Source organism: Kitasatospora sp. NPDC029312 (genome assembly GCF_055569215.1).
The window spans coordinates 77,123-133,590 of the sequence record NZ_JBVHXY010000019.1; the positions used below are offsets into that span (position 1 = coordinate 77,123).

At 73.6% G+C, this 56,468-nt stretch carries 49 protein-coding genes and 1 tRNA gene (1 of these 50 cut by a window edge); 20 read left to right on the top strand and 30 right to left on the bottom strand.

What is annotated here, in order from left to right; translation table 11 throughout:
* Positions 1–107 precede the first annotated feature (107 nt).
* The 7 genes from ACZ4WV_RS17805 to ACZ4WV_RS17835 all read right to left on the bottom strand — a co-directional run bounded on the left by ACZ4WV_RS17805 (position 108) and on the right by ACZ4WV_RS17835 (position 7,618).
* Complete coding sequence (locus tag ACZ4WV_RS17805; RefSeq protein WP_465747626.1) at positions 108–1,418, bottom strand: amidohydrolase family protein; 1,311 nt, start codon at positions 1,416–1,418, stop codon at positions 108–110.
* A gap of 115 nt (positions 1,419–1,533) precedes the next feature.
* Positions 1,534–2,793 carry an MFS transporter gene (locus ACZ4WV_RS17810; RefSeq protein ID WP_465747628.1) on the bottom strand — a complete coding sequence of 420 codons (1,260 nt, stop codon included), beginning with the start codon at positions 2,791–2,793 and terminating at the stop codon, positions 1,534–1,536.
* Positions 2,794–2,910: 117 nt separating this feature from the next.
* On the bottom strand, positions 2,911–4,542 hold the full coding sequence (locus tag ACZ4WV_RS17815) for an FAD-dependent monooxygenase (protein WP_465747630.1): 1,632 nt from the start codon (positions 4,540–4,542) through the stop codon (positions 2,911–2,913).
* 108 nt (positions 4,543–4,650) lie between these two features.
* Positions 4,651–5,043 carry a carboxymuconolactone decarboxylase family protein gene (locus tag ACZ4WV_RS17820; protein ID WP_465747632.1) on the bottom strand — a complete coding sequence of 131 codons (393 nt, stop codon included), beginning with the start codon at positions 5,041–5,043 and terminating at the stop codon, positions 4,651–4,653.
* A gap of 30 nt (positions 5,044–5,073) precedes the next feature.
* On the bottom strand, positions 5,074–5,760 hold the full coding sequence (locus ACZ4WV_RS17825) for an HAD family hydrolase (protein ID WP_465747634.1): 687 nt from the start codon (positions 5,758–5,760) through the stop codon (positions 5,074–5,076).
* Positions 5,757–6,479 carry an AAA family ATPase gene (locus ACZ4WV_RS17830; RefSeq protein WP_465747636.1) on the bottom strand — a complete coding sequence of 241 codons (723 nt, stop codon included), beginning with the start codon at positions 6,477–6,479 and terminating at the stop codon, positions 5,757–5,759. Before ACZ4WV_RS17830 ends, ACZ4WV_RS17825 begins: the two co-directional genes overlap by 4 nt.
* Before the next feature lie 269 nt (positions 6,480–6,748).
* Entirely contained in the window at positions 6,749–7,618 is an 870-nt protein-coding gene (locus ACZ4WV_RS17835; protein WP_465747638.1) for a helix-turn-helix transcriptional regulator, read from the bottom strand.
* Positions 7,619–8,142: 524 nt separating this feature from the next.
* Here ACZ4WV_RS17835 and ACZ4WV_RS17840 point away from each other — a divergent pair.
* From ACZ4WV_RS17840 to ACZ4WV_RS17855, 4 genes are all read left to right on the top strand, one after another.
* On the top strand, positions 8,143–8,313 hold the full coding sequence (locus ACZ4WV_RS17840) for a hydrophobic protein (protein WP_465747640.1): 171 nt from the start codon (positions 8,143–8,145) through the stop codon (positions 8,311–8,313).
* Positions 8,314–8,468: 155 nt separating this feature from the next.
* Positions 8,469–9,491, top strand: a complete 1,023-nt coding sequence (locus tag ACZ4WV_RS17845; RefSeq protein ID WP_465747642.1) for a YihY/virulence factor BrkB family protein — start codon at positions 8,469–8,471, stop codon at positions 9,489–9,491.
* 309 nt (positions 9,492–9,800) lie between these two features.
* On the top strand, positions 9,801–9,941 hold the full coding sequence (locus ACZ4WV_RS17850) for a hypothetical protein (RefSeq protein ID WP_465747644.1): 141 nt from the start codon (positions 9,801–9,803) through the stop codon (positions 9,939–9,941).
* Between the two features lie 64 nt (positions 9,942–10,005).
* On the top strand, positions 10,006–10,548 hold the full coding sequence (locus tag ACZ4WV_RS17855) for a GNAT family N-acetyltransferase (RefSeq protein WP_465747646.1): 543 nt from the start codon (positions 10,006–10,008) through the stop codon (positions 10,546–10,548).
* A gap of 97 nt (positions 10,549–10,645) precedes the next feature.
* Here ACZ4WV_RS17855 and ACZ4WV_RS17860 read toward each other — a convergent pair whose 3' ends face one another.
* Both ACZ4WV_RS17860 and ACZ4WV_RS17865 read right to left on the bottom strand, forming a co-directional pair.
* Entirely contained in the window at positions 10,646–11,005 is a 360-nt protein-coding gene (locus ACZ4WV_RS17860) for a nuclear transport factor 2 family protein (RefSeq protein ID WP_465747648.1), read from the bottom strand.
* Positions 11,006–11,082: 77 nt separating this feature from the next.
* A complete protein-coding gene (locus tag ACZ4WV_RS17865; RefSeq protein ID WP_465747650.1) occupies positions 11,083–11,697 on the bottom strand; it encodes a TMEM175 family protein in 615 nt (204 codons plus the stop codon).
* A 246-nt stretch (positions 11,698–11,943) separates the two neighbouring features.
* On the opposite strand from ACZ4WV_RS17865, the gene ACZ4WV_RS17870 reads away from it, so the two are divergent.
* Positions 11,944–13,164 (top strand): baeRF2 domain-containing protein, encoded by a 1,221-nt coding sequence (locus ACZ4WV_RS17870; RefSeq protein WP_465747652.1) that lies wholly within the window; start codon positions 11,944–11,946, stop codon positions 13,162–13,164.
* A gap of 39 nt (positions 13,165–13,203) precedes the next feature.
* Here the strand turns inward: ACZ4WV_RS17870 and ACZ4WV_RS17875 are convergent, their stop codons facing one another.
* Positions 13,204–13,485 (bottom strand): LysR substrate-binding domain-containing protein, encoded by a 282-nt coding sequence (locus tag ACZ4WV_RS17875; protein WP_465747654.1) that lies wholly within the window; start codon positions 13,483–13,485, stop codon positions 13,204–13,206.
* Positions 13,486–13,549: 64 nt separating this feature from the next.
* Between ACZ4WV_RS17875 and ACZ4WV_RS17880 the strand changes: the two genes are divergently transcribed.
* Entirely contained in the window at positions 13,550–14,026 is a 477-nt protein-coding gene (locus tag ACZ4WV_RS17880; RefSeq protein WP_465747655.1) for an ester cyclase, read from the top strand.
* 94 nt (positions 14,027–14,120) lie between these two features.
* On the opposite strand, the gene ACZ4WV_RS17885 is transcribed toward ACZ4WV_RS17880, so the two are convergent.
* Both ACZ4WV_RS17885 and ACZ4WV_RS17890 read right to left on the bottom strand, forming a co-directional pair.
* Positions 14,121–14,864, bottom strand: coding sequence for a G1 family glutamic endopeptidase (locus ACZ4WV_RS17885; RefSeq protein ID WP_465747657.1), 744 nt, complete (start codon positions 14,862–14,864; stop codon positions 14,121–14,123).
* Between the two features lie 230 nt (positions 14,865–15,094).
* Positions 15,095–15,163: transfer RNA gene (locus ACZ4WV_RS17890), tRNA-Glu, on the bottom strand.
* Positions 15,164–15,403: 240 nt separating this feature from the next.
* Between ACZ4WV_RS17890 and ACZ4WV_RS17895 the strand changes: the two genes are divergently transcribed.
* Together ACZ4WV_RS17895 and ACZ4WV_RS17900 are read left to right on the top strand one after the other, a co-directional pair.
* Complete coding sequence (locus ACZ4WV_RS17895; protein WP_465747723.1) at positions 15,404–16,414, top strand: AraC family transcriptional regulator; 1,011 nt, start codon at positions 15,404–15,406, stop codon at positions 16,412–16,414.
* 457 nt (positions 16,415–16,871) lie between these two features.
* Complete coding sequence (locus ACZ4WV_RS17900; protein WP_465747659.1) at positions 16,872–18,107, top strand: GNAT family N-acetyltransferase; 1,236 nt, start codon at positions 16,872–16,874, stop codon at positions 18,105–18,107.
* 48 nt (positions 18,108–18,155) lie between these two features.
* On the opposite strand, the gene infA is transcribed toward ACZ4WV_RS17900, so the two are convergent.
* Together infA and ACZ4WV_RS17910 are read right to left on the bottom strand one after the other, a co-directional pair.
* Entirely contained in the window at positions 18,156–18,380 is a 225-nt protein-coding gene (gene infA, locus ACZ4WV_RS17905) for a translation initiation factor IF-1 (RefSeq protein ID WP_465747661.1), read from the bottom strand.
* Positions 18,381–18,489: 109 nt separating this feature from the next.
* Positions 18,490–19,287 carry a GNAT family N-acetyltransferase gene (locus ACZ4WV_RS17910; RefSeq protein WP_465747663.1) on the bottom strand — a complete coding sequence of 266 codons (798 nt, stop codon included), beginning with the start codon at positions 19,285–19,287 and terminating at the stop codon, positions 18,490–18,492.
* A 285-nt stretch (positions 19,288–19,572) separates the two neighbouring features.
* Here ACZ4WV_RS17910 and ACZ4WV_RS17915 point away from each other — a divergent pair, with 285 nt between their 5' ends.
* The 4 genes from ACZ4WV_RS17915 to ACZ4WV_RS17930 all read left to right on the top strand — a co-directional run bounded on the left by ACZ4WV_RS17915 (position 19,573) and on the right by ACZ4WV_RS17930 (position 24,490).
* Positions 19,573–20,652 carry a methyltransferase gene (locus ACZ4WV_RS17915; protein WP_465747665.1) on the top strand — a complete coding sequence of 360 codons (1,080 nt, stop codon included), beginning with the start codon at positions 19,573–19,575 and terminating at the stop codon, positions 20,650–20,652.
* 87 nt (positions 20,653–20,739) lie between these two features.
* Positions 20,740–22,356, top strand: coding sequence for an HAL/PAL/TAL family ammonia-lyase (locus ACZ4WV_RS17920; protein WP_465747667.1), 1,617 nt, complete (start codon positions 20,740–20,742; stop codon positions 22,354–22,356).
* A complete protein-coding gene (locus ACZ4WV_RS17925) occupies positions 22,349–23,524 on the top strand; it encodes an acyl-CoA dehydrogenase family protein (RefSeq protein ID WP_465747669.1) in 1,176 nt (391 codons plus the stop codon). The genes ACZ4WV_RS17920 and ACZ4WV_RS17925 overlap by 8 nt, the downstream gene beginning before the upstream one ends.
* A gap of 99 nt (positions 23,525–23,623) precedes the next feature.
* Positions 23,624–24,490, top strand: a complete 867-nt coding sequence (locus tag ACZ4WV_RS17930; protein ID WP_465747671.1) for a menaquinone biosynthetic enzyme MqnA/MqnD family protein — start codon at positions 23,624–23,626, stop codon at positions 24,488–24,490.
* Between the two features lie 78 nt (positions 24,491–24,568).
* On the opposite strand, the gene ACZ4WV_RS17935 is transcribed toward ACZ4WV_RS17930, so the two are convergent.
* From ACZ4WV_RS17935 to ACZ4WV_RS17945, 3 genes are all read right to left on the bottom strand, one after another.
* Positions 24,569–25,828, bottom strand: a complete 1,260-nt coding sequence (locus tag ACZ4WV_RS17935; protein WP_465747673.1) for a sugar ABC transporter permease — start codon at positions 25,826–25,828, stop codon at positions 24,569–24,571.
* Complete coding sequence (locus tag ACZ4WV_RS17940; RefSeq protein WP_465747675.1) at positions 25,825–26,613, bottom strand: ATP-binding cassette domain-containing protein; 789 nt, start codon at positions 26,611–26,613, stop codon at positions 25,825–25,827. Before ACZ4WV_RS17940 ends, ACZ4WV_RS17935 begins: the two co-directional genes overlap by 4 nt.
* Before the next feature lie 168 nt (positions 26,614–26,781).
* Positions 26,782–27,876: a sugar ABC transporter substrate-binding protein gene (locus ACZ4WV_RS17945; protein ID WP_465747677.1), complete on the bottom strand. Its 1,095-nt coding sequence runs from the start codon at positions 27,874–27,876 to the stop codon at positions 26,782–26,784.
* Between the two features lie 640 nt (positions 27,877–28,516).
* Here ACZ4WV_RS17945 and ACZ4WV_RS17950 point away from each other — a divergent pair.
* Both ACZ4WV_RS17950 and ACZ4WV_RS17955 read left to right on the top strand, forming a co-directional pair.
* Positions 28,517–29,362 carry an SDR family NAD(P)-dependent oxidoreductase gene (locus ACZ4WV_RS17950; protein WP_465747679.1) on the top strand — a complete coding sequence of 282 codons (846 nt, stop codon included), beginning with the start codon at positions 28,517–28,519 and terminating at the stop codon, positions 29,360–29,362.
* A gap of 269 nt (positions 29,363–29,631) precedes the next feature.
* On the top strand, positions 29,632–31,968 hold the full coding sequence (locus tag ACZ4WV_RS17955) for an Orn/Lys/Arg family decarboxylase (RefSeq protein ID WP_465747681.1): 2,337 nt from the start codon (positions 29,632–29,634) through the stop codon (positions 31,966–31,968).
* 313 nt (positions 31,969–32,281) lie between these two features.
* Here the strand turns inward: ACZ4WV_RS17955 and ACZ4WV_RS17960 are convergent, their stop codons facing one another.
* From ACZ4WV_RS17960 to ACZ4WV_RS17985, 6 genes are all read right to left on the bottom strand, one after another.
* Entirely contained in the window at positions 32,282–35,290 is a 3,009-nt protein-coding gene (locus tag ACZ4WV_RS17960) for an ATP-binding protein (RefSeq protein ID WP_465747683.1), read from the bottom strand.
* Between the two features lie 137 nt (positions 35,291–35,427).
* The gene (locus ACZ4WV_RS17965; RefSeq protein WP_465747685.1) at positions 35,428–36,000 is read right to left on the bottom strand and encodes a restriction endonuclease; all 573 of its coding nucleotides are present in this window, start codon (positions 35,998–36,000) and stop codon (positions 35,428–35,430) included.
* A 282-nt stretch (positions 36,001–36,282) separates the two neighbouring features.
* On the bottom strand, positions 36,283–36,654 hold the full coding sequence (locus tag ACZ4WV_RS17970; protein ID WP_465747687.1) for a fic family toxin-antitoxin system, toxin component: 372 nt from the start codon (positions 36,652–36,654) through the stop codon (positions 36,283–36,285).
* A gap of 158 nt (positions 36,655–36,812) precedes the next feature.
* Positions 36,813–38,609 carry an acyl-CoA dehydrogenase gene (locus ACZ4WV_RS17975; RefSeq protein WP_465747689.1) on the bottom strand — a complete coding sequence of 599 codons (1,797 nt, stop codon included), beginning with the start codon at positions 38,607–38,609 and terminating at the stop codon, positions 36,813–36,815.
* A gap of 218 nt (positions 38,610–38,827) precedes the next feature.
* Positions 38,828–40,240: a sensor histidine kinase gene (locus ACZ4WV_RS17980; RefSeq protein WP_465747691.1), complete on the bottom strand. Its 1,413-nt coding sequence runs from the start codon at positions 40,238–40,240 to the stop codon at positions 38,828–38,830.
* A complete protein-coding gene (locus ACZ4WV_RS17985; protein WP_465747693.1) occupies positions 40,233–40,910 on the bottom strand; it encodes a response regulator transcription factor in 678 nt (225 codons plus the stop codon). The genes ACZ4WV_RS17980 and ACZ4WV_RS17985 overlap by 8 nt, the downstream gene beginning before the upstream one ends.
* Before the next feature lie 139 nt (positions 40,911–41,049).
* Between ACZ4WV_RS17985 and ACZ4WV_RS17990 the strand changes: the two genes are divergently transcribed.
* The 3 genes from ACZ4WV_RS17990 (at position 41,050) to ACZ4WV_RS18000 (ending at position 43,423) form a co-directional block, all read left to right on the top strand.
* The gene (locus ACZ4WV_RS17990; protein ID WP_465747695.1) at positions 41,050–41,637 is read left to right on the top strand and encodes a hypothetical protein; all 588 of its coding nucleotides are present in this window, start codon (positions 41,050–41,052) and stop codon (positions 41,635–41,637) included.
* Positions 41,638–41,726: 89 nt separating this feature from the next.
* Positions 41,727–42,518 (top strand): COG4705 family protein, encoded by a 792-nt coding sequence (locus ACZ4WV_RS17995; RefSeq protein ID WP_465747725.1) that lies wholly within the window; start codon positions 41,727–41,729, stop codon positions 42,516–42,518.
* Positions 42,519–42,679: 161 nt separating this feature from the next.
* Complete coding sequence (locus tag ACZ4WV_RS18000) at positions 42,680–43,423, top strand: phosphatase PAP2 family protein (protein WP_465747697.1); 744 nt, start codon at positions 42,680–42,682, stop codon at positions 43,421–43,423.
* A 156-nt stretch (positions 43,424–43,579) separates the two neighbouring features.
* Here the strand turns inward: ACZ4WV_RS18000 and ACZ4WV_RS18005 are convergent, their stop codons facing one another.
* From ACZ4WV_RS18005 to ACZ4WV_RS18015, 3 genes are all read right to left on the bottom strand, one after another.
* Entirely contained in the window at positions 43,580–44,530 is a 951-nt protein-coding gene (locus ACZ4WV_RS18005) for a DUF4232 domain-containing protein (protein ID WP_465747699.1), read from the bottom strand.
* 482 nt (positions 44,531–45,012) lie between these two features.
* Positions 45,013–45,294, bottom strand: a complete 282-nt coding sequence (locus ACZ4WV_RS18010; RefSeq protein WP_465747701.1) for a DUF6296 family protein — start codon at positions 45,292–45,294, stop codon at positions 45,013–45,015.
* A gap of 220 nt (positions 45,295–45,514) precedes the next feature.
* The gene (locus ACZ4WV_RS18015) at positions 45,515–46,672 is read right to left on the bottom strand and encodes a baeRF2 domain-containing protein (protein WP_465747703.1); all 1,158 of its coding nucleotides are present in this window, start codon (positions 46,670–46,672) and stop codon (positions 45,515–45,517) included.
* 237 nt (positions 46,673–46,909) lie between these two features.
* Between ACZ4WV_RS18015 and ACZ4WV_RS18020 the strand changes: the two genes are divergently transcribed.
* On the top strand, positions 46,910–47,311 hold the full coding sequence (locus ACZ4WV_RS18020; protein WP_465747705.1) for a PDC sensor domain-containing protein: 402 nt from the start codon (positions 46,910–46,912) through the stop codon (positions 47,309–47,311).
* A 113-nt stretch (positions 47,312–47,424) separates the two neighbouring features.
* Here ACZ4WV_RS18020 and ACZ4WV_RS18025 read toward each other — a convergent pair whose 3' ends face one another.
* Together ACZ4WV_RS18025 and ACZ4WV_RS18030 are read right to left on the bottom strand one after the other, a co-directional pair.
* Positions 47,425–48,213, bottom strand: coding sequence for a hypothetical protein (locus ACZ4WV_RS18025; RefSeq protein ID WP_465747707.1), 789 nt, complete (start codon positions 48,211–48,213; stop codon positions 47,425–47,427).
* A gap of 190 nt (positions 48,214–48,403) precedes the next feature.
* On the bottom strand, positions 48,404–51,205 hold the full coding sequence (locus ACZ4WV_RS18030) for an SdrD B-like domain-containing protein (protein WP_465747709.1): 2,802 nt from the start codon (positions 51,203–51,205) through the stop codon (positions 48,404–48,406).
* Positions 51,206–51,698: 493 nt separating this feature from the next.
* On the opposite strand from ACZ4WV_RS18030, the gene ACZ4WV_RS18035 reads away from it, so the two are divergent.
* Positions 51,699–52,403, top strand: a complete 705-nt coding sequence (locus ACZ4WV_RS18035) for a TetR/AcrR family transcriptional regulator (RefSeq protein ID WP_465747711.1) — start codon at positions 51,699–51,701, stop codon at positions 52,401–52,403.
* A 147-nt stretch (positions 52,404–52,550) separates the two neighbouring features.
* On the opposite strand, the gene ACZ4WV_RS18040 is transcribed toward ACZ4WV_RS18035, so the two are convergent.
* Both ACZ4WV_RS18040 and ACZ4WV_RS18045 read right to left on the bottom strand, forming a co-directional pair.
* A complete protein-coding gene (locus tag ACZ4WV_RS18040; RefSeq protein ID WP_465747713.1) occupies positions 52,551–54,188 on the bottom strand; it encodes an amidohydrolase in 1,638 nt (545 codons plus the stop codon).
* Positions 54,189–54,297: 109 nt separating this feature from the next.
* Complete coding sequence (locus ACZ4WV_RS18045) at positions 54,298–55,776, bottom strand: APC family permease (protein ID WP_465747715.1); 1,479 nt, start codon at positions 55,774–55,776, stop codon at positions 54,298–54,300.
* A gap of 193 nt (positions 55,777–55,969) precedes the next feature.
* On the opposite strand from ACZ4WV_RS18045, the gene ACZ4WV_RS18050 reads away from it, so the two are divergent.
* Positions 55,970–56,468 carry the 5' portion of a cellulase family glycosylhydrolase gene (locus ACZ4WV_RS18050; RefSeq protein WP_465747717.1) on the top strand. It continues 1,538 nt past the right edge of the window, so only the first 499 of its 2,037 coding nucleotides appear in the window; the start codon lies at positions 55,970–55,972; the stop codon falls past the right edge of the window.

A 56,468-nucleotide genomic window follows, 5' to 3' on the forward strand; every position in this document is an offset into this window, starting at 1 on the left:
TCTTCCCCTGCGGGGCACGGGTGGGTTGAGGTGAGTCGAGGTGTGTTTTTGTCGTTTTCTGGTGGTGGTCGGTTTCCCCCTGCTGGGCGGTTCGCCCCCGCGGTCGGTCACTGCCCCGTGCCCCGCAGGTGGGCGGCGGAGTCGACGGCCAGTTCGCGGGCGCGGCCGGTGTCGGCCAGCAGGCGGCCGCCTCGCTTGACGGCCCGGCCGGCAACCAGGACGGTGTCCACGTTGCCTGGGTGGGCGGCCAGCACCAGCGACTCGGCGACGGTGGTGACCGGCGCCAGGTCGATGTCGCCGGTGCGCACCAGCACGAGGTCGGCGGCCTTGCCCGGCTCCAGGGAGCCCGTCCGGTCGCCGAGGTGGACGGCGCGGGCGCCCTCGACGGTCGCCATCCGCAGCACGGCCTGGGCCGGCAGCACCGGCTCGCCGTCCGGCGTCTCGGCGCGGTCGGCGGCCAGGGCGAAGCGCATCTGGGTGAAGAGGTCGCCGCTGGATTCCAGCTCGGTGTCGATGCCGAGGCCGGGGTTGATGCCCGCGGTGCGCAGCCGGCGGACCGCCACGTTGCCGCCCAGGCCGGGCATCGTCAGCTCGATCTGCGGGCAGATCGACACGGTGGTCCCGGAGTCGGCGAGCAGCTTGAGCGCGTCGGCCTCGGCGCCGTTGACGTGCGCCAGGTTGAGGTCCGGGCCGAGCAGGCCGGCTTGGTGGAGCAGTCGGATGCCCTGGTGCTCGGGGCCGGGGCGGCCGGTGGACAGGTGGGTGGTGATCGGGATGCCGAGCTCGCGGGCGAGGGCGAAGTCCTTGACCGCGTTGTCGATGCCGGAGTAATCCGGGCCCTTGGCGGCCATCGCCAGGGTGACCAGGCCGTCGTCCGAGGGCAGCAGTTGCTCGCGGACGCGGCGGATGTCGACCGGGTGGGTGGCGGCGAAGTCGAGCTTCGACCCGATCGGCCAGGCGTGGCCGAACACCGCGCGCACGCCCGCGTCCTGGAGCGCCCGGACGGCGGCGTCGGCGTGCTCGGGCGAGTTCATCGCGTGCGCCCAGTCGAGCACGGTGGTGATGCCCGCGTTGAGCGCGGTGAGCGCGCCGAGGTAGGTGCCGGCGTAGACGTCCTCCGGGCGGACCCGGTCGCCGAGGCCGACCAGGGTCCGGCCCACGTATTCCATGATCGAAGCCTCGGAGTCGGACTGCCGGAGGCTGGACTGCCAGGTGTGCCGGTGGGCGTCCACCTGGCCGGGCAGGACGAAGGTGCCGGAGGCGTCGATCACCTCGGCGTCGGCGGCCGGCGGGAGGTCGGCGCCGACGGCGGTGATCCGGCCGTCCTCGATGAGGACGTCGCCCGTCGGGAATTCGCGGTTCTGGGCGTCCATGGTGACGATCCAGCCGCCACGGACCAGGATCCGCTGAGTGGTCAAGGCAGTTCTCCCATTTTCTACGGTGACGGACCGGGGCCGGGCCGTCGTGGTTCGGTTTCGGTGGTCGTGAAGCGGCTTGGGACGGCCTGGAGTGGCCTCGGCAGCGAAGTGGGCGTCAGGCCGGATCGGCCGTCCCGGCGCCGGCCCGGGCGTCGAGCGCCCACACCAGCAGCGCCAGCAGGGCCAGCCCCGCACCCACCGCGCACACCGCGCCCCAGCCGCCCGCCGCGTAGGCCGCCCCCGAGGCGGCGGACCCGGCGAAGCCGCCGACGAAGTAGGTGGTGGTGTAGGCCGTGGTGATCCGGCTGCGCGCGTCGGCCCGCAGTCGGTAGATCACGCTGAGGTTGGTGACCTGGATGCCCTGGACGCCCAGGTCGAGCAGGACCACTCCGAGCAGCAGGGTCACCAGCCAGTGGCCGCCGCCGAGCGCCAGCAGGCCCCAGCTGACCAGCACGACGGCCAGCAGCACGCCGGAGGACTGCCGGTCCAGCCGCCGGTCGGCGAACCGGCCTGCTATCCGGGCCGCGTACGCCCCGACCGCGCCGACCAGACCGACCAGGCCGATCAGCGCCGCGTCGAAGTGGTAGGGCGAGCGGGCCAGCAGGAAGGCGACGGAGGCCCAGAAGGCGTTGAAGCCGGCGAAGGTGACGAAACCCAGCAGGCAGCGCCGCCGCATGACGGGCTCCTCGCGGAGGATGGTCAGCACCGAGCCGAGCAGTGCCGGGTAGCGGAGCCGGGCGGCCGGTTCGACCTTCGGCAGACGCAGGCGCAGGACGGCGGCCAGTGCCAGGGTGAGCACCGCGGCGGCGGCGAACACCGCCCGCCAGCCGGCCCAGCTGCCGAGCAGCCCGCTGCCGGTCCGGGCGAACAGGATGCCGAGCAGCAGCCCGCTCATCACCCGCCCGGAGACCTTCCCCCGCTCCTCCGCAGCGGCCAGGGTGGCGGCGAAGGCCACCAGCATCGGCCCGACGACGGTGCACATGGACAGCACGGCCATGGCGGCGAGCAGCACCGCGAAGTTCGGCGCGGCCGCGGCGGCGGCGCAGGCCACGGCCGTCACGGTGAGCATCACCACGACGATCCGGCGGCGTTCGGTGACGTCCCCGAGCGGGACCAGCAGGGCGAGGCCGGCCGCGTACCCGAGCTGGCCGACGGTGGTGACCAGGGAGGCCGACCCGCTGCCGAGCCGGAAGGAGTCGGCGATCCCGTTGAGCAGCGGCTGCACGTAGTACAGGTTGGCGACGGCCAGACCGCAGGCCCAGGCGAACAGGGTCACCAGGCGGGGGTCGATGCCCGCGCCGGGGGCGGCGGCGCCGGTCGGGCCGGTGGGGGCCGACGCCGGCTCCGTGTCGGGGGCCGGGGTTCGGGGGGTCATGGCTGTCCTTCCGTCAGGACACGGGGGCGGGAGCTCGGGCCGGGCGCTGGGCTCGGCGGGCGGAGACGAGGGCGGGCGAAGACGAGGGCGGGCGCGGGGGCCGCCGCGGGCTGGCGGTCAGCGAGCGGCGGCGGTGGCGGTGACCGGCTCCGCGGGCCGGGCGGCGCGCAGGAAGGCGAGCACCTGGTCGGGGTGGTCCGCCGCGGCCAGCAGCGCGAGGTGGCCGTCCGGGCGGACCACCGCGAAGGCGGGGTGGCGACCGAAGGTGCGGTCGAGGATCCGGGCCGGCCCGCCGACGACCAGCGAGAGGTCGAGGACGGTGGTCGACGGTTCGAGCTGGTCGCGCAACTGCCGGGCCCGCCGCGCCCATTCGCCCTTCGGGCGGCGTCCTGGCCAGAGCAGCACGGTGTGGTGGGCGGGGTCGAGGGCCGGCATGCCGGAGTCCAGCTCCGGCGGGACGAACAGCGGGACGCGCTGGCCCGGTTCGATCGGCCGCGGGTGGCGGAACAGGATCGGCTCGGTGGCGAGCCGGCCGTAGCTGACGTCGATCTGGCTGAGCAGCGGCACCACCATCCGGCTGACCAGACCGGTCCGGCAGGCGAGGGAGAAGAGCGTGTCGCGCACGGCGATCCGCCCGGCGCTGCGCTGGAGGGCGAACCGGGCCTGGGCGGCGGAGGTGCGGGAGAGGCGGGTCGCGCCGGCCTGCCGCTCGGGGGCGTAGCTGTCCAGGATCGACTCCCGCAGGGTGCCGTTGGCCGCCCCGGCCAGTTTCCAGCCGAGGTTGGCGACGTCCATCAGGCCGACGTTCAGCCCCTGGCCGCCGGCCGGGCTCACCACGTGCGCGGCGTCGCCGACGAGGAAGCACCGGCCCTTGCTGAAGGTCTCGGCGATGCCGAGCCGGGGCCGGAAGGCCCGGGTCCAGTCCGGGGTGCCGACCCGGATGTCGCGCCGGGAGCGGGAGCTGAGGATGTGCTGGATCAGCTCGCGGGAGGGATTGCCGTCCTCCGCGCGCCGGTGCGGGGTGGTGGCGGCGAAGCGGTAGCTGCCGTTGCTCAGCGGCACGATCGCGGCGACGCCGTCCCGGCAGTAGTAGTACTGGCCGAGCGGGGGCACGTCGCCGGAGAGCGGGACGTCGCCGATCGCGTAGGTGACGTCGATCTCCTCGCCGTCGAAGCGGATCCCGAGTTCGGTCCGTACGGTACTGGCGGGCCCGTCCGCGCCGACCAGCCAGCGCGGCTCGACGGTCTCGCTGGTGCCGTCGCGGTGCTTGAGCAGGGCCCGGGGTTCGGCCCCGGAGCCGTCCAGCGAGACCAGCTCGACCCCGCGCTCGACGACCCCGCCCAGTTCGGCCAGGCGCCCGCGCAGGATGCGCTCGGTGTCGCGCTGGGGCAGCGCCAGGATGAACGGGTACGGCGAGTCGGTGAGGGTGCTGAGGTCGGCTGTGCCGAGCAGCCGGCCCTCGGAGTAGTAGCTCAGGCCGCTGGTGCGCCGGCCTTCCCGGACCAGGGCGTCGGCGACGCCGATCCGCCGGAGCATCTCCAGGTTGCGGGGCCAGACCAGGACGGCCTTGGAGTGCGGGTCGGAGGTGTCGATCCGCTCCTGCCGGTCGATCAGCCGGACGGCCACGTTCTGCTGGAGGAGTTCGCAGGCCAGCGCCATGCCGATGGGTCCGGCGCCCACGATCAGCACCTGCGGGGCGGCGGCGCGGCCGGCTCCCGGCTGGGCCGGGGGGTGCTCGTCGGCGGGCATCTGTGGTCCTTTCGTCTCGGGCGTGTCTCGTTGGGCGGGCCTCGTCCGGCGTGCCTCGTTGGGCGCGCCTCGTTGGGCGTGTCGTGAGGGCGGCCCAGGATCTGCGGGTCAGCTGTCCTGGAAGGTCTCGACGGCGCTTCGCGCGGCCGCCATCGCGTTGATGGCCCGGGGCACGCCGGCGTACAGCGCGACCTGGCTGAGCGTCTCGGCGACCTCCTCGGCGGTGGCGCCGTTGCGCAGCGCCCCGCCGACGTGGAAGCCGAGTTGGCCCTCGCAGCCGCCGAGGGCGGCCAGGACCGCGATCGTCACCAGCTGGCGGGTGCGCAGGTCGAGGCCGGGGCGGCCGACCACCTCGGCCAGCCCGAAGGCGACGGTCTCGGCGAGGGCCGGGGCGGTCGCCTCCAGCGCCTGCCAGGGCGCGGCGGCGGTGTCACCGGCGAGGCGGCGGAAGACCTCGGCGGCCTCCTCGCGCCGCGAGGCCGCGGACTCGTGGTCATTCATCTCTGTTCTCCGGGACGGTAGTCGGGGGCCTCAGGCCGGGAGCGGGGCCGGGGTGTCGGCCCAGCAGGGCCAGCCCCGGCTGCGGGCCCGGTCCACCAGCGCAGGGTCGGCGTTGGCGACCACGACGGGGTGTCCGACCGACTCCAGCAGGGGCAGGTCGGAGATGTGGTCGCCGTACGCCCAGGAGCGGGCGAGGTCGAGCCCGTGCGTCCGGGCGGTTCCGGCGAGCGCCTCGGCCTTGTACCGGCCGATCATCGGGTGCGGGAGCTCCCCGGTGTGGATGCCCTCGGTGACCGTGGGGCGGGCGCAGAGGACCAGGTCGGCACCGAGGTGGCGGGCGATCGGGTCGAGGCAGGGCGGGAAGGAGCCCGAGACCAGTACGGTCAGGTGCCCCTGCCTCCGATGGCCCCGGAAGGCGGCGAGGGCCCGCGGGTGGAAGAGCGAGCCGCCGGCGAGCTCCCGCGCGAACCACTCCCGGCCCAGCGCGGCCAGTTCGGTCTCCGGACGCCCCGCGTAGTTGCGGTAGTAGAGGAGGTTGGCCTCCTCGCGCCGGCCGTTGGCACGGGCCTCGGCGAGCCGGGCCATCGCCTCGTCGAAGGCCGAATCGGGCAGGCCGCGGGCGGCGAGGTCGAACCGGAGGAAGCCCAGCATGCTGACGGCGGTGATCAGGGTCTCGTCGACGTCGAAGAAGGCCGCCGGGCGTCCGCCCGTGCTCACTTCGCCCCTCGCGCCCCGGCGGGGACGCGCTCGGTCTCCAGCCGCAGGTCCTGCCCGCCGTAGTCGGCCTTGGCCCGTCGGATCGCCTCGTCGACGGGCATCAGCGCGGGCAGGTCGAACAGCTTGACGATCTGCTGCAGCCGCTCGGCGATCGTGCCGCCGACCACGTGGTACGGCATGCCCATCTCCTCGAAGCTGCTCAGCAGCAGTTCGTCGCACATCCGCCGGAACCGGTCGTTCATCGGGCGGTGGCCGTCGGCCGTGATCGGCAGTTCGTTGCGCAGGTGCACGAAGGTGTCGTAGGTCTTGGCGACGTGCTGCTTGAAGGCGCTGCCGTACTGGGCCATCACCTGCTCGAAGAAGTCCAACTCGGCGGTCCGGGGTACGTCCTGGCCCTCCGCGAGGTGCGCGGAGGCGGTCGGGTTGATGCCGGCGCGCACCCGCAGGGTGCCGTAGATCCACTCCTGCAGCGAGGAGCCGTCGGAGACGAAGCCGTCACCGAGGAGGTTCTCGTGCACCGCGCGTTCGACGTGGCGGCGCATCACGAGCTGGAGGAACTCCGGCGGCGTGCACTCGGCGAGCGCCTTGCCCGGCAGGGCTTCGGGGAGGATCTCCCGCATGGTCTTGGCCAGCGTCCGCGGCATGCCGGTCAGGTGCGACAGCGCCATCACCGTGAACGTCTTGCCGGACGAGTACGTACCCGAGACTGCCAGCTTCACTTCTGCGCCCCCTTGTTACCGGTCTGCCGGTTCGTCGGACGGCGAATCCCGGGAGCCGGCCCGCTCTCCCTGCGGCCGCTCGCCTTCGCCGTGGACGACGCTAGATCGCTTCAGTGCCGGGTGGCAGTGTCGGATCATGGTGGTGGTGGGAACACCAGGAACCGGATGGCGGACGACGCGACGGGGGCGGGTGGGCGTGGGAACGCCTCACCCGCCCCCGTCGGGCGGCTCGGTGGTCCGGCGGGCTGCCGGCGGACCGCGGTCCAGGCTCAGGCCACCGCCCGGCCCGGCCCCTCCAGTTGCCGCAGCAGCAGGTTGAACGAGGCCGAGCCGGCGGTCTGTTCGTCCGGCGCGTAGAGGTGCAGTCTGAGGTGCGGCGTCTCGCTGAGGTCCAGGCCGGTGTGCTCGAAGGTGAGCGGGCCGCACCGCGGGTGGGTGACGGTCTTGGTGGTACGGGTGGCCAGGCTGATCTCGTGCCGGTCCCAGAAGGTGCGGAACAGCGGACTCTCCGCGCGCAACCGCTGGGCGACGTCCATGAAGTGGTGATCGTCCGGGTAGCGCGCCGCCTGGGCGCGGAGGAAGCCGATGACCTCCCCGGCCACCGCCTCGACGTCCGGGAACCTGGCGCGCCACTCGGCGTCGAGGAAGAACCGGACGGCCTGGTTGTTGTTCTCCTCGGTCAGGCCGAACACCTCCCGGGCCGCCTGGTTGAACACCGGGATGTTTCCGTAGCGGTCGACCAGCTTCGCCGGGAACGGCATCCAGCGGTCGACGATCCGCTGGAGCCGCGGCGGGATCCCCTCGGTGTGGGCGTCGCGCGGCAGCGGGGAGTTGAGACCGGCCAGCCGGTGCAGGTGGGCCCGCTCCGGCTCGCCCAGCCGCAGGGCCCGGCTCACCGCGTCGAGGACCTCCGGGGAGACTTTGATGTCCCGGCCCTGTTCGAGCCAGGTGTACCAGGAGACGCCGATCCCGGCGAGGACGGCCACCTCCTCCCGCCTCAGCCCGGGGGTCCGCCGGAAGCCGGCCGAGGGCAGGCCGACGTCCTCCGGTTTGAGGGCGGCGCGACGGCTCCGCAGAAAGTCTCGCAGTTCCGCCCGCCGGGCCTGCAACGGATTCATTCCGTCAGGTAATTTCTGCATGCCGCCCAGCCTAACCCCGAAGTCGATGCGGGCCGCCGACGGATCGTCAAACGTCTCACCGATACCTTCGTGACCTGCCGGTATAGGCGAACCGACTACCCGCGAGGGAAATGCGGAACCGGACGTTCTATTCCCGACGGACTTATTCCGGATATGTACCGCCCACGATGGACCCTGGAATAGGCCGACAGCGTGGCGCCGGAATTGCACATTGCTACGGCTGGAGCCGCCGACCGGTTCCGAAGCTTCCGTACGCTTTCTGTGGCCACTTCGTGAAGACTATGTAGAGCACGTGAAGCCCGCCGCCGACGCGGGCGACGGCCGCCCTGCACCTCTTCGGCCAGGGCGCGGCCTCCCCGGGCCGCCGGTGGGCCATGGAGGCACCGTGCACGCGGCCGAGGGCCCGGGCGTCACGCCGGGAAAACCGCGCGCGGAAGAACGCGGAAGAATTCGCGGGAATACCCGGCCGCGGTCGGGGCAAGCGAATGCCACCGATAGCCCTTACGACCGGGAGGTCGATCACCGTGGTTCCCTTGCTTCTCGTCCTGCTACTGGCCCTGCTCCTTTTCGGCGCGGGTTTCGCCGTCAAGGCACTCTGGTGGGTCGCCGTCATCATCTTCGTCGTCTGGCTGCTGGGATTCATCGCCCGTGGCACCGGCGCCTCCGGCAGCCGGGGCCGCTGGTACCGCTGGTAGTCCCTGGTGCGGCCGGTGCGGCCGGTACGGCCGGATTCCGCCGCGGGGCGCCTCCCGGAATGAGGCGCCCCGCGGCCGCCCCCCCAGGCAGAAAACAGCGGACCGGCGGATTCCGGTGTTCCGGCGCTCGTCCCGGAAGGCGTTGGGAGGTGACCATGAGCGTGCTCGACAGGCTCGACGACTACCAGCGGCGGCACCGTCGAGCGGGTCTCACACTCGCGGTGGTCTACAAGTTCATCGACGACCAGGGCACCTTCATGGCGGCCCTGATCACCTACTACGGCTTCCTCTCCCTCTTCCCGATGCTGCTGCTCCTGGTCACGGTGCTGGGGTTCGCGCTGCACGACGACCCGCAACTGCAACAGCAGGTCCTGCACTCCGCACTGAGCCAGTTCCCGGTGATCGGCGACCAGATCGAACACAGCATCCGCTCCTTCCACGGAAGCGGCTTCGCGCTGGCGGTCGGCATCGTCGGCAGCCTCTACGGCGCGCTGGGAGTGGCGCAGGCACTGCAGAATGCCTTCAACACGGTGTGGGCTGTCCCCCAGCACAGCCGCCCGAACGCGCTGACCGCCCGTCTGCGCGGGCTCGCCCTCCTGGGCGTCCTCGCCGCCGCCGTCCTGGCGTCTTCCGCCCTCGCCGCCCTCACGGCCACCGCGCACGGATGGCCCGCGTGGATCGACCGGGGCGTCCGGGTCGCCGCCGTCCCGGTGTCGACGGCGATCGGCACCGGCCTGCTGCTGGCCGGCTTCAAGCTCCTGACCAACCGCCACCTGCGGGTGCGGCGCCTGTGGCCGGAGGCGCTGGCGGCCTCCGTGACCTGGCAGGCGCTGCTGCTGGTCGGCACCTACTACGTCGGTCACGAGCTGCGCGGGGCCACGGCCACGTACGGGCTCTTCGGCGTGGTGCTCGGTCTGATGGCCTGGATCTACCTCGGCGCCCTCACCCTCGTCCTCTGCGCGGAAAGCGCGGTGGTGCGCACCCGGCGCCTGTGGCCCCGCAGCATCACGGCGCCCTTCGCCGACCACGCCACGCTGACCCGTGCCGACCGCCGGGCCTACACCTCGTACGCCACCGCAGCCGCGTACAAGCCGTGCGAGGAGGTCAGCGTCGACTTCCACGAGCCCGCGCCCCGGCCCGGCGACGGCACCGGCCCGTCGCCCTCCGCCGGCGCCTGAGCGCGGGCCGCTTCGCGGTCAGGAACGCACGGTCGACCGCAGGAGCGCACGGGGCGGCCGCCGTCAGCGCGGGCGGTCTGGCACCGGCTGGTCCGGCGGGTCAGGGTGTCCGGCGATGACGACCGGGACGGCCTCGAGCCACCCACGAATCGGCACCCCGGCGCTCCGCTGAGCGCCGTACGGGCCACCGCGAGCCCGCTGCCCGACCGGTGATCCGGCGCTTCCGCGCGGGCCCCGCCTCCGTCGTGGTGACCGCACGCTCGACACGTCGACCACGACATCTGGCACGCCCAGGAGTTCTCGCACTGGATGATCCAGTTGCTGCACACCCCGTACGCGCCGGACGGTGAGGCACTCTTCCACGAATCCCTGCGGCGCTCGCGCATCGGATCCCTGCGCACCTCGCGCAGCCACCAGAACCGGTTCGCCGAGAACGACGTCGACATCTGACCGCCTCAGCCCGTGCCGCCCGGTGAGGATGGCGAAGAGCCCGTTGGCGATCCAGAATGATCGGATGGTCACACTGGAGACTCCCCGTTTGATCCTGCGTCGCTGGCGCGACGAAGACGTTGCGCCCATGGCCGCCGTCAATGCCGACCCCGAGGTCATGCGGTGGATCCGTGACGGCAGCGTCCGTGACGAACAGCAGACTCGCGACGGGATCAAGGCATGGGAGGCCGAGTGGGAGGCGCAGGGCTTCGGCCTGTTCGCCGTGGAGATCCGGTCCACCGGTGAACTGGCCGGGTTCGCCGGCCTTGCGGTGCCCACGTTCTTGCCGGAGGTACTCCCGGCGGTCGAGGTCGGCTGGCGGCTGGGACGTTCCCACTGGGGGAAGGGCTTGGCCACCGAGGCCGCTGCGGCCGCTGTCCGGTTCGGGTTCGAGGAGCGAGGGCTGGAGCGGATCGTCAGCATCGTTCAAGTGGGCAACGACGCCTCCGAGCGGATCACGACCAAACTGGGGATGCGTCTGGCCCACGAGACGGTCAATCCCACCTGCGGTCGGCGAGTACGGGTGTTCGAGCTCTCATCCGACCAGTACGTCGCAGCCATTCGTTGACGGCGGCCACGAGGACGGCGGCCTCGTGGCCGACCAGAGCCCTGTGAGCGGTGGCACCGCCTTGTTTGCCGGCGGACGGCCTGCATCAGAACTCACGTCAGGCCTCGGACCCGTAAGCACCGAGGCCTCGGCAGACCAGGCCGTCGCGGAAGGTGAGGACCTCGGCGACGGCCCGGCCGTTCTCGTTGCGGTAGTTGACGACCACCGTGTCGACGGAGGCGCGGACGTCCTCCACGGTGAAGTGCAGATCGGGCAGGTACTCCAGGCCCTTGGCCCAGTAGGCGCGGAGGGCCTCCTTGCCGCGCACCTCGCCGGACGGGTCACCGATGATCTCGGCGATCCTCGGGGAGGCGAAGACGACGTCCTCGGTGAAGTGGGCGAGGATGCGCTCCAGGTCGTGCGCGTTCCAGGCGGCGGCCCATTCCCGGGCGAAGCGGGTGGCGAATTCGAGCTCCATGGCCCAGCACGGTACGACAACCGGCCCGCCACTGCCCGCGATTCCACGATCCGGTCGTCGCTCCGGATCCGGCCGCCTCATCGGTCGAGCAGCGGCACTCTCACCTGGTTGAACGCGTAGTAGAGCGCCAGCAATCCGTGCACCCCGAGGGCGGCCGGGGCGGAGAGGAAGGCCAGGCCGACGGTGAGCGGGTAGACGGCCAGACCCAGTTCGAACCGCCACCGGGTGGCCCGGGCCGCCGCGACGTCGACGCGTTCGTCGAAGCAGTGGCCGGTGCGCGTCGCGTAGTTCCAGAACGCACCCCACAGGACGGCCTGACCGACCATCACCCCGCCGTACACGGCCGCGGCCACGTTCGCCGCCGAGCCGTTGCGGAGGTTCTGCGCCACGAGGGCCGTCGGGAAGGGCAGGGCGGAGATCAGCATGAGCAGCAGCAGGTTGACGAACATCAGCGTGCGGTCGACCCGGACCAGGTAGCCGAACAGGGTGTGGTGGTTCACCCAGACGACGCCGATGACGAGGAAGCTCACCACGTACGCGAAGTACGACGGCCACTGCTCGCCCAACGCCCGCCACAGCTCCGTCGCACCGTGGGCCTGCGGGATCTTGATCTCCAGGACCAGCAGAGTGATCGCGATCGCGAACACCCCGTCGCTGAAGGCCTCGATACGGCCCGTGTCCGTCGTCTCCACCGGCCGAGCATCTCAGCCCGGCCGCACCGCCCGGTGGCGCAACGCCGCCGCACCGGAGCACTGCGGACTCCACGGCGGCCGGTCTCCGGTCGGTCACGCACAGCGCTCGCCCCGACACGATCTGTCAATGCTGCCGGTACACGCCTGTCCGCCGACCTACGCCGCAACGGTCTGGGAACCGGCGGTTTCGCCGCGGGGCCCACGGGCAGCCGCCCGGAAGCGACACAGGACCGGAGGAACGTCGTCATGAAACCGCTCTTCCTGAGCCGGCTCTACGAGTCGCCCGAGCCGGTGGCGTCGGTGTACCTCGACACCTCGCGCGACCTGGACGAGCCGGAGCGGGCGATCGGGCTACGCTGGCGGGCCCTGCGGGAGAGCCTGCTCGCCCACGGTGCGGACGAGGACAGCGTCCATGCGATGGACCACGTCGTCGGGCGGGACCACGGGTGCGTGGGCCGGCACGGACAGGCCGTGTTCGCCTCCGCCGGGCGGATCCTGCTGGACGAGTGCCTGCCCGAGCCGCCCCGGCGCGACACCGCCCGCTACGGTGCGCTGCCCCACGTCCTGCCGCTGCTGTTCCAACGGGCGCCGGACATCCCCTACGCGGCCGTCGTGGTCCACCGGATCCACCCCCCGGCCGGGGCGGGGGCGGCGGCGGAGGACGAGCTGGAGCTCGAGTACGACCTCGGCCGCTGGCCGAGGACGCGGGTCAACTGCGCCGCCGTGCACCGCCGGATCCCGATGACCGGCTGGGTGGAGGACGCCGAGCGGCTCCTCGGGGAGCTGGCGGGCGCCGTCGGCGGGGCCACCGAACTCGTCGTGCTCGCCGGGGACGCCTGGGCCGTGAACACCATGCTCCGGCTGGCGCCGGCCGGGCTGCGCGGCCGGTTCGTCCGACTGCGCGACACCGGTCTCCACCGCCCGGAGCCGGGTCGGGCCGTTCTGGAGCACGAGGTCGAGCTGCTGATGGCCGACCGGCTGACCGAGCACGACCAGCGCCGGCTCGACGCCTTCCTCGCCCGCCGCGCCGACGCCCGCCGCGCGGACGCCCGGCGCGTCAACAGCCCGGACGCCGACGGCCCGGGAGCCGACAGTCCGGATGCCGACGGCCCGGACGCCGCCGAGGGGCTGGCCGGGACCGTCGCCCTCCTGCAACGCGGCCAGGCGGCGGCCCTGTTCCTCAACCGCCCGCTCCCTGACCTGCCCCCGTTGTGGGTCGGTCCGAAACCCACCGACCTCGCACCGGCCGCCGCCGACCTCCAGGCCTTCGGCGTCGGCTACTACTGGGAGGACGAGGCGGGGGACGCGCTCGTCCGCGCCGCCGTCGGGACGGGAACGGACGTGGTCGTCGTCCCCGCCGACCAGGCGGAGCTGACCGACGGCCTCGCCGTCCTCCCCCGCTACGGCGCCGGCACCGGCGCACCCACCGCCGGGCGCGACGCCGTACCGGACCTCACCCGGCGTTGACGCGCGCCCGCCGCGCGATGAGGTCGGCGAAGGCCACCGTCACCGGATCGGGGCGGGTACGGGTGTACGCGGTGAGGGTGCGGCGGATCGGGGGGTCCGGGCGGAGCAGGGCACCCTCGAAGTGGGGCGGGATGGTTCGGCGCGGATCGCCGCCCGGGGGTGGAAGCCCGCCCGGGCGCAGACGTGGTCGAGCAGGTCGGCGAGGCCGTTGTCGGGGGCGAAGTGGACCCAGGCGCGGTCGGCCAGTTCGCCGAGGGCGATCGAGGCGGTGGGCCGGTCGGCCAGCGGGTCGTCGGCAGGCAGGGGCCTGGCGGCCGGCACCGCCGCGGCCGCCCCCGCCCGTGACGACGGCCGCCAAAGGTCCCAGCGCGCCTGGCCGCAGCGCTTGATCGACCGCTCGCCCGACCTGGTCCAGCCGAAGGCCCTCACCGCCGACCGTTCGATCGGTGCCCGGCGCGCCGCCCAGGAGGTCCGCCTGGCGCAGCAGTCGTACACCTTCTGGAACACCGGGCAGCAGCGGTACCTGGAAGCGGCGGTCGACCCCCGGTTCACGGACAACACGCTACCGGCCGGCCGTCCGCAGGGCCCCGCCGGCCCGGCCTTCGCCTCGAAGAACTTCCGTGCCGCCGTGCCGGATCTGAGCTGCGAGTTGTCCGAGGTGCTGGTCACCGGCGACCGGATCACCGCCCGGCTGGTCTTCCGCGGCCACTTCACCGGCACCTTCGGCAGTGTCCGGGGCGCGGGCCAGAGCGTCGAGTTCAACGCCATCGACATCCAGCACGTCGGCGCCGACCGGATCGTCGAGGACTGGCACATCGAGGACGACACGGCGTTGCTGGCCCAGCTGGGCGTCCACGGCTGACGCTCCCCGCCCGGGCCCCCACCGCGCCCCGGGAAGCCCGGCGGGGCCGCGCCGACCTCGAGCAAAGGCTCGACGGCGCGGCCCCGCCTGCCCGTCAGCTGTGCTTCCAGCTCACCGAGAAGGAACTGCCGCCGCTCAGCGCGGAGGTGGTGGCCTTGGTGACGCCGCCCGAGGCCATGGTGATGGCGTCCGGCGAGAAGGCGCCGATGCCCTGCCCGTTGGCCCTGGCACCGGTGAACGAGGCCGAGTGGAAGTCGGAGAGCGGCAGCACCCCGCTGGAGCTGGACGGTGCCTCGGCGATCACCTCGGCGGAGGCGAGGGAGGCGCTCTTGAGGGACTTGTTGACGGTGCGGCTCCAGCCGGCCGTGGTGTCGGCGAGGGTGAGGGTGAAGGAACCGCTGCCGTTGGTCGTGACGCTCGCGGTGAAGTGGTCGCCCGCCCGGACGGTGTTGCTGAAGTCGGACGGGTACTGGGGGTACATCTCGTACCAGGCGGAGTACACCGGGGAGCCGCCCGAGCAGTCGGCCTCGGTGCCGGTCTGCTCGACCGTGCTGCTGCCGTCGCCGTCGAGGCCGACCCAGAAGCTGGACCAGGTGTCGCCGCCGGAGCAGGTGACGGCGGGCTGCACCCAGCTGGCGCTGACGCTGGTGAACCGGCCGCCGGTGGCGGCGTAGCCGGCCCAGTTCCCGCTGGTGCCGCGCAGTGGGCCGCCGCCGTGGTGGCCGAGCGGGGCCTGCGCGAGAGCGGGGGCGGTGACGGCGACGGCCGGGGCGGCGGCGCCCAGGACGGTCAGCAGGGCGGTGGACACGGCGAGGGCGCGCCGACGGGCTACGGACATGACTACTCCCTCGTGGGGGCGTGGAGTTGACCGAGCGTCGTCAAAGGTAGACCCGCCGGATGACGGCGGTGCGTCACGGGGTGATAACGAAGCTGTGCGCGGCCCGTGGTGACATCGTGTCGGCGGCTGACGGCAACCCCGGGCCGTCGGCCTCGCAGGTCCCGCCGCTGAAAGCCACTCAAAGCCGCAGGGGCGGAAGTCGAGAACGACTTCCGCCCCTGCGGGTTCGGAGCGCCGGGCCCGAATCGAACGAACCCCTCCCACTGAAAGTGGGCGTGCTACCGCTGCACCACCGACGCCTGTCCCGGCCGGACTCGGATCACTCGGTGATCTCGTCCGGCTGACGGAGAAGAAGTTACCAGCAGATGATCGCCGGAGGAAAATCGGCCACCGCCGGGGCTTCCGGCCGCCGGCCCGCGTGCCCACCGCCACCGGCCCGTGACGCTCCGGCACGTCGCCGGGCCCGATGATGGAGGGGGGCGGCCCGCACCGGCCGACCGGAGGAGACCGCGCAGGAGGGAGCTGAGGACGTGACCGCGATAACGGGAAGCGTGTTCACGGGCGAGGACGTGCCCGCGAGGGAACGGTTCGATTGCTGGCGGGAGTTGGTCGGGCTGACCCGGGCCAGCGAGATGACCAGCCCGCACGCCGACGACTTCGAGGCCGAGATGCGGCGTCTCGAACTGGGGCCGGTGACCCTCCTCAGGACCGCCTTCCCCTCGGCCCGGTTCCGGCGGACGCCGGCCATGGTGCGGCGGTCGGATCCGGGCGTCTACCACCTGACGCTGGTGCTCGGCGGGGACCTCTCGCTGTCCCGCGACGGCCGGCACGGGACGGCCCTGTTCAGCGCCGGCCACCTGTACGTGCTCGACAGCTCCCAGCCGTACGACCTAAGGGCGTTCGGCGTCCGCACCGCCGACCGCACGGAACGCCGGCCCGAGGCCGTCGGCATCGACTTCCCGGCCTCGCTGCTGCCGCTGCCGCCCGACCGCATGCGCGAGCTGATGGGTCGGCCGTTCTCCGGGCGGCGGGGCACGCCCGCGCTGCTCACCGAGTTCCTCGTCGGCCTGGACCGGCAGGCCGCCGCCCTGGGACCGGAGGAGGCTCCCCGGCTGGGCACGGTCGTGGTCGACCTGGTGGCCACCTGGCTGGCCCGCGAACTGGACGCCGAGGCGGCGGTCCCGGACGACGCCCGGCACCGGGCCCTGGCGCAGAGCGTCCGGAGCTTCATCCGGCGCAACCTGCACGACCCGGAGCTGTCCCCGGCCGTGATCGCCGCCGCGCACCACATCTCCGTCAGCTACCTGCACCGCGTCTTCACCCAGCAGTCCCAGGGCGAGACCGTCGCCGCCTGGATCCGCGGCCAGCGGCTGGAGCAGGCCCGCCGCGACCTGGCGGACCCGAACCTGCGGAGCACACCGGTCCACGCCCTCGGTGCCCGCCTGGGAATCCCCCGCGCCTCGGACTTCACCCGCGCCTTCCGGGCCGCCTACGGGATGCCGCCCAGCGAGCACCGGCGCCGGGCGCTGTCGGGGTGCGCGAGCGAATAGCGGCGGCGCCCGGGACGGCGCCCGTCACCCGCGACGGTCCCGGCGCCGACGAGTGGACGCAGCGCCAAGGCGTTGACGAGACGAGTGGACGCAGTGCCAAGGAACTGTCGACGCAGCGCCAACACGGGCGGCCCCAGGCCTGAGATCCTCCCGGAGGAACACCACGGCGCCCACGCCGCCGTTCACCTCCGGGTCGGGCCGGACCGGTCCCGCCCGGCCCGGAGGCCCCCACGGGCCGACGGCCCGGCACGCCACGGGGGTGCGTGCCGGGCCGTCGCGCGGCCGCGGGCCGCGCACCGCGGGGCTCGGCCCGGACCGGGTGCGCCCCTCTCCTCCCCCTCCGCCCCCTCTCAGCCCCCGGGTGGTAATTCGTTTGACCCTGCCGCTGGTTCGGCGCTGGACTGTGGCCGGGCACCACACGGTGGTGGTGCGGGGGCCGCAGGAGGCAGCGACAGCCATGAAGATCCGTTCCACGACCGAGCAGGACCGCGACGTCTACGTCGACACCCTCCATGCCGCCTTCGCACGCTTCCCGGAGACCCCGGCCGAGGGCGGTGGCGGCGTCTGGTGGTCGGCGGTCGAAATGGACCGCAACCTGCTCGCCGTCGCGGCGGACGGGCGGCCGGTCGGCACCGCCGGTGCGTACTCCTTCGAGCTCACGCTGCCCGGCGGGACCATCGTCGCGGCCCCCGGCGTGACCGGCGTCGGCGTCCTGCCCTCGCACCGGCGTCAGGGCGTGCTCACCGCGATGATGCGGCACCAGCTCACCGAGCTGCGCGCCCGCGGGGAGCTCCTGTCCGTCCTGCTGGCCTCCGAGGCGCTGATCTACGGCAGGTTCGGCTACGGGCCGGCGACGTACACCCAGCGGCTGACGGTGCCGCGCCACCGGGCCGCCCTCGTCCCGCCCCGGGCCGGCGGAGGCGCCGATGCGGCGCCGGCCGGCACGGACACCGGCTCGGTCGAGGTACTGCGGCGTGCCGAGTGCGGCGGCACCCTCGAAGAGGTCTACGACCGCTACCGCCGCGCCCAGCCGGGCGCGCTGTCCCGGCCGCACCACTGGTGGGCGCTGGGCGCCGGGCAGCCCCCGATCGGCCCGGCGCCGCGCTACGTCGCCGTCCACCGCGACGCCGACGGCGTCCCCGACGGGTACGCCAGCTACTCCCGCGACGACAACGACACCCTGACGGTCGACGAGGTCATCGCCACCGACGACGCCGTCCACACCGCCCTGGCGCGGTTCCTGCTCGGGCACGACCTGGTGACCGAGGTCGTGTTCAGGCACTTCCCGCCGGAGCACCCGCTGCGCTGGCAGCTCGCCGACTTCAACGCCGGACAGCTGAGCAACCACACCGACTGGCTCTGGGTGCGGCTGCTGGACGTTCCGCGCGCGCTGACCTCGCGGGGCTGGTTCACCGACGGCGAGCTCGTCCTCGACGTGGACGACCCGTTCCTCGGCGAGCACGCCCGCCACCTGCTGACGGTCCGCGAGGGCAAGGCCGAGTGCGTTCCGACCGACCGGGAGCCGGACCTCTCCCTCGACGTGCGCGACCTGGGCGCGGTCTACCTGGGCGGAACCGCCCCGAGCACCCTGGTGCGGGCCGGACACATCCGGGCTCACCGCCCGGACGCGGCCGCCCTCGCCGACGCCCTCTTCCGCGCCGAGCGCCCGCCGCACTGCCTGCACTGGTTCTGACCGGCGCCCGCCCCGACGGGGTGGCGGACGCCGGTGGCCGGTCTCGCCCTATGACCGGTAGCGGTACCGGATCCGGCCGCGGGTGAGGTCGTAGGGGCTGAGCTCGACGAGCACCCGGTCCTGCGGCAGGATCTTGATGTGGTTCTTCCGGACCTTCCCGCTGATGTGGGCGAGCACCACGTGCCCGTTCGGGAGTTCCACCTTGAAGTTGGCGTTGCGCAGGCATTCGACGACGATGCCTTCGACTTCGATGCCATCGGCTGTTTTGGTCATGACTCTCACCTTTTCGTTCGTGATCACTTCGTGTGACGTCCTACGGTGTCCAACGACGTCGGGTGACGCCGTGTGATGTCGTCCGGTAGTGAGCGGGTGCGGCGGGGCGTCACCGCCGCACGAGCTCCAGGGTGCTGCCGTCGCGCCGGGCGCCGATGCCCTCGAAGAGGGCGGTGGCGGCCGTGTTGGTCTCCGTGACCTCGACCCGGACCGAGGTCGTGCCCGAGCGGTGCAGGGCGTCCAGTGTGTCGGCCAGCAGCGCCCGGGCGACGCCGTGGCGCTGCGCCGCCGCCCGGACGGCGATCAGCCCGATCCGCGGCCGGCGGGCCAGCGGTGCCAGCCGCAGCAGCCCGACGTAGCGGCCCCCTTGGCGGGCCACCGCGTACTTCGACGGGTCGACCACGGTGGTCCCCGCCGGGCAGGGCAGGATGTGGGCCGGCATCGTCCACCAGCCGGCGCCGGCCTCGATCTCACTGTGCAGCACCCGGTCCAGGTCGCGCAGCGGCGCCTCCTCGGCCCGGCCGACGGGCAGGATGTCCACGCCCGCCGGGGGCCGTACCGGGCCGAGCCCGGTGAGCTCCGGGTCGGTGGGCACGACGTAGCCCCACTCGCGGCGGGCGGTCGCGAAGCCGGCCCGCTGCCAGGCGGCCAGCGAGTCGTGGTCGGCTTCGTCGGCGACGGCGTACAGCGGCGCGGGGAGGTCCGCCGACATCACTCCGGCCAGCCGGTCGAAGACCGCGCCGTGCCACGCGTCGATGCCGACGAAGAGCCGGCCGTCGGGCCGGAGGGAGGTGTCGCCGTGGCCGACCACCCGGTCGTCCTGCACGGCATGCCATTCGGTGTCCGAGACCCGCGTGACCACGGTCTCGTCGTGGCCGGTGTCCGGGACGGAATGCGGAGCGTTCATGGTGTCGCCTTTCGAGAGTGCCTGGTCGGGGCGCTCCCGGGCGACAGCTAGGTCAATCGCCCGCCGCGACGGAAAGGAGGAGCGCCCACGCGGATACCGCCTTCATGGGTCTCACCTCCTCGCGTCGTTTCACGGCTCCGCAGACAGTAGCAGCCCTCGGCGGGCCCGCCCAACTGATTTACGGCGGGGCGGCCGGACGGCAACAAGCTGACACGCCCATGGACCGGCTCCTGCGTTCCGGCGAAGCTCGCTCCGGAAACAGCGATCATCGACGAATCGAGGGACATGAGCACCGAGTCGGTCGACCTCGGCCGTGATCACCCCTACCTGCCCACGGCCTGGCGCGAGCGGCGCCCCCGGATCTCCTCCGTGGCGGACGTGGTGGAACTGAGTTCCGCCTTCCGCGCCTCCAAGACCATGCTGAGCGCGGTCGAGCTGGGCGTGTTCACCGAACTGGCCAAGGGCCCCCTGGACGGTGAGCAGCTGCGGATCCGGCTCGGCCTGCACGAGCGCTCCGCCGCGGACTTCCTCGACGCCCTGGTGTCGCTCGGACTGCTCGACCGGGACGCCGGCGGCCGCTACGCCAACACGCCGGTGGCCGACCAGGTGCTCGACCGGGCGAAGCCGGGTTACCTCGGCGGCGTCATGGAGATGCGCAGCACCCGTCTCTACCAGTTCTGGGGGAACCTGACCGAGGCCCTGCGCACCGGCCAGCCGCAGAACGAGGCCCGGACCGGCGGCGATCCGTTCTCGGCCATCTACGCCGATCCGGCCCGGCTGCGGGCGTTCCAGCGGGCCATGTCCGCGCTCTCCCTGGAGGCCGTGCGCGAGCTGGCGCACAGGTTCCCCTGGGAGCGCTACCGGACGGTGGCCGACCTGGGCTGTTCCGAGGGCGCGCTGCTGGGTGAGGTGGCGTCGCGTCACCCGCACCTGCGCGGCACCGGCCACGACCTGCCGGCCGTGCGGGCCGGGTTCGAGGAGTACGTCGCGGGTCTCGGGCTGTCGGACCGGCTGGCCTTCGGGCCGCTGGACTTCTTCGTCGACCCGCTCCCGACCGCCGACGTGCTGGTGTTCGCGCACATCCTGCACGACTGGGACGCGGAGACCAAGCTGACCCTGCTGCGCAAGGCCCATGACGCGCTCCCCGAGGGCGGCGCGGTCGTGGTGCTGGAAGCGCTGATCGACGACGAGCGCAGGCTGAACACCTTCGGCCTGCTGCAGAGCCTGAACATGCTCATCGAGACCCCCGGCGGATTCGACTTCACCGCCGCCGACGGCCGCGCCTGGCTCACCGCGGCCGGATTCCGGGACATCCGCGCCGAACACCTGGCCGGGCCCGAGGGCATGCTCATCGCCTTCAAGTAGGCCGCCCCCACCGGCCCGGCGATGGCGCGTGCCCTCCCCCACCCCTTTGATCCACCATCCCTCACGCTCATGAAAGAGACATCACCGATGACGGAACGTGCCGTTCTCGACGGACGCAGCCTGACGATCGCCGAGGTCGTGCGGACCTCCCGGGGCGAGGGGGAGGTCGCGCTGTCCGAGGCCGCCGCCGTGCGCCTGCGGGAGTCCCGCAGCCTCAAGCTCGACCTGATCGCCACCCAGCAGCCCATCTACGGGGTCACCACCGGCTTCGGCGACAGCGCCGACCGCCAGATCTCCCCGGCCAAGGCGGCCGAGCTCCAGCGCAACATGATCCGCTACCACCTCAACGGCACCGGCCCCGCCGCCACCGCCGAGGTCGCCCGGGCCACCCTGCTGATCCGGGCCAACTGCCTGGCCCGTGGCAACTCCGCCGTCAACCCCGCCATCGTCGAGCGCCTGCTCGACCTGCTGCGCCACGACGCCCTGCCGGTCATCCCGGAGCGCGGCTCGGTCGGCGCCAGCGGCGACCTCGTGCCCATGTGCTACGTCGCCGCGCCGCTCATCGGCGAGGGCGAACTCCTCCACCGGGGCGTCGTCCGCCCCGCCGCCGAGGTCCTCGCCGAACTCGGTCTCGAGCCGATCGTGCCGGAGGCCAAGGACGGCCTCGCGCTGATCAACGGCACCTCGTTCTCCTCCGCCTACGCCGCGCTCGCCATCGCCCGCGCCGAGGAACTGGCCGTGCTGGCGGAGATCTGCACCGCGATGGCCAGCGAGGGCCTGCACGGCAACCGCGGTCACTTCAACGCCTTCATCCACGAGGAGAAGCCGCACCCCGGGCAGGTCACCAGCGCCCGCCGGATCGCCGAGATCCTCGCCGACTCCGGCCTCGCCCTCGAGCACAGCCAGGTCCTCGGCCTCAGCGAGGCCCTGGAGGACCGCGGATACCAGCGCCTGACCCGCACCATCCAGGACCGCTACTCCATCCGTTGCGCCCCCCACGTGATCGGCGTCCTGCGGGACACCGTCGACTGGGCCCGCCGCTGGATCGAGATAGAGATCAACTCCTCCAACGACAACCCCCTGTTCGACGTCGCCGGGGGCACCGTCCACAGCGGTGGCAACTTCTACGGCGGGCACGTCGTCCAGGCCATGGACGCGCTGAAGGTCGCCGTCGCCAATGTCGCCGACCTCCTCGACCGCCAGCTGGAACTCCTCGTCGACGAGAAGTTCAACAACGGCCTGACCCCGAACCTGATCGCCCCCGTGCAGGCCGACGAATGGGCCGCCGGTCTGCACCACGGCTTCAAGGGCATGCAGCTGGCCTGCTCCGCCATCACCGCGGAAGCGCTCAAGAACACCAACCCGGTCAGCGTGTTCTCCCGCTCCACCGAGGCCCACAACCAGGACAAGGTCAGCATGTCCCCGATCGCGGCGCGGGACGCGCGGACGATCGTCGAGCTGGTCCAGGAGGTCACCGCCATCCACCTGCTCGCCGCCTGCCAGGCCGTCGGGATCCGCGGCGCCGAACGGCTCGCCACCCGCAGCCGCGCCGTCCACGACCTGGTCCGCACCGTCGCCCCGTTCGTCGACGGCGACCGCCGCATGGACGCCGACATCCAGGCGGTCCTGCGTCTGATCCGCTCCGGCGAACTCGTCGACGCCGCCCGGTCCGAGGAAGAGCGCAAGGAGCTGGCCGATGCCTGACACCACCACCCGCGGCCGCGTCGGCTACGAGGAGATCCTGGGCGAGGTCCGCCGGCTGTCCCCGCTGATCGCCAAGCGCTCGGAGGAGATCGAGCAGCTGCGCCGGCTGCCCGAGGACCTGGTCGGGTCGCTGCGCGACGCCGGCGTGTTCCGGGCCGCGATGCCCGCGGAGTGGGGCGGCAGCGACCTCACCTCGATGGAACAGATCTCCATCATCGAGGAGGCGTCCCGGGCCGACACCTCGGTCGGCTGGTGCGTCATGATCGGCATGGACTCGGGCATCTACGCCGGGTACCTCCGACCGGACGTCGCCCGCCGGCTGTACCCGAGCCTGGACCTGGTCACCGCCGGGCAGGTCCGTCCGGGCGCCCGGGCGCACGTGGTCGAGGGCGGCTACCGGCTGGAGGGCACCTGGCGGTTCGGCAGCGGCTGCACCCACGCCGACGTGATCGCGGGCGGCTGCCTGGTGTTCCGCGACGGCGAGCAGGTCAAGGACGAGCGCGGCCGGCCGGTGTGGCGAGTGGTGCTGCTGCCGCGCGAACAGGTGGAGATCATCGACAACTGGTACACCACCGGCCTCGCCGGCAGCGGGAGTTGCGACTACCGGGCGGAGGGCGTCTTCGTCCCGGAGGAGCACACCTTCACCTTCGACGAGCCGCGGGCCGACCGTCCGATCAACCGGCACCCGGACGCGATCCTGCGGAAGATGGCCGGTGTCCCGCTGGGTGCGGCGCGCGCGGCGCTGGACTTCGTCCACGAGGTCGCCGAGCAGCGGGTGGACCGGGCGAGCGGCACCGGCTGGCGGGACTCCTCGCGCGCGCGGCGTACGGTGGCCCGCTGCGAGCTGAACCTGGCCGCCGCCCGCACGCTGGTCTACTCGACGGTCGAGGACGTCTGGGCCCGGCTGGTGGCCGACGAGCCGGTGCGGCCCCGGGAGCGGGCGATGGCGGCCCTGGCCAGGTTCAACGCGTTCCGGACCGCGCGCGACATCGCGAACGACCTCTACGACCTGGTGGGCGGCGACTCGATCTACGCCCACCGCACCCCGCTCGACCGGCGGCTGCGCGATCTGACCACGATCTGCCAGCACGTGGTCGGGCAGGACCTGATCCTGGACTGGTCGGGGGAGCTCCTGCTGGGCGGTTCCCCCGACACTCCCTTCATCTGAGTGGACATCAGCACCATCGGTGGGAACCCGCCAGAGGGGGCCACTCGTTCGAGTGGCCCCCTCGACGCCGTCCGGGTGGCGCGGGGCTACGCTCCGAATGTGGAGACAACACCAAGCACCGCCGTCCGTCGCCCCCGGGTCGGACACATCCGGTTCCTCAACTCGCTGCCCGTGTACTGGGGGCTGGCCCGGACCAGTGCCCTGCTCGACGTCGACCTGACCAGAAGGACCCCCGACGAGCTGAACGACGGGCTGGTCCGCGGGGACCTCGACATCTCGCCGATCAGCCTGGTCGAGTTCCTGCGCAACGCCGACCAGCTGGTGGTGCTGCCCGGGCTGGCGGTGGGCTGCGACGGCCCGGTGATGTCCTGCTCGATCGTCTCCCGGCTGCCGCTGGACCGGCTGGACGGCGCCCGGGTGGCGCTCGGCTCCACCTCCCGGACGTCGGTGTGCCTGGCCCGGCTGCTGCTCACGGAGCAGTACCGGGTCACCCCGCGGTACGAGGTCCGCCAGCCCGACCTGGAAGCGATGATGCGGGAGGCGGAGGCCGCCGTGGTCATCGGGGACGTCGCGCTGACGGCCTCGCTGTACCAGGCCGAGCAGTTGGGCCTGCACGTCCACGACCTCGGGCAGATGTGGAAGGACTGGACGGGGCTGCCGTTCGTCTTCGCGGTCTGGGCCGTCCGCCGCGACTACCTGGCCCGCCACCCCGCGCTGGTCCACCAGGTGCACCGCTCGCTGCTCGCCGCGCGCGACCTGGCTCTGGAGCACGTCCCCGGGATCGCCGAACAGGCCGCGCGCTGGGAGCCGTTCGACGCGTCCTCGCTGGAACGCTACTTCAAGACCCTCGACTTCCGGCTGGCGGAGGAGCAGTTCGCCGCCATCACCGAGTTCACCCGGCGGGCCGGCCCGATCGCCGGCTTCCCCACGGACACGCGGGTGCGGGTGCTCGGGGCATCGGGCTGACGCACGGGTGCCCGGCCCTCGAGCGATCGAGGGCCGGGCACTGCTCCGGGCGGCGCTGTCGCGACGGATGACCGCCGGTCAGCGCGCGGCGGTCTTGCGGGTGCGGCGGGAGACGGAGTCCAGGACGACGGCGGCGAGCAGGACCGCCCCGGTGATCATGTACTGGATGGCCTGGTCGACGTGGACCAGGTCGAGGCCGGTGATGATCGACTGGATGACCAGGATGCCCAGCAGGGCGGACCAGGTCTTGCCCCGCCCGCCGAACAGGCTGGTGCCGCCGATGACGGCCGCGGCGATGGAGTTCATCAGGACGTTGCCGCCTCCGAGGAGCTTGTCCGCGGAGCCCTGCTGGGAAGCGATGAACAGACCGCCGAGGGCGGCCATGCCGGCGGAGATCATGAAGACCGAGATCCGGACCCAGGCGACGTTGATGCCCGCCCGGCGGGCGGCCTCGACGCCACCGCCGACGGCGAAGATCTGCCGGCCGTAGCTGGTGCGGCGCAGGACGAAGTCGGTGACGACCACGACGGACAGGAAGACGAGCAGCGGCAGCGGCAGCCCGCGGTCCTGGTTGAGCATGTAGGCGGCGGTCAGCGCGATGACGGCGAGGACGCCGGTGCGCAGCGCGATCTCGCTCGCCGGGCGCGCACTGAGGCCCGCGGCGGTGCGGCGGCGGGAGTCGAGAACCTGCCCGGCGGCGAAGAGCGCGGTGCCGAGGACCGCGAGGCCCCAGGTGTAGGCGACGTCGCCGTCGCCGAGGAAGTAGGTGTCCAGGTTGGCCAGGACGCCGTCGTTGACGACGTTGACGGTGCCCTTGTCGCCGAGGACGTACATCTGCAGGCCGCTCCAGGCGAGCAGGCCGGCGAGGGTGACGACGAAGGCCGGGACGCCGATCTTGGCGAAGAAGAAGCCGTGCAGGGCGCCGATGGCGACGGCGGTGGCGACGGCGATGAGGCAGGCGAGCCACTCGTTGTAGCCGGAGCGCACGGACAGGACGGCGGCGATCGCGGCGGAGACGCCGGCGACCGAGCCGAGCGACAGGTCGATCTCGCCGAGCAGGAGCACGAACACGATGCCGACGGCGATCAGGCCGGGGCCGGCGATCCACTTGGTGATGTTGGTGAGGTTGTCGGCGTTGAGGAAGTCGCCGGTGACGCTCTGGAAGATGACGCCGATGAGGATCAGGCCGAGCACGACGGGCACGGAGCCGAGGTCGCCGTTCCTCATCTTCCGCTTGAACTCGGCGAGGTAGCCGGCGAGACCGGCCTCGCGGACGAGCAGGCGGGGGTCGACCGCGGGGGCGGCGGCCGCGTCCTCGGTGGTCGGTTCGGTGGTCACTTCGCTTCCTCCGCGAGTCGGGCCTGGCGCCGGGTCACGGCGTTCTCGGTGGCGCCGGTGATGGCGGAGATGATCTCCTCGTGCGAGGTGCCGGCCACCTCGAAGACGCCGTTGTTGCGGCCCAGGCGCAGGACGGCCACGGTGTCGGCGACGGCCTTGACGTCGGCCATGTTGTGGCTGATCAGGATGACGCCGAGGCCGCGGTCGCGCAGGCGCTCGACGAGGTCGAGGACCTGGGCGGTCTGCTCGACGCCGAGGGCGGCGGTGGGCTCGTCCAGGATGACGATCTTCGGGTCGCCGACCAGGGCGCGGGCGATGGCGACCACCTGGCGCTGGCCGCCGGAGAGGGCGGCGATGGGGATGCGCACGCTGGGGATGCGGATGGAGAGGGTGTCGAGCAGTTCGCGGGCGCGCTTCTCCATGGCGACCTCGTCGAGCAGGCCGAAGCTCTTCAGCTCCCGGCCGAGGAAGAGGTTGCCGACCACGTCCAGGTTGTCGCAGAGCGCGAGGTCCTGGTAGACGGTGGCGACGCCGAGGGTCTGGGCGTCGTTGGGGCGGTCGATGGAGACCGGCTCGCCCTCCCACTCGATGGTTCCCTCGTCGATGGGGTGGACGCCGGCGATGGTCTTCACCAGCGTGGACTTTCCGGCGCCGTTGTCGCCCACCAGGGCGACCACCTCGCCTGCGTGTACCTCCAGGTGCACGTCCGTCAGTGCCTGGACGGCGCCGAAGCGCTTGGAGATCCCGCGCAACGCCAGTACGGGTGCGCCTGTCACGTGAACCATCTCCTTCTTCCCCCGTGCGCGCCGTGATGGTGGGTCGGCGGCCGGGCTGGCCCGCGCGCCGTGCGGTGCGGTGCGGGCGGGTGAGCGTCGAAAGGGTGCTGCGGCGGGGCGGGGCCCGCCGTGGTGGGGGCGGGCTCCCCGGGGGGCGGGGAGCTCCGCCCGCGCGGGCTACTGCAGGCCGGCGGCGGCGCAGGCCGCGGCGTAGTCCGCGGTGCAGATGTCGGAGGCCTTGTAGAGGCCGTCGGCGATGACGGTGTCCTTGATGTTGGCCTTGGTGACGACCTTCGGGTCGAGCAGCTTGGCCGGGATGCCCTTGTCGGTGGCGCTGTCGACGCTGGCGGTGGCGACGGACTTGACGTCCTTGCCCTGCAGGAGGTCGACGGCCAGCTCGGCGGCGCTCTCGGCGAGCGGCTTGTAGGCCTTGTAGATGGTGTAGGCCTGGTCGCCGTTGACGATGCGCTGGACGGCGTCGAGACCGGCGTCCTGGCCGCCGACGGGGACCTTGATGCCCGCGCCCTGGAGCTGGGTGATGATGGCGCCGGCCATGCCGTCGTTGGCGGAGTAGACGGCCTGGAAGCCGTCCTTGCCGAGCTGGGTGATCGCGGCGCCGATCTTCTGGCCGGCGACGGTGGGCTTCCACTCGCCGGACTGCTCGTAGACGACCTTCTTGACCTTGCCGTCGAGGACCTTGTGGGCGCCGGCCTTGAACTGACCGGCGTTCGGGTCCGCGTCATCGCCGTTGATCATGACGATGTTGGCGTCCGCGGCCTTGTCCCCGAGGGCGTCGACCAGGGCCTGGCCCTGGAGCTCGCCGACCTTCTCGTTGTCGAAGGACGCGTAGGCGGCAACCGGCCCGGTGGCCAGGCGGTCGTACGCGACGACCTTGACGCCCTTGGCGGCGGCCTCCTTGACCCAGGCCTGGGTGGAGGTGGCGTCGAAGGCGTCCAGGACGATGACCTTGACGCCCTGGGCAATCAGGGTGTCGAACTGCTGCTTCTGCTTGGCGGCGCTGCCCTCGGCGTTGTTGTAGAGCACCTTGCAGTCCGCGCACAGGGCCTTGACCTTGGCCTCGATGAACGGCCGGTCGAAGGACTCGTAGCGCGTGGAGGACGCGTTCTCGGGCAGGAGCAGACCGATGGACTTGGTGTCGCCCGAGGCGGCGGAGTCCTTCTTGTCACCGCCGGCCTTGCCGCACGCGGCCATGGACAGGGCCATCGAGACAGCCGCGGTGGCGATGACGGCTCGACGCATCGTTGCGTTCATGTGGGGGTGCCTCCCTGACGTCGCCGCGACAGTGCGGCGGGGTGGGAGGGAGTCAACCCGCATAGGACAGATTCAGTCAAGAAGTAAATCCATTACGAGACAAGGATGCGCCTTTTCGTTATCTTCCTGAAGGCATCCGTTAAGCCGGGCGAGCCGGACGATTCGGATGATCACCTGCCAGCCGGCCGCTGCGGCTGGGCTATGATCCGTTCAGCCGCTTGCGGGGCCGATGTGTTCAAGACGTGTCGACTGAACGGTCCCGGCGGGCCGGCGCGGTTCCTCCTCGGCGCCCCACCGGAGGGGCGGCTCGACCCCACCCGCGACAGTGCGGAGCGAACTCCCCCTTCTCGTACGGCAACTGACGCTACGTCAGGTGCACGTCACTCCTTCCGTCCTCTGGTGTACCCGCCTACCGCCCCTTCCTCACGCACCGGCCGACGGCCGGGCGGAAGCGGACGGGGCACCGGTGCGGACGATCGTCCCCACGCCCGGGCCGGAAGGCGCCGCGCCCCCTCTCCCTACCGCGCACCCCGCACCCGCACCCGCACCCGCACCCGCACCCGCGGGGACCGCGAGACCGACGCCTGTGATACAGCTAGGGCGGCAGGGACGGTTGGTGACCGATCGGAGGGGAAGGCCCATGGCGGAGCAGCGAGTTGTGATCGTGACCGGAGGCGGCACCGGGATCGGCGCGGCCACCGCACGGCTCTTGCGGGAGGGCGGCCACGAAGTCGTCGTCTCCGGACGGCGCAGCGAGCCGCTGGACCGCGTCGCGCGGGAGACCGGCGCGCTGGCCCATCCCGCCGACACGACCGACCCCGAGGCCGTCCGCGAGCTCGTGGAGAGCACCGTCGCCCGCCACGGGCGCCTCGACGGGCTGGTGGTCAACGCCGGAGTCGGCCGCGGCGGCGGCGTCGGCGAGACCTCCGACGAGGACTGGGACCTGGTGCTGCGCACCAATCTCACCGGCCCGTTCCTGACCATGCGGGCGGCCCTGCCGCACCTGCTGCGGGCCCGCGGCGCGGTCGTCGCCGTCGCCTCCGTCTCGGCGCTGCGCAACGGCACGGCCAACGCCGCCTACGCCGCGTCCAAGGCCGCCCTGCTGCAGTTGTGCACCTCCCTGGCCGTCGACTACGGCGCACGCGGACTGCGGGCCAACACGGTGTGCCCCAGCTGGGTGCGCACCGAGATGGCCGACCGTCGGATGGCCCGCTTCGCCGAGGAGGCGCAGCTGGGCGGCGGTGACAGCGCCGACGGCGGCGCCGACTGCGGGAAGGACGCGGCCTACGCCGAGGCCACCCGGCTGCTCCCGGTGGGCCGTCCCGCCGAGCCGCGCGAGGTGGCCGAGGCCGTCGCCTGGCTGCTGTCCCCGGCCGCCTCCTTCGTCAACGGCGCGACCCTCACCGTGGACGGCGGCGCGACCGCCGTGGACCCGGGCACCCTGCCCTTCGCCTATCGGATCGATCCGCGCGAGCCCTCCGCCTGACCCGGCTCGCGGCCGAACGCTGCCTGCTCCCCCGCCCCGGTGCGGAGGGCGGGCGACGCCCGCCATGGCCGGCTGGACGGCCTTCGCACAGCTGCGGGTCGCCGCGGGCCGAGGCTCCGCAAGCCGCCGACCGGTGTGCCCTGGTCGACGCACCGCGCGCCGCACCACCCGATCGGGCGAACCACGTGGCAAAGGCCAGCGGCACGGGCCGGGCCGCGTCGACACTGGTCGGCGTTGACGGGTTCCCGGTCGGAAAGGTGCGGTGACCGATGGCGAAGAGCACGATCCTGCTCGCGTTGCACGAGGGTCCGGTCCGGACGGGGGCCGTCGGCGAGCAACTCCGGCGGATGGGGAAGGAACTGGAGAACCGGGGTTTCGACCTGCGCTGGGCCGCCAGCGCTCGCGACGCCCGGGCCGTGCTGCAGACCGAGGCCGGGATCGCCGCGGCCGTCGTCGCCTGGGACCTCACGTCCGGAGGCGGGCCCGGAAGCGGGCCGGGCGCTCCGCAGGACGGCGGCGCGACCGTGCTGCGGACGATCGGGCGGCGCTTCAAGGACCTCCCCTCGTTCCTGGTCATGTCCGACGACTCCGAGCGGGAGTTCGAAGCGCTGCCGCTCTGGGTCTCCGAGGTGGTGACCGGATACATCTGGCCCCTGGAGGACACCCCCGCCTTCGTCGCCGGCCGGGTCGAGGCCGCCGCACGCGCCTATCACAGCGACATCCTGCCGCCGTTCTTCAAGGCCTTGCGGCGCTTCGACGACGCACACGAGTACTCGTGGCACACCCCCGCCCACTCGGGCGGCGTCGCATTCCTCAAGTCCCCGGCGGGGCGGGCGTTCTTCGACTACTACGGTGAGCGCCTGTTCCGCACCGACCTGTCGATCTCGGTCGGTGAGCTCGGGTCGCTGTTCGAGCACACCGGCCCGATCGGCGACGCCGAGCGCAACGCGGCCCGGGTGTTCGGGGCCGACCGCACCTACTTCGTCCTGCACGGCGACTCCACCGCCGACCGCATGGTGGGCCACTACAGCGTCACCCGGGACGAGATCGCGCTGGTGGACCGCAACTGCCACAAGTCGGTGCTGCACGGCCTGGTGATCTCCGGCGCCCGCCCGGTCTACCTCGTGCCCACCCGCAACGGGTACGGGCTGGCCGGACCGCTGCCGCCGACCGGGACGGACCCGGCAGCGGTGCGCGCCCGGATCGCGGCCAATCCGCTGACCGCCGGCGCCCTCGGCCCGGAAGCGCAGTACGCCGTGATCACCAACTCGACCTACGACGGACTCTGTTACGACACCGTCCGAACCGCCCGCGCGCTCGCGCCCAGCACGCCGCGGCTGCACTTCGACGAGGCGTGGTTCGCGTACGCCCGCTTCCACCCCCTCTACGAGGGCCGCTACGGCATGGCGGTCGGCCCGGAGACCTTCGACGATCCGCAACGGCCCACGGTCTTCTCTACCCAGTCGACGCACAAACTGCTCGCCGCCCTCTCGCAGAGCGCGATGGTCCACGTGCGGTCGGCATCCCGGGCGCCGGTCGAGCATGAGCGGTTCAACGAGGCCTTCATGATGCACGGCACCACCTCGCCGTTCTACCCCGGGATCGCCTCGCTGGACGTCGCCACGGCCATGATGGACGGCCCGCAGGGGCAGTGGCTGATCGACGAGGCCGTCACCGAGGCCATCAGGTTCCGCCAGGCTGTGGTGCGGACGGCGCGACGGATCGAGGCCGCCGGCGACCGGCCCCCGTGGTTTTTCGGCGTCTGGCAGCCGGAGACCGTCACCGACCCGGCCACCGGCGAGCGCTTCGACTTCGCGGACGCCCCGGCCGCCCTGCTGGGCCGGGAGCCGAGCTGCTGGCACCTGGAACCAGGGGCGGCCTGGCACGGCTTCCCCGACCTCACCGAGGGCTACTGCCTGCTCGACCCGGTCAAGGTCACCCTGACCTGTCCCGGCGTCACGGCCACCGGCGAGACGGCCGACTGGGGCGTGCCGGCCCGGATCCTGACTGCCTACCTGGCCGGGCGCGGCATCGTCGTGGAAAAGACCGACAGCTACAGCACCCTCATCCTCTTCTCCATGGGCATCACCAAGGGGAAGTGGGGCACCCTGATGGACGGGTTGATGGACTTCAAGGCGCTGCACGACGGTGACGCCCCGCTCGACCGCGTCCTGCCCGGCCTCGTCGAGCAGTACCCCCACCGCTACGCCGGCCTGACGCTCGGCCGGCTCTGCTGGCAGATGCACGAGCACCTCACCGGCGCGGAGCTGATCGACGCCCTCGACACGGCGTTCCGCGAGCTGCCCGAGCCTGTCGCTCCGCCCCAACACTGCTACCAGCAGTTGATCCGCGGCGGTACCGAGCGGCTCCCGCTGGCGCGGGCCGCCGGCCGGGTGGCCGCCGCGATGGTCACCGTGACGCCACCCGGGATCCCGGTGCTGATGCCGGGCGAGTCCGTCGGCGAACCGGGCGGTCCGCTGCTGCGCTACCTGGGGGCCCTGGAGGAGTTCGACCGGCAGTTCCCGGGGTTTCGCAGCGAGACGCACGGCGTCACCGTCGACCCGAGCACCGGCGACTACCTGATCGAGTGCGTCCGCGAGCCCTGACCACCGGACCGGCCGACGCCCCCCGGCGCACCGGACGCCCCCACCGCACCCCGCACCCCGCCCGCTGCACCCCGCCCACTCCCCAGTTCCGTGGGCCGGGCCAGCCTTCCGGTCGGGTCCGTCCCCTGCGCGGACCCGACCGGGTCCCCCCTGGGTGGGTGCGGAGTCCGGTGCGGTCGGAACCGACCTTAGGCGGGGGCGCCTTACCGATGCCTTACCGATCCGCTCACCGATCGGCCTGCGCCAGTCCGCCCCGGTAAGCCGACCGGGGTGAGCCGGCCCGGATGAGCCGGCCTCGGCAAGCCGACCCGGCTCAGTTGCCGTGGCTGAGCGCGTCGGTGCCGCCGTTCGCGGCCCCGCGCCCATCGGGCGTGTCGCTCAGCTCGCGGGCCTCCGCCAGGACCCTCGCGGCCGACTCGGGCAGCCCGGACGCCTCGTAGGCCCGGCCGAGGGCGCGCAGCGCATCGGCGAGGAAGGAGCGCCAGCCCCGGGCGCGCCACACGAGGACCGACTCCTCCAGGTGGGCGACGGCCGCGGCGTGCTCCCCCGCCGCGAGGTCCAGCTCTCCGAGGATGCCGAGGGCCTGGGCGAGGTGGTGGCCCAGGTCGAGGCGCCGGGCGATGGCGAGGGCCGCCTCGGCGGTCGGGCGGGCCCGGTCGTCGCCGGTGGCCGCGTACAGCGTGGCGAGGTAGAGCAGCGAGAAGGCCTCCACGTAGCGGTCCTGGAGGGAGCGGGCCATGGCGAGGGAGCGGCTGAGCAGTTCGCAGCCCAGCTCCACCCGACCGGCCCGGCCGTGGGCGGCGCCCAGGAACTGGATCGCGGTCGCCTCGAAGCGGGTGTTGCCGATGAACCGGGCCAGCCGCAGGGCCTCGGTCAGGTGCTCGATCGTGCGGTCGAGGTCGGTCTCGCCGTGGGCGATGGCGATGATCTGGTGCGCCTTGGCCCTCCCGCCCGGGTGGTCGTGGACGGTGGCGAGGTCCAGGGCCTGGTGGGCGGTGTCCAGCGCCTCGCGTTCGCGGCCCTGGGCCACCAGGCTCCAGGCGGTCAGCACGAGGGCGTCGGCGCTCCCGCACGGTTCGCGGACCTGCTCGAACAGCCGCTGCAGCTGCCGGGCGCGGCCCTCCAGGGAGACCATCGTCTGGGTGCTGTCGGTCGGGGTCGTCCAGGTCGTCACCTCGATGAGGCCGCGGGTGAGCACGGCCGTGCCCCGGGCGTCGCCGGCCGTCCGGCAGGCCTCCAGGACGGCGAGGTGGGTGGTGCGCCAGTCGTCGTAGAGTCCGCGTACGTCGCAGTACTTCTCCTGACAGGCCGCGAGCTCCCAGGCGGCGGACACCAGGCCCAGTGCCGCGGCCTGCCGGGCGCTCGCGTTCAGGGCCGGCTGCTCGGCGTCGAACCAGGCCGTCGGGTCGTCCAGCAGGGCGGCCGTGAGGGCGGTGGGCAGCGGGTGGCGCGGTGCGTCGCCGTGGATCGGGGCGAAGCACGGGCCGGGCACCTGGTCCGCGGCCCGCTCCGCCAGCCAGAGCCAGGCGCCGAAGGCCCGTTCCAGGGCGGCGGCGCGGACGGCCGGCTCGTCGGTGGCCTCGGCGTGCTCGCGCGCGTACAGCCGGACGAGGTCGTGGAAGCGGTAGCGCGGGTGCGGCTGCGCGCCGGTGTCCTGGAGCAGTTGGGCGTCGACGAGCTCCTCCAGCTGCCGTTCGGCCTCCTGCGGCGGGACGTCGGCGAGCGCCGCCGCGGTCCAGGGTGCGAAGTCGGGCGCCTCCAGCAGGCCGAGCAGCCGGAAGGTCCGGCGGGTCGGTTCCGTCAGCCGGGCGCAGCCGACGGCGAACGCGGTCCGTACGGCCAGGTCGCCCGCCGCCAGTTCGTCCAGGCGTCGGCGTTCGTCGCGCAGCAGCTCGGCGAGCCGGGTCAGGGGCCAGCGCGGCCGGGCGGCCAGCCGGGCCCCGGCGATGCGGACGGCCAGCGGCATGCCGCCGCACAGTTCGGCGATCGCGGCGGCGCCGAACGGTTCGGCGGCGACCCGGCGGTCGCCGAGGATGCGGCGCAGCAGGGTCTGGGCGTGGTCGGTGTCGAGTTCGGCGAGGTCCACGAGGTGGGCGCCGGGCAGGGCGGTCAGCGGGGCTCGACCGGTGACGAGCGCGGCCGAGCGCGGCCCGCCGTTTCCGCTCGGGTGTGCCGGGGTGCCGGGGAGCAGCGGCCTGACCTGCTGCTCGCCGGCTGCGTTGTCGAGGAGGACGAGCACCCGGCGGTCGGCGAGCAGGGTGCGGTACAGCGCGGAGCGCTCGTCGAGTGCCTCCGGGATCTCCCGGGCGTCGGCGCCGAGGGCGCGCAGGAAGCCGGCCAGGACGCGGGCGGGGTCGGCGGGTGTGTCGTCGGCCCCGCGCAGGTCCGCGTACAGTCGTCCGTCCGGGTAGTCGGCGGCGGCCCGGTGGGCGGTGTGGACGGCCAACGCCGTCTTGCCGATGCCGCCCATGCCGGCGATCACCGGCACCCGGCCGTCGGCCAGGGCGTCCAGAACGGCCTGCGCCTGGTCCTCGCGGCCGGTGAAGTCCGGTAGGTCGGGCGGGAGTTGGGAGGGGGCGCGGGGCGGTCTGAGGTCGGCGCCCGGGCCCTCGCGGCCGTGGGCGAGGAGCGCCAGGAACACCTGCTGCGCCTGCTCGCCGGGCTCGATCCCGAGTTCCTCCGCCAGCCGCCCGCGCAGGGCCTGGAAGCGGCGCAGCGCCTCGGCCGCCCGGCCGTCCGCCGCCAACAGCTCCAGCAGGGCGGCGTGCAGGGGCTCGTCGAACGGGTGCTCGTCCGCGAGCGCGGCCACGGCGGGGACGGCGCCGCGGGGTGCGCCGTCCGTCAGCGCCGCCCGGGCCAGGGACAGCGCGGCGGCGCGCACCTCGTCCTCCACGGAGGTCACCAGCGGGTCCGCGCGGTTCAGCCGCTCCAGCCCGGCCAGCACCGGCCCGCGGCGCAGCCCGAGTGCCGCCGCGAGGTCACCGTCGGCGGCGAGCCCGCGGAACCGGGCGAGGTCCACCGCGTCCGGTCCGGTCGTCAGCCGGTAGCCCTGGGCGTCGGAGTCCAGTACCACCGACTCGTCCCCGAACCGCCCGAGCCAGGTGCGCAAACGGGACATTCCGGTGTGCACCGCGCCCCGTCCGACGTGGTCCGCCTGCTCCGCCCACACCAGCTCCAGCAACCGCCCGACGGACAGCCGCTCGCCCTCCGCGAGCAGCAGCGCCCCCAGCAGCCCCCGCAGCACGGCGGCCCTCGGCGGCGTCTGCGGCGCCGCGTCCACGGCGACCGCCAAGGGGCCCAGCAGTCCGAACGTCATTCCCATCGCTTCAGTCCCTCGAAGGCTCGCGACCACGGCGAGGCCCCCGGCAGTGCCGCCGGTGGGCGGCGGGCGTCGGCCCCGGTGTGGTCATGACCCTAGTACGGGCACCGAACGACCGCGATCGTCCGCCCCGCGGGCGGTCAGCCCCAGGGCGGCCTGCCGCTCCCCTCCGCCCACAGCGCGAGCGCCCGCCGGTCGACGGCCCGGATGCCGACCTTCGCGCAGAACGCGGCGGCCGGTTTGGTGAACGAGCTGGTCGTCACCACGGCGGCGAGGTCGCAGCGGTGCACGTCGCGGTAGGTGCCGTTGACCTTCTGGACGTCATCGGAGCTGACGAAGGTGCGCGGCCCGTACCGCTTGGCCTGGATCAGGATCCGCCGCCCGGTGGGCGTCGTCGCCAGGACGTCCGCCGCGAGGTCCCCGGCTCCGCCGACCACGGCCACCTTCGTGCAGCCGTCCCGCCGGCACAGGTCCGCCAGCGCGTGCTCGAAGGCCTTGGGGCTCATCGTCAGGAACGGCCCGATGTGCCGCAACTGCGCCGCCCGCGCGGCGGACTCCCGTTGTCCGGCGCGCACCCGGACACCCAGCACCGCCGCACCCGCTCCCGCGCCAAGAAGGGCCACGGCGCCGACCAGCAGCAGGTGCTGGGCCAGCCACCGCACCACCACCGAGACCAGGACGAGTCCGGCCACCACCGCCGTACCGGCCGGCACCGCGTTATCCCCGGTCCGCCGCGCCCGGCGGGCGCGGTACGGCCGGCGTCGTCGGACGGTCCTGCGGGCCACGGCATTCCCCCTCGCGCCACGGTGTCCCCGCGAGCGTAGGAGCCACCGCCGTCCGGGCACCCTCGATCCCGGCGAGCTGCCCGGCCGACGAGCCCGAGTTGTCCGGATCCCGACCCCCGGCGGCCGAACGAGCCTTGTGCTCGGGCGACTTGGCCTCCCTTTTGCTCGGGCGACTTGGCCTCGTGGCGGTTCCCGGACCGGGCGGCCGGCTCACTGGTACCAGGTGCGGAGCACGGCCGCCGTCTCCCGGACGTCGGCGGCGCCGGCGCGGATGCGGGCGGCGAGGGCGACGGCCTGGTCGGGGCCGGCGGTGACGGTGAGGCCGGAGGCGGCGAGGTAGGAGGCGGCGACCACGGCGGCGAAGTGCTCGTTGCCGGACTCCAGGGCGGGGACGCGGATCAGTTGGTGCATCAGGGCGGCGGCGCGCTGGTGCACGGCTTCGTAGACGGGGACGCCCAGGACGCTGTCGGCGTGGCGGGCCACGGCGGCGGCGAGGGTGCCGTAGTCGGTGATGTCCGGGTCGTTCGGCAGGCACTGGTGGGCGATGTCCAGGAGCCAGGCCCGGTCGATCCGCAGGATCACGCGTCGCCCGCCGTGGCGACGGGGGCGGGGTGGACGGCACCGTCCGGTGATGGCACGGTCAGCTGCTTCATGGAGCGAGCGTAGCGAGGTGTAGCAGGCGCTACCAAGGGCCGGACCCTTCGGACGGCGGTGCTGCCCGACCGGAGGGGCCGGGCAGGTCAGAACCACTCGGGCGCGCAGTCCGCCGCCGTCCGGTCCAGGCTGTCGAGCAGGTCGAACTGCGGCCCGGTGCGCGGCAGTTCGACCCGGAAGAAGTACCGGGCCGCCTGCCGCTTGCCCTCGCGGAAGGCGTCCCGCCCGTCGCCCAGCGCGAGGAACTGTTCCAGCCAGATCCAGGCGAGCACCACGTGGCCGACGGCCTCCAGGTAGGTCGAGGCGTTGGCCAGGGCGGTGGCCGGGTCCCCGGTCGACCAGAGCAGGGCGGTGGTCCGCCCGATCCGGGCCGCGGCCCGCCGTAGCGCGGCGGCGAGTCCGGCCGCCTCGCCGCCGGTCTCCTCGGCCCGCGCGGCGGTCGCGGTGAAGGTGTCCAGCAGCAGCTTCAGCCCCGCGCCGCCGTCCATGACGACCTTGCGGCCGAGCAGGTCCAGGCCGTGGATCCCGTGGGTGCCCTCGTGGATGGGGTTGAGCCGGTTGTCGCGGTAGAACTGCTCGACGTCGTACTCGCGGGTGTAGCCGTAGCCGCCGTGCACCTGGATGGCGAGGTCGTTGGCGGCCAGGCACCATTGCGAGGGCCAGCTCTTGGCGATCGGCGTCAGGACGTCGAGCAGCAGGTGGGCGCGGGCGCGCTCGGCCTCCTCCGGGGCGGTGGCCTCCTCGTCCAGGAGGCGGCTGCAGTACAGGCCGAGGGCGAGGGCGCCCTCGACGTAGCTCTTCTGCGCCAGCAGCATCCGGCGCACGTCCGGGTGCTCGATGATCGGCACCTGCGGGGCGCCGGGGTCCTTGGCGGCGAGCGGACGGCCCTGGGGTCGGGTGCGGGCGTAGTCGAGGGCGTGCAGGTAGCCGGTGTAGCCGAGGGCGGTGGCGCCCTGGCCGACGCCGATCCGGGCCTCGTTCATCATGTGGAACATGTAGGCGAGACCGTGGTGGGCCTCGCCCACCAGGTGGCCGACCGCGCCCGGGGCACCCCCGGGGGTGTGCCGCCCCTCGCCGAAGTTGAGCAGGGTGTTGGTGGTGCCCCGGTAGCCCATCTTGTGGTTGAGCCCGGCCAGGACGACGTCGTTCCGCTCGCCGAGGGTGCCGTCCGGCCGGACCAGGAACTTGGGCACGATGAACAGCGAGATGCCCTTCACTCCCGCCGGGCCGCCGGGGATCTTGGCCAGCACCAGGTGGACGATGTTCTCGCTCAGTTCGTGGTCGCCACCGGAGATCCACATCTTGGTGCCGGTGATCCGGTACGTGCCGTCGCCCTGCGGGACGGCCCTGGTGGTGATGTCCGCGAGCGAGGAGCCGGCCTGGGGCTCCGACAGGCACATGGTGCCGAAGAAGCGGCCCTCGACCATGGGGCGCACATAGGTGTCGACCTGCTCCGGACTGCCGTGGGCCCGCAGCAGGTTGGCGTTGCCGACGGTGAGGAGCGGGTAGGAGGCGGTGGCGATGTTGGCGGCCTGGAACCAGGCCCGGCAGGCGTTGGCGACCACGACGGGCAGCTGCTGGCCGCCGACCTCGTAGTCCATCGCGGCGCCGACCAGCCCGGCTTCGGCGAAGACCCCCAGGGCCTCCTTGACCTCCGGGATGAGGTGCACCCGCTCGCCGTCGAAGCGGGGCTCCTCGGCGTCGTTCTTCTTGTTGTGGGGGGCGAAGTGCCGGGTCGCGATCGTCTCGCTGAGTTCGAGGACCGCGTCGAAGGTGTCCCGGTCGTGGTCGGCGAAGCGGGGGCGGCGGGTCAGGGTGGTGACGTCCAGCCACTCGTGCAGCAGGAAGTCGAGGTCGCGGCGGGAGAGCAGCAGGGAGTCCACGATGAGGCGTCCGATCGGGAGGCGGCGGAAAGGGGCACGGCGCTACGCCGCACCCCCGGCTGAAGTGCGATCCGGTCCACGGCCGTTGCCGGGCGCGAACCGGTTGACCTCCGCGACATCCTGCTCCAGCCTCAGGATCTAAGCAAGCGCTTAGTCATTTCGAAGAAGAGGCGAACCATTAGCGGGCGAGGCCCGCCGACGGGCCGGCGGCCGGCCGGTCACGCCGGGCGACGGGCGAGGCGGGGCAGGACCGTCCGGAAGGTGGTCGGCCCGGGTGCGTCGACGACAGCGAGCGTTCCCCCGTGGATGGCGGCGATGTCACGGGCGATCGGCAGGCCGAGTCCGGTGCCGCCGTCGTCCCGGCTCCGGGCGTCGTCCAGGCGGGCGAAGCGTTCGAAGATCTTCTCCCGGTCGGCGCCGTCGATCTCCGGCCCGTCGTTGGCGACGTCCAGCACGGCGGCCGGACCGGAGCCCCGGCCGGCCGGCCGTTCGGTGCCGAGACGGACGGTGACGCGGCCCCGGGCGTGCCGCTGGGCGTTGTCGAGCAGGTTGGTGAGCAGCCGTCCGAGCCACAGCGGGTTGCCGGACACGGTGACGGCGTCGGGCAGCTCGACCGTGACGGGGTGGGGCTCGGCGCCCCGGGCCGCAAGCGTGCTGTGCACCAGCTCCACCAAGTCGACGGGCTCGCCCGGCCAGTCGTGTCCGGCCGCGTCCAGCCGGGCGAGCAGCAGCAGGTCGGTGGCCAGGGCCTGGAGCCGTTCGGTGTCCTCCAGGGCGCCCGCCACCAGGTCCGCGCGGACCTCGGGATCGGGGTGGGCGAGGGCCACTTCCAGCTGGGTGCGCAGCACGGTGAGGGGGCTGCGCAGTTCGTGGGAGGCGTCGGCGATGAAGCGGCGCTGTCGGGCCCCGGCGGCTTCCAGGCGGCCGAGCATCGCGTTCATGGTGCCGGCCAGCCGGGCGATCTCGTCGTCGCTGCGGGGTTCGGGCACCCGGCGGTCGAGGTCGCGGTCGCCGATCGCGGCGACCTCGGCGCGGATGGCCTCCACCGGCCGCAGGGCGCGTCCGGTCGCCCGCCAGGTCAGGGCGCCGACGGTGAGCAGCAGGACGGTGCTCAGTACGGCGAGGGCGGCGGTGGTGAGGTCCTCGGCGGCGTCCACGGTGCGCAGCGAGGCGCCGACGTGGATGGTGACCGGGCCGGTGGGGGTGGCGGCGGTCAACGTGGTGACGCGCTGGTGGTGTTGGTCGCCCAAGGCGCGCAGGTTGAAGGTGCTGTGGCCGTCCGGGTGGCCGGTGGGGGCGACGGCGGGGCGGCCGGTCAGGTTCTGGCTGGCGGCGACCACCCGGCCGGCCGCGTCGACCACCTGGATGAAGTCGGTGCCGTGGTCGAGCGGCAGCTGGCTGTCCAGGTGCCCGTCCTCGGCCTGGCGGGCGACGGCCTGGGCCTGCTCGCGGGCGCCGTCCTCCACCGTCCGGGCCAGATTGGCGCGCAGCAGCAGGATGACGGCGGCCGAGGCGACGGCGAGGACGAGGGCGACGCTGAGACAGGCCGCCAGCGTGGTGCGGGCGCGGACGGAGCGCGGGGTCAGCCGGCCGGCCCAGGAGGCGAGACGCGCCGAGGTGCGGTCAGCCACCGTCGGCCGCCAGGCGGTAGCCCGCACCGCGCACGGTCTGCACCGCGGCGCGGCCGTACGGGGTGTCGATCTTGCGCCGCAGGGCGCTGACGTGGACTTCGACGGTGTTGGGGTCGCTGTCCGGGCCGCTGTCCCAGACCGCCTCGAGGATCTCCCGCTTGGAGACGGCCTCCCCGGCCCGGCGGGCGAGGTGGTCGAGGATCGCGAACTCGCGCGGGGTGAGGGCGATGGGCGAGCCGCCCCGGGTGCAGGTGCGGGCGGCGGAGTCCACCACCAGGTCGCCCAGGACGGTGCGCCGGGGCGCCCGGCTGCCGATCCGGCGGGCGAGCGCCCTGAGCCGGGCGACGAGCACCACGAAGGAGAACGGCTTGGAGAGGTAGTCGTCGGCGCCGGTGTCCAGCGCCTCGGCCTCGTCCCACTCGCCGTCCTTGGCGGTGAGCATCAGGATGCCGACGTCGCTGCCCGAGGCCCGCAGCCGGGAGCAGACCCGGTAGCCGTTGAGGCCCGGGAGCATGATGTCGAGGACGACCACGTCGTAGGCGTGCTCCATGGCCCGGGCCAGGCCGGTCAGGCCGTCGTGGGCGACGTCGACGGTGAATCCCTCGGCGGCCAGCCCGTGCTGCAGGGCCAGGGCCAGCCGACGTTCGTCCTCCACCACCAGTACGCGCATGCCCACCAGGGTCGCAGGTCGCCCCGGCGGGAAGCTGAAGGGGTCTTCAGGTCTTCAGCCGATCTTCAGCAAGGCCCGGACATCCTGTCCGTCTCGCCCGGGGACGGCCCGGGCCAGGTCGACGATCGGGGTGGGTGCCGTGAGCGAGCCCATGGAAACCGGGGAGCCGCAGCAGAGCGCGGGCAGGACGCGTACGGGTTTGGGCCGTGCCGGACGGTGGGTGCGCCGCCGTTCGAAGCGCTGGGTCGTGGTCGGAGCGGCGGCGGTCGTGCTCGGCGGCGCGGCGGCCGGGGTGGCGGTGCACCACGAGCACGAGGGCCACGGCGACGGCCGCCGGTGGGCGGCGGGCGACCGCGAGCCGTCGGACGGCCGGGGCCGCGGCGACGGCCAGGGTGCCGACGACGACCAGGGACGTGACGGTGGCCGGCAGCGGCACGGCGGCCGCCACGAGCAGCAGGGCCAGGAGGCCCGCACCGGTGACTCCGAGCAGGCCCGAACCGGGCAGGACGCCCCGGCGCCGCTGCCGGCGACCGACGCGGCCGACGCCGTCGCCAAGGCCTCGGCCGCCGTCGCCGGCGGCAAGGTGGAAGCGCTGAGCGCGGTGGCCGAGCAGGGCGGCGGCCGGGCCTGGCGGGCCGTGGTGCTCGGCCCCGACGGCGTGCGGCACGCCGTGACGGTGGACGGTGCCAACGGCACGGTCACCGGCAACACCGTCCTCGGCGGCTGACCGTCGAAGTCCGCCGAAGGGCAGGCAGTACAGCCTGCTCCGGCTCGTCACCAGTCCGTACAGAAGGGAGCGCCGTCGTCTTGGGCGCCGTGACAACCCCCCGGGCGGCCCAGCGCCGCCGGGCCGTGCCCGCGCGGCCCGTCCTGAGCAAGGTCCCGCAGGTGACGGCGGTGTTCTGGATCGTCAAGATCCTCACCACTGGCATGGGCGAGACCACCTCCGACTACCTCGCCCGGGTCCTCGGGCCCGTCCCGGCGGTCGGTTCGGCCGGCCTGCTGCTGGCGGTGGCGCTGTTCGCCCAGGCCCGGGCCCGACGCTACGTGCCGGTGGTGTACTGGGCGGCGGTGATCATGGTGAGTGTGTTCGGCACCATGGCGGCCGACGTCGCGCACGTCGCCCTCGGGGTGCCGTACGTCGCCTCGGCGACGGCGTTCGCCGTGGTCCTGGCCCTGGTGTTCGCGCTGTGGCGGCGGACCGAGGGCACGCTCGCGGTGGAGACCGTCGCGGGCGGGCGACGCGAGGTCTTCTACTGGTGCGCGGTGATGGCCACCTTCGCGCTCGGCACGGCCGTCGGCGACCTGACCGCGGCCACCCTGGGCTGGGGCTACCTGCCCTCCGGGCTGCTGTTCGCCGCTCTGATCGCGGTGCCCGCGCTCGCCCACCGGCTCACCGGCCTCCCGCCGGTCCCGGCCTTCTGGTGGGCCTACGTGCTGACCCGGCCGCTCGGCGCCTGCTTCGCCGACTGGGCGGGTGTCAGCCGTGAGCGCGGCGGCCTGGACCTCGGCACCGGGCCGGTCAGCCTGGTGCTCGCGGTGGTGATCGTGGCGGCGGTGGCGTGGCTGAGCGCGACCGGGCGCCGCGAGGGCCGAGCATTGGCCTGACCTCCGATCAACCGTCGGGCCGGGCGCAGCCCGCTCCGAGGAAGGGCGCAGCACGCGATGAACCACCCGTGGAGCCTCCGGACCGTCGAACCGCCGGTGGCCGGACCAGCCGTCGGAGCTGGTGCGGAGCGGCTGCGCCCGCACCGCCCGACCGGTGTGCGGTGACGGCGGGACGACCGGTCACGCCGGCGCCGAGTGGCCGTGGCCGGCGCCGCCGCCTGGTGGTGGTCGGCGTCGCGGTGCTGGTGTTCACGGCCCTGGCGGCGCTGACGGCGCTGCTGGCCGCCCGGGGCTGGACTCCCTTCGGCTTCGAGCGGAGCGCCGACGGCTGGAGCGCGGCCCACCGACCCGCTGCCGCCCGCACGGTGGCGGTCGTGGTCACCACCCTCGGCTCCGGGCCGGTGCCGTACCTCCTGGCCCTGATCGCCGGGGCCGTCGCCGTCCGGGCCCTCGCCCGGCCCCGGGCGCCGCGCCGCGCCGTGCCGCTGCTGGCGGCCCCGCTGCTGTGGCTGCTCGCGGGCCAGTCGGTGCGGCTGGGTCTGATGCAGGCCTTCGCGCGGCCCCGGCCGCCCCGGACGGACTGGGCCACCGCCGCATCCGGCTACTCCTTCCCGTCGGGGCACTCGTTCACCTCGGCGGTCTGCGCCGGGTTGCTGGCCATGGCCGTCGTCCGGGCCCGTCCGGCGTCGGCCGCAGCCCGAGCCGCCGTCGCGGCCGCCGCTGTGTTCGCGGCCCTGGTCGGCCTCAGCCGCGTCTACCTCGGAGTGCACTGGCCCCTGGACGTGCTCGGCGGCTGGTTGCTCGGCTGCGGCTGGCTCGCCGTGGGCTCGGCGGCGCTGCCGCAGCTCCGGCGCGCCGCCGTGCCGCCGGATGGCCGGGGGCCGGGTGGCGCGCCGGAGGCCTGAACGCGGATCCGCTGGAGCCACCCTGCGGCCGCGCCCGCCCCGACGGTCGGGCTCGGCAGGCCACGACCGTCGACGTCACGGTGCCTGCCTGATGGCCGCCCCTGCCCACCCGGACCCGATGACGAGTTCACCTGACGGCCGCCGCGCCACCCCGTGTCAGCCCGTCGGGCGCGTTGGCACCGGCTCCGTGCTGTCGTCCCGGACCCAGGCCCCGACGCCGAGCCGGCCGGTGGTGCCGAGGTCGAGCTCCGGGGTGACCATCACGGGAGCCGCGCCCGGGGTGGCGCGGACCCGGACGTAGGGGGCGTTCACCGGCTCTCCGGCCTCGGTGGTGTTGCGCCACACCAGCGTCGCGTGGGCGCCCTCCCCCGGGCGCAGCTCGATCCGCTGCGGCGGGGCGTCCGCGCCGGTGCCGGTGGCGATCGAGGCGCCGCCGGGGAGGATGCTCACCCCCTGGACCGGCCGGTGCCGCAGGTCGAGCAGTTCCAGCTGCGGGTAGCCGTCGACGGTCACCGGGGACGTGCCGCAGTTGCGCAGCAGGAGGCCGACCACCCGCAGGCCCATCGCGGCGTCGCCCTGGTCGGCGTAGAGCCGCAGTCCCGACGCCGGGCACGGGCCGCCGGCCTGCGGGGCCTCGGCGCTGGGGACGCTGCGGACCTTAGCGATCCCGACCTGCGGCACGGTGGTCGGCCGGCCCGGGCCGCGGCCGTTCAGGTCGATCCGCTTCCGCTCGGTGGCTCCGGGGGCGAGCCCGGTGACGGTCCCGCGCAGGCTGTCCAGTGCGGCCCCGGTGGCCGAGCGCCGGGTGAACTCCACGGTGACGTCGGACGGTTCACCGCCCGGATTGGTCACCTCGTACTCCATGCAGTCCGGGGCGACGGCGGTGATCCGCGCACCGTCCCGCGCGAGGCCGTCCGGCTCCGCCGCACCGCCGGAGACGGTACCCAGGGGCGCTCCGCACGGACCGCCGGCAGCGGACGCCGCCGGGGCGTCGGCACTCCGTGACCCGCAGCCCGCCAGCAGGGCGGCGAAGAGCAGGACGGCGACGGCCGCGGCGGACCGACGGGCCGTCAGCGGGGGCTGGGATTTCTCGGATTGGGAGCGCACCCGACGATGCGATCACGAACCGCCTCGGACGGCTGTGAGCCGCACCACTTCCTCTGCAACAGCCGTGCAACCGCCCGGCTTCGGGGGCCGTCCACCTGGGGCCGTCCGAGGTCGGTTTCGACGGCGAGCCGATGGAGTGGGACCAGGTCGTGCAGATCCGCACCCGCAACGCCTTCGAGGCGCTGACCACCACCGCGCCGGAGCAGGACGTGGACCGGATCCGCGAGTTCCTGCCGCCCGTGTCCGGCCGCAGGTCGACCGTCACCAGCCGGGGAGGCGCTGGCCACCGTGCTCCTCGCCGCACTCGAGCGCGGCTCGGTCGACCCGCGGCTGGACGAGCTGACCGTCCCCACCCGGGTCGTGTACCGCAGCCTGCTCGGCCGCCGGCGCACCGCGGGCGCGGGCTCCTTCGAGGCGGCTTCCATGGTCGGCGGTGTGGGCGATCTTCGTCGTTTGCGACGAAGATCGGTCGCGCTGGGCGGTCAGCGTCGGGCGGAGCGCGTCAGCGGCTCGATGCGCGGGGCGCGGGACGGCAGCGGCACGGCATGCAGACAGGGGTGGCGGGGCGTTCCGGCGGGAGCGGTCAGAACGGTGGCCACCTCGCCGGTGATCTCCACCCGGAGGTCGCCGTCCGTATTCTCCCAGATCAGCGTGCCGCCGGGGCCCACGGCCTCGGTGGCGTGGACCACGACGACGGATGGCGGGGCGTGTCCGCAGACCGGTCCGGGCAGGGTCACCGCGTAGCGGCGCTCAAGGCTCTCCATGACTGACCGGCCTCCTCGTGTGGCACCCCCGCTCGCACTGTCCATTGTGCCCACGAGCGCGCGATTGTACACGAACGAAGACCTGCCGGTCGATCGGTGGATGTCCGACGCTCGGAAGATCCGTCGCGCCGCCGAGTCGTCCGCCTACTGAGTTGTCGCGCCTCCGATCCTCCGCTCCTCCGAATCGTCGAGCCGCGGAGCCACCGCCCGCTGACCGGCGTCAGGCCGGCCAGCGCAGGACGGCGCCCAGGCCGCCGGGCGGCCCCGGCACGGCCTCCGGCACCAGCAGGGCCTCCGCGCCGACGGCCGTGGCGCAGCGCAGCAGGGCGTCGGCGGCTGGAGCCTGCTGCGGCTCGGCGACTCCCATGGCCCGCAGATCGCCCCGCTGGACGCCGATGTGCTCGGGCTGCGGGCCGGTCCACACCGGGCGCTCCGGGTCGTGGCCGCCCGACTGGAGCAGCAGGGCGGCGAGCTGGTGCTGCCGGGCTGCGGCCACCACGGCGGGCACGCCCTGGGCGGCGGCGCCGGGCGCGGTCTCGGTGCCGTCGGCGTCGGTGCCGTGCTCCCCCGGGCGTCCGATGCCGGTGCGGAAAGCGTCCAGCACGGTGTCCAGGTGGCGGGTCCGGTGACCGTTCCAGGCCGTCGCGATCCGCTGGTCGAAGACCTCCCGGGCGATGCCGTCGGCCCGGCCGCCGCCGTCCACCTCGACGGCGTGCGGCCGCAGCTGCGGGGGCAGCAGCTCGCAGACGGCGCGGCGCTCCCGTGCGTCGCCGGTGAGCACGAGCAGGTCGGCGCCGCTGCCCGGCCAGACCCGGCCGAGGTGGTCGGCGATGATCGCGGCGGTGCGGTCCCAGGCGTCCTCGACGCGGTGCCGGTAGTGCCACTCGTACCGGTCGGCGGGCGGGGCGCGGTGGCCGCGGCCCTGCCACTGTTTCCCTTCGACGGTGCCCATCCGCGCGGCACCGCCGAATTCCCGGCGTTCCAGTTCGGCGCCGGTGCGGTCGACGGCCACCACCAGGCAGCGCGGGAGAGCGTCGTCGAGCAGGCCGAGCAGCGGGGCGGTGTGCGGCAGCGGCGCCCAGTCGGCGGCCACGTCGGGCGGGGAGGCGGCGAGCGCCGCGTCGACCACGACCTCGCCGTCGGTGGCGAAGAGCGCCCGCCCCGGTGGCGATCCGCCGGCCGGTTCGGCGGCCAGGTGGTCCCGGATGGCGGCGCAGGTGCGGTCGTCGACGCCGAGCCCGGCCAGCCGGTGCACGGCCGCGCGGTCGAGGAGCGCCCGGCGCGGGGCGGCGTCCTCGGTGGCGCGGGAGGTATCGAGGTACACGGAGGCCCAGGGGCCGGGCCGGTCGAGCAGCGGAGTGAGGAACGCGAGATCCATGGCGGCCTCCCGGAATCGGTGGGCTACTGGGCGGCGCCTACCCGGCTGCGGGCCGCGGACACCCGACCGGAGCGGGTCGGGTGTGTCGGCCGTTCGGGGGCCGTCGGAAGCCCGCCCGAGACGCTCCGGTTGCGCTGCGTCCCCGGCCAGGTACGGTCGGTGCCGGTTGGAGCGCTCGTTCGAAGCGGGGCCCGGGAGGCCGGGGGACTCCTGGCGGGCTCGGAAACTGGAGACGACATGAGGTTTTCCGGAGGCCGGACCGGCACCGCCGTCGCGCTCGCGCTCGCCGGTGTCGGCCTCACGGCCGGTGCCCGCGCCCTGGCGTCCGCCCTGTCGCCGCCGGTGCCCGCGCGGGTCGACCTGCCCGGCGTGGTGCCCGTCGCCCTGCGCGTCATGCAGTCGCGGCCCACCTTCCTGAGCGCGGCCGCCGTCCATGCCCGGACCGGGGAGCCGCTGTTCGGCCTGTCCGTCAGGTTCTACTCGGCGGCGGGCCGTTTCCTGGGCTCCTCCACCACGGACGGCGACGGCGTCGCCGAGGTCCTCGTCCCGCCGGACCTCGGGCCCGGCGGCCACCTGGCCGCAGTACTCGGCGACGGCTTCCACACCGCCGCCCAGGCCGTGCTGCCCGCCGGGGGGTGACTGCTCCGCCACTGACCGCCGGCCCGGCCGCGGGCCCGGGTGTACGGCGGACCCGGCGGACACGGCTTCCGCGGCGCGGAACCGCCCGTAATCCCGCCCGCGGGTCCGACGCGTCAGCCGGTGAGCCAGGGTGCCTCGGGCAGCTTGGCGTCGGCCTGATGACCGGAGAAGTCGAGCGTGGTCGGGGTGCCGAGGCCCGCCATCTGCATGGTGACCCGGCGCAGTGTGCCGTTCTCGTCCACCCAGTAGGTGAGCGGCGATCGCGCGCCGTCCGGGGCCGAGCCCTGGGCGCGCGGACCGGCGAAGCGGTCGTAGTCGCGGTCGCCGATCCGGTCGCGGCCGAGCCAACGGGCGCCGGACTGGGCGAGCAGCAGCGGATTGTCCGGCCGGTCCGCGCCGACCTGGATGAGCAGTTGGAGGCCGGCGTCCAGCGGGTCGGCCGTGAAGGAGCGGGGGGACCAGCCGGACCGGGGGATGCGCTCGGCCTGCTGCCAGGGCGGGGCCGGGTCGCCCTCGGGCTCGGGGGCGAGGCCGAGGCCGCCGGTGTCCCAGACGACCAGGCCGTGGTCGAGCGGGCCGCTCGCGCCGGTGGTCCGGTAGCGGCCGGCACCCCGGTGGGTGCGGTAGTCCACCACCCCTTCCACCCGGACCTGCACTCCCCCGCCCTCGGAGGCGGTGAGCACCACCCCGATCGGGCTGGCCTGGTAGAGGTTCAGCCGGGACAGCGCCAGCCGGGAGGCCTCGTCCGTGGTGACGGGGCGCTCCGAGGCCTCGTCGGAGGCCGACCGGTAGGCCACCACACCGCCCGCCACGGCGCCGCACACCACGAGTGCGATCAGCGCCCTCAGCCAGTGGGCCTTTCGGCGGGGCGGACGGGCGGCGGTCTTCGTCCTGCGGGCCATGCGGTTGCCTTCTCCCGGTCTCTTCGGTGGTGTCAGATCCGGCCGGCCGGCCCCGGAACCGGCCGGGAACCGCGCCATGAGCCGGGCACGGGAGCCGGCGCGGGAGCCGGCGCGGGATTCGGGCGGGCCCCGGACGCGATGGTCCGGGAACCCGCCCGATCCGGGCTGTCACCCCGTCATGGCGGAGCGACTACCGGTGCTGGGCCCGGCGCCTGCGCGTCAGGACGAACAGCGCCGCACCGAGCACGGTGAGCGCCGCGGCGCCCGTCGCGATCAGCGGGAGGCCTTCATCCGCTCCGGTGTGGGGAAGTTGCCCGCCCGGCGCCGGCGGGGCCGGCGGTGCGGGCGGGGCCGGGTTGTCGGTCGGCGCCGGGTTGTCGGTCGGCGCCGGGTACGTCGGCGCCGGGGTGGGCGTCGTCGACCCGGTCGGGGCCGGGGTGGGAGTGGGCGTCGGGATCAGCTTGTTGACGGCCGTCACCGAGACGCCGGTGTCGAGGTTGTCGGCGGTGAGCACCAGCGGCCCGAAGACGGTGGTGTCCGGCGCTGAGTAGCCGGCCGGCGGGCTGAGTTCCTGCCAGTAGTACGTCCCGACCGTACCGCTGCCCTGGCAGCTGCCGTCGGCCGCGGTGGTACAGGGCCCACCGACCGGCGTGTCGGCCTTGGTGCCGGTGGCCTGGAGGCCGTCGGTGCCGTTGGTGTCGTGCCACAGCTGGAACGTGGCCCCGGCGAGCGGCTTGCCGTCCTGGTCGTGCTTGACCAGTTTCAGCGCGCCCTCCTGCTGTCGGAAGCCGAAGTCGAAGGTGTGGTCGTTCTCGCCCGGTCCGCCGGTGGTCAGCGCCCGTTCGGGGAACTTCGCGTCGGCGGGGACGATGCCCTTGGAGTCGACGAAGTGGTTGTCGCCGACGTCGTGGTCGGTGGGCACCCACTGGTACAGGGGGCCGCCCTTGGCGTAGTCGGCCGGGTTGTCGAGGCGGATGGTGTACTTGGTACGGGGCTTGAGCCCTCCGATGACGTCGGAGTCGTCGAAGTAGTACTCGCCGCGCGCCGTCGTCCTTGTCGTGCCGACCAGCTTGCCCGACTCGTCGTAGAGGTGGACGGTGACGCCCTCCACCGGGCGCTGGCCCGGGTTCTGGACGCCCTTGCGCTCCGGGTCGTACCAGACCCGGTTGCCGATCTGCAACGGCGCCTGGTCGCACAGCACTTCGAGGTCACCCATCGAGGCGCCCTTGCCGAACGGCGCGGCGGTCCCCTTCGGGGTCAACCGCAGGCCGAACGCCGGGTCCGGCGTGCCGTCCCTGCGCTCGACGAACGACGTGCCGTAGCCGAAGGCCTGGTGGTTGGAGTCGAAGGAGGAGGCCGCGATGGTGTTCTCGACCTTGGAGAGCGCCATGCCCGCGAAGGCGGTGTTGTGGTGACCGCCCCACGCGGTGTCGAAGAACCGGGTGCCCCGGGGGGCGAGCCCGCAGCCGTTGTTGACGTCCATCACGAACGTGCCGTTCACCGGGCACGCCTTGCTCAGGTCACCGCCGGACATCACGGTGGACACCGAACCCGGCGCGGGAGCGCCCGGCCCGCGGTCGGCGAAGCGGTCGCGGAAGGCCAGCAGCATCGAGCCGTCGGTCTCGAACGCGATCTCGCCCAACTCCGGTTCGGGGTTGGCCATGTAGCTCGTACCGCAGGCCTGGCCGTTCTGCGTGGTCGGGTAGCTGCCGGTCCACGGGAACCAGCCCGCACCGTCGCACGGGCCGCCGCCGACGGTCGACTGGCGCGGATAGTCCAGCGGCTGGTTCAGCACCGCGGTGCCGAACACCCCGCTGGCGGGGTCGAACGGCAGGACCACGGCGCGCATGTCCGCGGCCCGGCCCGTGGACTGGCCGGAGCAGACACCGCCGAGGTAGCCGGTGCCGTCCTGGAGGCCGAGGCCGAACGGCCGCCAGTCCCCCGGTGCCGGGCAGCCCGGGTCGGGGATGGTGTACGCGGCCTTGGGCGCCGCGGCCGTCGGCACGGTGGCGTCGTAGCGGTACAGCTTGCGATCGTTGAGGTTGACGACGAAGAGGTCCTTGCCGTCGTCGGTGATCTTGATGCCGCCGAGGCTCTCCTTGCCCGGGACGTCGAGGAAGGCGTCGTCCGTCCCCGGTCCGTGCACGGTGCCGCCCGCGTCGGGGACGGTGGTGAAGAGCGTCGTCGTCTTCCCGGCGAGGTCGGAGACGTAGACCGCTCCCGCGCCGCCCGGTCCGTAGTCGGTGCCGCGCTTGGCCACCGCCGAGGAGAAGACCCGCTTGTCGGCCCTGTTCCAGGCGATGCCGTACAGGGCGCCCGTCTCGGCGGCGGTGGCGATGCTCGTCGCGGCGACGTCCACGCCCTCCTGGCCGCGCGCGCTGTAGGGGAAGGAGACCAGCGTGCGCTTGTCCCCGCCCTCGCGACTGGTCGGCTGGCAGGTGGTCACCAGCGGTGCGTTCTTCTGGCAGTAGTCCCCCGGGTTCCAGAGCCCGGTGGTGTAGGAGACGTTCTTGCCGCCGGAGAGGTCGACGAACTCCTCGTTGCTGCTGAGCTGGTTGGGCGCGCCGACCAGCCCCTGGCGCGAGGCGAAGGCCGGGAACAGCACGCCCGGCTTCGGATTCCCCACCTGCACTCGGTACTTGCCGCCGGCCGTCTTGGTCGACGCCGGGGCGAGCGTCACCATGCCGTCCGCCGCGGTGACGCCGTCGATCCCGAAGCCGGCGTCATCGGTGAGCGTGACCTTCACGCCCGCGATGCCCGGCTCCAGCGCGGGAGTCCAGACGCCGGAGGCGTCCACGGCCCGGATCACCCGGACCGTCACGGAGCCGTCCCCGGTCTGCGAGACGGCCGTCGGGGCCACCGCCAACGAGGAACCGCCCACCGCGATGGCGAGCGCCGCGAGACGGCCCACGGCGCGGCGGCCGGGCAGGCCCGGTCGTCGCCGTCCCGGGCCGCGAGCGGCGCCGGTCATCCGTTCAGTTGTCGTTGTCATCCCTGCTCTCATCGTCCCGAGGGCCTACCGCCCGAGCTCGCGAGGGAGTTCGTGGTGTGGCGGGAAGCCGCCATTGTTAACGGGAGCTTAAAGGGGCTTCACTCAACTGCGGGCCGTTATCAGGAACTTTGACGGATCATCAGACGTAACCACCGGGGCGTCGGGCGACCCCGATCAACCCCGAACACCTCTCGACCTGCGGAAACCCGGCCCGCCGCGGCTCACGGCCGTGGATCGAGCGCCAAGTCGACAAAGCCGGACGACCCGCACGGGCGACCGCCCGCTCGAACACCGCCACGAGCAGCTCGACGATTGCACACATCGCGCACAGAATTGCACGCGACTCATTCCGCCTCACCGGTCATCGGAGTACCGCCGCCCGGGTCCGGAAAGCAGCGGTCAGGCCGTGACTCCGAGCCCGCCTGAGCGGGGCCCGCCGCCGAGCAGCCACGCCTCTGAATTACGTCAACCTCGTTGACCTAGTCTGCCCGGCATGAGCGAACGCGTGGTCCCCGAACCCCAGCGCCGGCGCCGCCGGCCCACCAAGCAGGGCGTCGTCCTCTCCCGGGAGCTGATCGTCGACACCGCGCTGCGCCTGATCGGGCAGCACGGGGCCGAGGCCCTCACCGTGCGACGGCTCGGCGCCGCGCTCGGCGCCGACCCCAGTGCGGTCTACCGCTACTTCCACAGCACCGACGACCTGCTGCTGGCCGTCGCCGACGAGCTGATCGGGCTGGCCCAGGCGGGCTGGCAACCGACCGGCGACTGGCGGGCCGACCTGCGGGCCATCGGCCTGCGGATCCACTCCGCCTACCAGGCCCACCCCCAGGCCGCCGTCCTGGCCGCCCACCGCACCACCGGCCGCACCCACGAGACCGCCGCCGTCGAGGCGATCCTCGGGGTGCTGCGCCGGGGGGGCTTCCCGGATCGGGAGGCCGTGCGGATCTACCACGCCTTCGTCGACCAGAGCCTGGGATTCGCCGCGCTGGACGCCGCCGCCCTCGCCCTGCCCGCCGCGGCGGCCAGGGCGGACCTGGAGGTCTGGCAGGCGTCCTACGCCCACCTCGACCCCGCGACCCACCCCCACATCGCGGCCACCGCTCACCTGCTGACCACCGACATGCGGTCCAGCGGCTACCCGTACGCCCTCGAACTGCTCCTCGAGGCGGCCGCCGCCCGGCTCGCCGCGGCGGGTTGAGCGGGGGCGGGTTCAACGGGGGCGGGTTCAGCGGGGAGCCGAGCGGGGCCGGTTGAGCCGCCGTCGTCGGGCCCGGTGGGCTCGGCGACGGCGGCTTCACGAGGAAAGGCGGAGAGGAAGGACGCGCAGGAAGGACGGACGCGGCGGTCAGTCGGCCGCGTGGACCACCTGCCCGCCCACGTACGTCCGCAGCACCCGGGCCGCCGCGATCTCCTCCGCGGGCCCGGTCAGGATGTCCCGGTCGAGCACGACCAGGTCGGCCAGCTGCCCGACGGCCAGCGTCCCCGCGTCGTCGTGGCCGTTCACATGGGCGGAGCCGGCCGTGTAGGCGGCGATGGCGGTGGCGAGGTCGAGGCGCTGCTCGGGCAGGAAGACCCGCCCGTCGACGGCCCCCGGTTCCATCCGGTTGACCGCCACGTGCAGGCCCGCCAGCGGGTCGGGGCTGCTCACCGGCCAGTCGCTGCCGGCCGCCAGGGTGGCCCCCGCACGCTGGAGCGCGCCGAACGGGTACTGCCAGGTGGCGCGTTCGGGGCCGAGGAACGGGATCGTCAGCTCGTCCATCTGCGGTTCGTGGGTGGCCCACAGCGGCTGGATGTTGGCGATCGCGCCGACTTCGGCGAAGCGCCGGATGTCGTCCGGGTGGACGACCTGGAGGTGGGCGAGGTGGTGGCGGGTGTCGCGCCGGCCGTTGGCGGCGCGGGCGGCCTCGACGGCGTCCAGCGCCTCGCGGACCGCGCGGTCGCCGAGGGCGTGGAAGTGCACCTGGAAGCCGAGCGCGTCCAATTCGGTGACGTAGCGGCGCAGTGCGGCCGGTTCGACGAAGCTCAGGCCCGAGTTGGCGGTGGCGCAGCCGCAACCGTCCAGGTAGGGACTGGTCATCGCGGCGGTGAAGTTCTCCGCGATGCCGTCCTGCATGATCTTCACCGAGCCGGCCCGGAACCGTCCGTGGCCCGACTCGGCCCGGCGGGCGACGAGTTCGGGGATCTGCTCGGCACCCCGGTCGCGGTCCCACCAGAGCGCGCCGGTCATCCGGGCGGTGAGCGCGCCGGAGCGGGCGGCGGCCAGATACGCGTCGGTGGGGTCCGGCTGGCCGTTGAACTCGCCGAGCAGGGCGTCCTGCCAGCCGGTGATGCCGAGCGAGTGCAGGAGGCGCTGCGCCCGCAGCAGTCCGTCCAGCCGGTCCGCGGCGGTGCCGGCCGGGAGCAGCCGGGCGACCAGCGCGGTGGCGCCCTCCTGGAGCATGCCGCTGGGCGTGCCGTCGACCTCCCGCTCGATCCGGCCGTCGGCCGGATCGAGGGTGTCGCGGGTGAGTCCGGCCAGTTCCAGGGCTCGGCTGTTGGCCCAGGCGCCGTGGTGGTCGCGGTTGGTGAGGTAGACCGGGCGGTCGGCGACGGCGGAGTCGAGCAGTTGCCGGGTCGGCAGTCCCCCGTCGAAGGTCTCCAGCGACCAGCCGCTGCCGGTGATCCACGCCTGTCCGGGGTTGGCCCCGGCGTAGGCGCGGATCCGCTCCAGGCATTCGGCCGCGGTCGTCGCGCCGGTGAGGTCGCAGGCGGCCAACTCGGTGCCGCCGAACACCGCGTGGACGTGGGCGTCCTGGAAGCCCGGCAGCAGCAGCTTGCCGGTGAGGTCCACGACCTCGGTTCGCGGCCCGATCAGCTCGCGGACCTCGTCGTGCCCGACGGCGGTGATCCGCTCGCCGGTGACGGCCAGGCTGCTCGCCCGGGTGCGAGCGGCGTCGCCGGTGTGGACGGGGCCGTGGGTGAAGACCAGATCGGCCTCGGTCATGGGTGGTGCTCCGTTCTCGGGTCGTGCGTCGGCCCTCCCGCGTCAGCGGTCGTGCGTCAGCCGCGTGCGTCAGCGGTCGTGCGTCGGCCGGGCAGGTGCGCCGGAGGGGTCAGTTCGTCGGATCGAGGAAGTACGGGGAGCGTCGCCGCCAGCGCGCCCAGGCCGCCGAGGGGAGGCCGGTGAGGACCATCAGCGCCACCACGGTCAGCTCGAACCAGCCGTTGTCGGCGGCGAGTTCGAAGTGGTCGGCGGAGTCGTAGAAGGTCCAGGCCAGGTAGCCGCCGACGGCGAGCAGCGCGGCCGCGCCGAGCAGCGGCCCGACCACGGCGCGCAGCCCCTGGAGCGGGTCGGTGCGCAGCAGGTGGCGGAAGCGGACGGCGGCCGCGACGGCGGTGAGTGCGTAGTAGAGCGCGACGATGATGCCGATCGCGTTGACGGAGGCCGAGATGAGGTCGTTGACGGTGGGGATGGCCAGCGAGGCGAGGGCGAGGAGCACGGCGACACCGGTGATCAGCAGGGTGCCGACGGCGGGGGTGGCGTGCTTGCGGTGCAGCCGGGTCCAGACCGGGCCGAGCACGCCGTCGCGCCCCATCGCGTACATCCCGCGCGCGGTGGGGATCACCGAGGACTGGAGCGAGGCCACGGCGGAGAACGTCAGGGCGACCAGCGGCAGTGCGGCCAGCGGCTGGTGGGCGAGCCGGGTGCCGAAGTAGGTCAGCCCGTGCGCGCCGTTGCCGGCCAACTCGTCCAGCGGCAGCACCCGTTGGAAGGCGGTGCCGGCGAGCAGGAAGAGCAGCAGCATGACCACCAGGGCGAGGAAGCCGCCCCGGGAGGCGTCGCGCGGTTGGCGCACCTCCTCGCCGACGCTGAACACCGACTCGAAGCCCCAGTAGCAGAACACCGCCAGCACCATGCCCTGCGCGACCGCGTCGAGGGAGGGCAGGTCGAAGGGGTTGTACCACTGGAGGGAGAACGGCTGGTCGCCGGCGAACAGCCCGTACCCGCAGAAGCCGAGCAGCACCAGGTACTCGAAGACCAGCAGGGCCTTCTGCAGCCGGGCGGCGAGGTCGAGCCCGCGCACCGCGACGAGTGCGGCGCCGATCAGCACGGCGAGGCCGAGCAGGGTGCACTGGACGGTGGAGTCGGCGTCCAGTCGCAGTCCGGCGATGCTCCGCAGGTGTGCCTCGCCGAGCAGTTGGATGACCGCCGAACCGGTGACGGTGGTGGTGTACGCCATGAACACCACCGTGCCGACGGTGTTCACCCAGCCGGTGAGGAAGCCCAGCCAGGGGTTGAGGATCCGGCCCACCCAGCGGTAGCTGCTGCCGGCGTCCGGTTCGACGGCGTTCAGCCGTCCGTAGCCGCCGGCGATGGCGAGCACGGGCAGGAAGGCCAGCAGCATGATCGCGGGCAGGTGCAGGCCGACGACTCCGGCCAGCAGGCCCAGGCCGATGCCGATGCTGCTGGTGGCGGCCGTGCTGGAGGCGGCGATCACCGCGCCGTCCAGCAGGCCGACGGATCTGTGCAGGGCACCGTGGCCCGCGTCCGTTCTCGGACCGCTGCCCGTGTCCTTCACCGTGGAGGCCAACGGATCACCGCCTTGTTCGTGGGGGGTGGGGTGGGGATGGGGTGGGGGAAGTGCGAGCCATGAAACCGGCGGCCCCGTCACACGTCAATGTTGTTGTCGTAAGGATTTCGCCCCTCCACGGCCTCGTGTCGCCGGCGCTTCTTGACGTACCGTCAACAAGCTCCTCCCCGGCCACCCTTGCCCTGGAGAACCCGTGAACCTCCTCCGTTCGACCCGCACGGCCGTGCCGGCGACGGCGGCCCTGCTGGCCGCCCTGGTGATCGCCGCCCCGCCGGCACCAGCCGCCCCAGCTCCCTCAGCCCCGCCCACGCCGTCCGCCTCACCGGCCCCGTCCGCCTCACCGGCCCCGTCCACCTCACCTGCGCAGGCGGCGCCGTCCGCGCAGGCCGCACCATCCACCGACTCCGCACCCGTGCTGAGCGGCGCCCAGCTCGCGGCCGCCTGGACCGGCCCGCTGAGCACCCGCGGACGGTACGTCGTCGACGCCGGCGGCAACCGGTTCAAGCTGAAGGCGGGCAACTGGGACGGCGCCCAGGGCCACTACCTCGGCAGCGGAGACCCGACCGACCCGGCGAACAACCAGCACGGCGAGGTCTCGTACAACACCCCGCTCGGGCTGGACCGCGCACCGATGAGCGAAATCCTGGACGGCTTCCACCAGTTGGGGATCAACAGCGTCCGGCTCCCGTTCG

What these genes read in the sequence shown, in the direction of transcription:
- ACZ4WV_RS17960 (WP_465747683.1), bottom strand. Translation starts at nt 35,290, where the DNA reads ATGGGAATGACGTTCGGACTGCTGGGCCCCTTGGCGGTCGCCGTGGAC.
- ACZ4WV_RS18025 (WP_465747707.1), bottom strand. Translation starts at nt 48,213, where the DNA reads ATGGCCCGCAGGACGAAGACCGCCGCCCGTCCGCCCCGCCGAAAGGCC.
- ACZ4WV_RS17885 (WP_465747657.1), bottom strand. Translation starts at nt 14,864, where the DNA reads ATGTCCGTAGCCCGTCGGCGCGCCCTCGCCGTGTCCACCGCCCTGCTG.
- ACZ4WV_RS17925 (WP_465747669.1), top strand. Translation starts at nt 22,349, where the DNA reads ATGCCTGACACCACCACCCGCGGCCGCGTCGGCTACGAGGAGATCCTG.
- ACZ4WV_RS17985 (WP_465747693.1), bottom strand. Translation starts at nt 40,910, where the DNA reads ATGCGCGTACTGGTGGTGGAGGACGAACGTCGGCTGGCCCTGGCCCTG.
- ACZ4WV_RS17835 (WP_465747638.1), bottom strand. Translation starts at nt 7,618, where the DNA reads ATGCAGAAATTACCTGACGGAATGAATCCGTTGCAGGCCCGGCGGGCG.
- ACZ4WV_RS17900 (WP_465747659.1), top strand. Translation starts at nt 16,872, where the DNA reads ATGAAGATCCGTTCCACGACCGAGCAGGACCGCGACGTCTACGTCGAC.
- ACZ4WV_RS17915 (WP_465747665.1), top strand. Translation starts at nt 19,573, where the DNA reads ATGAGCACCGAGTCGGTCGACCTCGGCCGTGATCACCCCTACCTGCCC.
- ACZ4WV_RS18040 (WP_465747713.1), bottom strand. Translation starts at nt 54,188, where the DNA reads ATGACCGAGGCCGATCTGGTCTTCACCCACGGCCCCGTCCACACCGGC.
- ACZ4WV_RS18020 (WP_465747705.1), top strand. Translation starts at nt 46,910, where the DNA reads ATGAGGTTTTCCGGAGGCCGGACCGGCACCGCCGTCGCGCTCGCGCTC.
- ACZ4WV_RS17860 (WP_465747648.1), bottom strand. Translation starts at nt 11,005, where the DNA reads ATGGAGCTCGAATTCGCCACCCGCTTCGCCCGGGAATGGGCCGCCGCC.
- ACZ4WV_RS17945 (WP_465747677.1), bottom strand. Translation starts at nt 27,876, where the DNA reads ATGAACGCAACGATGCGTCGAGCCGTCATCGCCACCGCGGCTGTCTCG.
- ACZ4WV_RS17820 (WP_465747632.1), bottom strand. Translation starts at nt 5,043, where the DNA reads ATGAATGACCACGAGTCCGCGGCCTCGCGGCGCGAGGAGGCCGCCGAG.
- ACZ4WV_RS17910 (WP_465747663.1), bottom strand. Translation starts at nt 19,287, where the DNA reads ATGAACGCTCCGCATTCCGTCCCGGACACCGGCCACGACGAGACCGTG.
- ACZ4WV_RS18010 (WP_465747701.1), bottom strand. Translation starts at nt 45,294, where the DNA reads ATGGAGAGCCTTGAGCGCCGCTACGCGGTGACCCTGCCCGGACCGGTC.
- ACZ4WV_RS17940 (WP_465747675.1), bottom strand. Translation starts at nt 26,613, where the DNA reads ATGGTTCACGTGACAGGCGCACCCGTACTGGCGTTGCGCGGGATCTCC.
- ACZ4WV_RS18035 (WP_465747711.1), top strand. Translation starts at nt 51,699, where the DNA reads ATGAGCGAACGCGTGGTCCCCGAACCCCAGCGCCGGCGCCGCCGGCCC.
- ACZ4WV_RS17815 (WP_465747630.1), bottom strand. Translation starts at nt 4,542, where the DNA reads ATGCCCGCCGACGAGCACCCCCCGGCCCAGCCGGGAGCCGGCCGCGCC.
- ACZ4WV_RS17920 (WP_465747667.1), top strand. Translation starts at nt 20,740, where the DNA reads ATGACGGAACGTGCCGTTCTCGACGGACGCAGCCTGACGATCGCCGAG.
- ACZ4WV_RS17810 (WP_465747628.1), bottom strand. Translation starts at nt 2,793, where the DNA reads ATGACCCCCCGAACCCCGGCCCCCGACACGGAGCCGGCGTCGGCCCCC.
- ACZ4WV_RS17850 (WP_465747644.1), top strand. Translation starts at nt 9,801, where the DNA reads ATGATCCAGTTGCTGCACACCCCGTACGCGCCGGACGGTGAGGCACTC.
- infA (WP_465747661.1), bottom strand. Translation starts at nt 18,380, where the DNA reads ATGACCAAAACAGCCGATGGCATCGAAGTCGAAGGCATCGTCGTCGAA.
- ACZ4WV_RS17870 (WP_465747652.1), top strand. Translation starts at nt 11,944, where the DNA reads ATGAAACCGCTCTTCCTGAGCCGGCTCTACGAGTCGCCCGAGCCGGTG.
- ACZ4WV_RS17955 (WP_465747681.1), top strand. Translation starts at nt 29,632, where the DNA reads ATGGCGAAGAGCACGATCCTGCTCGCGTTGCACGAGGGTCCGGTCCGG.
- ACZ4WV_RS18030 (WP_465747709.1), bottom strand. Translation starts at nt 51,205, where the DNA reads ATGACAACGACAACTGAACGGATGACCGGCGCCGCTCGCGGCCCGGGA.
- ACZ4WV_RS17950 (WP_465747679.1), top strand. Translation starts at nt 28,517, where the DNA reads ATGGCGGAGCAGCGAGTTGTGATCGTGACCGGAGGCGGCACCGGGATC.
- ACZ4WV_RS18015 (WP_465747703.1), bottom strand. Translation starts at nt 46,672, where the DNA reads ATGGATCTCGCGTTCCTCACTCCGCTGCTCGACCGGCCCGGCCCCTGG.
- ACZ4WV_RS17855 (WP_465747646.1), top strand. Translation starts at nt 10,006, where the DNA reads ATGGTCACACTGGAGACTCCCCGTTTGATCCTGCGTCGCTGGCGCGAC.
- ACZ4WV_RS17845 (WP_465747642.1), top strand. Translation starts at nt 8,469, where the DNA reads ATGAGCGTGCTCGACAGGCTCGACGACTACCAGCGGCGGCACCGTCGA.